Source organism: Cohnella cellulosilytica (genome assembly GCF_042431195.1).
GTDB lineage: Bacteria > Bacillota > Bacilli > Paenibacillales > Paenibacillaceae > Cohnella > Cohnella cellulosilytica.
In genome coordinates, this window is sequence record NZ_JBHMDN010000027.1 from 1 (window position 1) to 57,671 (window position 57,671).

47 protein-coding genes (1 of these 47 running past the window's edge) are annotated in these 57,671 nt (G+C 60.3%); 33 read left to right on the forward strand and 14 right to left on the reverse strand.

Annotated elements, in window-relative coordinates:
- Window positions 1-320 precede the first annotated feature (320 nt).
- Window positions 321-1,160 (reverse strand): alpha/beta hydrolase, encoded by an 840-nt coding sequence (locus ACFFT4_RS19340; protein WP_378050510.1) that lies wholly within the window; start codon window positions 1,158-1,160, stop codon window positions 321-323.
- A 419-nt stretch (window positions 1,161-1,579) separates the two neighbouring features.
- On the opposite strand from ACFFT4_RS19340, the gene msrA reads away from it, so the two are divergent.
- Window positions 1,580-2,557, forward strand: coding sequence for a peptide-methionine (S)-S-oxide reductase MsrA (gene msrA, locus ACFFT4_RS19345; protein ID WP_378050459.1), 978 nt, complete (start codon window positions 1,580-1,582; stop codon window positions 2,555-2,557).
- Between the two features lie 145 nt (window positions 2,558-2,702).
- On the opposite strand, the gene ACFFT4_RS19350 is transcribed toward msrA, so the two are convergent.
- Window positions 2,703-3,593, reverse strand: a complete 891-nt coding sequence (locus tag ACFFT4_RS19350) for a DNA-3-methyladenine glycosylase 2 (protein WP_378050460.1) — start codon at window positions 3,591-3,593, stop codon at window positions 2,703-2,705.
- 197 nt (window positions 3,594-3,790) lie between these two features.
- On the opposite strand from ACFFT4_RS19350, the gene ACFFT4_RS19355 reads away from it, so the two are divergent.
- Both ACFFT4_RS19355 and ACFFT4_RS19360 read left to right on the forward strand, forming a co-directional pair.
- Window positions 3,791-4,723: a manganese-dependent inorganic pyrophosphatase gene (locus ACFFT4_RS19355; RefSeq protein ID WP_378050461.1), complete on the forward strand. Its 933-nt coding sequence runs from the start codon at window positions 3,791-3,793 to the stop codon at window positions 4,721-4,723.
- A gap of 197 nt (window positions 4,724-4,920) precedes the next feature.
- Window positions 4,921-5,916: an LLM class flavin-dependent oxidoreductase gene (locus ACFFT4_RS19360; protein WP_378050511.1), complete on the forward strand. Its 996-nt coding sequence runs from the start codon at window positions 4,921-4,923 to the stop codon at window positions 5,914-5,916.
- Window positions 5,917-5,957: 41 nt separating this feature from the next.
- Here ACFFT4_RS19360 and ACFFT4_RS19365 read toward each other — a convergent pair whose 3' ends face one another.
- Window positions 5,958-6,749: a GGDEF domain-containing protein gene (locus ACFFT4_RS19365; protein WP_378050462.1), complete on the reverse strand. Its 792-nt coding sequence runs from the start codon at window positions 6,747-6,749 to the stop codon at window positions 5,958-5,960.
- The gene (locus ACFFT4_RS19370; protein ID WP_378050463.1) at window positions 6,746-7,099 is read right to left on the reverse strand and encodes a hypothetical protein; all 354 of its coding nucleotides are present in this window, start codon (window positions 7,097-7,099) and stop codon (window positions 6,746-6,748) included. The genes ACFFT4_RS19365 and ACFFT4_RS19370 overlap by 4 nt, the downstream gene beginning before the upstream one ends.
- A 489-nt stretch (window positions 7,100-7,588) precedes the next feature.
- Here ACFFT4_RS19370 and ACFFT4_RS19375 point away from each other — a divergent pair, with 489 nt between their 5' ends.
- The 11 genes from ACFFT4_RS19375 (at window position 7,589) to ACFFT4_RS19425 (ending at window position 24,248) form a co-directional block, all read left to right on the forward strand.
- A complete protein-coding gene (locus tag ACFFT4_RS19375) occupies window positions 7,589-8,974 on the forward strand; it encodes a helix-turn-helix domain-containing protein (RefSeq protein WP_378050464.1) in 1,386 nt (461 codons plus the stop codon).
- Window positions 8,975-9,042: 68 nt separating this feature from the next.
- Complete coding sequence (locus ACFFT4_RS19380; protein ID WP_378050512.1) at window positions 9,043-12,783, forward strand: ABC transporter ATP-binding protein; 3,741 nt, start codon at window positions 9,043-9,045, stop codon at window positions 12,781-12,783.
- The gene (locus ACFFT4_RS19385) at window positions 12,780-13,781 is read left to right on the forward strand and encodes an iron-siderophore ABC transporter substrate-binding protein (protein WP_378050465.1); all 1,002 of its coding nucleotides are present in this window, start codon (window positions 12,780-12,782) and stop codon (window positions 13,779-13,781) included. The genes ACFFT4_RS19380 and ACFFT4_RS19385 overlap by 4 nt, the downstream gene beginning before the upstream one ends.
- A 196-nt stretch (window positions 13,782-13,977) precedes the next feature.
- Window positions 13,978-14,772 (forward strand): hypothetical protein, encoded by a 795-nt coding sequence (locus ACFFT4_RS19390; RefSeq protein WP_378050466.1) that lies wholly within the window; start codon window positions 13,978-13,980, stop codon window positions 14,770-14,772.
- A 39-nt stretch (window positions 14,773-14,811) separates the two neighbouring features.
- Entirely contained in the window at window positions 14,812-16,449 is a 1,638-nt protein-coding gene (locus tag ACFFT4_RS19395; RefSeq protein ID WP_378050467.1) for a helix-turn-helix domain-containing protein, read from the forward strand.
- Between the two features lie 115 nt (window positions 16,450-16,564).
- Complete coding sequence (locus ACFFT4_RS19400) at window positions 16,565-17,512, forward strand: ABC transporter substrate-binding protein (protein ID WP_378050468.1); 948 nt, start codon at window positions 16,565-16,567, stop codon at window positions 17,510-17,512.
- Entirely contained in the window at window positions 17,509-18,351 is an 843-nt protein-coding gene (locus ACFFT4_RS19405) for a 3-deoxy-7-phosphoheptulonate synthase (RefSeq protein ID WP_378050469.1), read from the forward strand. The genes ACFFT4_RS19400 and ACFFT4_RS19405 overlap by 4 nt, the downstream gene beginning before the upstream one ends.
- Before the next feature lie 156 nt (window positions 18,352-18,507).
- Window positions 18,508-19,497, forward strand: a complete 990-nt coding sequence (locus ACFFT4_RS19410) for an ABC transporter permease (RefSeq protein ID WP_378050470.1) — start codon at window positions 18,508-18,510, stop codon at window positions 19,495-19,497.
- Between the two features lie 19 nt (window positions 19,498-19,516).
- Window positions 19,517-20,416 carry a carbohydrate ABC transporter permease gene (locus ACFFT4_RS19415; RefSeq protein WP_378050471.1) on the forward strand — a complete coding sequence of 300 codons (900 nt, stop codon included), beginning with the start codon at window positions 19,517-19,519 and terminating at the stop codon, window positions 20,414-20,416.
- 75 nt (window positions 20,417-20,491) lie between these two features.
- Entirely contained in the window at window positions 20,492-22,240 is a 1,749-nt protein-coding gene (locus tag ACFFT4_RS19420) for an extracellular solute-binding protein (protein WP_378050472.1), read from the forward strand.
- Between the two features lie 151 nt (window positions 22,241-22,391).
- On the forward strand, window positions 22,392-24,248 hold the full coding sequence (locus tag ACFFT4_RS19425; protein ID WP_378050473.1) for a sensor histidine kinase: 1,857 nt from the start codon (window positions 22,392-22,394) through the stop codon (window positions 24,246-24,248).
- Here ACFFT4_RS19425 and ACFFT4_RS19430 read toward each other — a convergent pair.
- From ACFFT4_RS19430 to ACFFT4_RS19450, 5 genes are all read right to left on the reverse strand, one after another.
- Window positions 24,210-25,772 carry a response regulator gene (locus ACFFT4_RS19430; RefSeq protein ID WP_378050474.1) on the reverse strand — a complete coding sequence of 521 codons (1,563 nt, stop codon included), beginning with the start codon at window positions 25,770-25,772 and terminating at the stop codon, window positions 24,210-24,212. The genes ACFFT4_RS19425 and ACFFT4_RS19430 overlap by 39 nt on opposite strands.
- 144 nt (window positions 25,773-25,916) lie before the next feature.
- Window positions 25,917-26,396, reverse strand: coding sequence for a carboxymuconolactone decarboxylase family protein (locus tag ACFFT4_RS19435; protein WP_378050475.1), 480 nt, complete (start codon window positions 26,394-26,396; stop codon window positions 25,917-25,919).
- Window positions 26,397-26,509: 113 nt separating this feature from the next.
- Complete coding sequence (locus ACFFT4_RS19440; RefSeq protein ID WP_378050476.1) at window positions 26,510-27,610, reverse strand: GerAB/ArcD/ProY family transporter; 1,101 nt, start codon at window positions 27,608-27,610, stop codon at window positions 26,510-26,512.
- 25 nt (window positions 27,611-27,635) lie between these two features.
- Entirely contained in the window at window positions 27,636-28,793 is a 1,158-nt protein-coding gene (locus ACFFT4_RS19445) for a Ger(x)C family spore germination protein (RefSeq protein WP_378050477.1), read from the reverse strand.
- Complete coding sequence (locus ACFFT4_RS19450) at window positions 28,790-30,238, reverse strand: spore germination protein (RefSeq protein WP_378050478.1); 1,449 nt, start codon at window positions 30,236-30,238, stop codon at window positions 28,790-28,792. Before ACFFT4_RS19450 ends, ACFFT4_RS19445 begins: the two co-directional genes overlap by 4 nt.
- A 234-nt stretch (window positions 30,239-30,472) precedes the next feature.
- On the opposite strand from ACFFT4_RS19450, the gene sigJ reads away from it, so the two are divergent.
- Both sigJ and ACFFT4_RS19460 read left to right on the forward strand, forming a co-directional pair.
- The gene (gene sigJ, locus ACFFT4_RS19455; protein ID WP_378050479.1) at window positions 30,473-31,351 is read left to right on the forward strand and encodes an RNA polymerase sigma factor SigJ; all 879 of its coding nucleotides are present in this window, start codon (window positions 30,473-30,475) and stop codon (window positions 31,349-31,351) included.
- Between the two features lie 243 nt (window positions 31,352-31,594).
- Window positions 31,595-31,951, forward strand: a complete 357-nt coding sequence (locus tag ACFFT4_RS19460) for a VOC family protein (RefSeq protein ID WP_378050480.1) — start codon at window positions 31,595-31,597, stop codon at window positions 31,949-31,951.
- A gap of 802 nt (window positions 31,952-32,753) precedes the next feature.
- Here the strand turns inward: ACFFT4_RS19460 and ACFFT4_RS19465 are convergent.
- The gene (locus ACFFT4_RS19465) at window positions 32,754-33,491 is read right to left on the reverse strand and encodes an IclR family transcriptional regulator (RefSeq protein ID WP_378050513.1); all 738 of its coding nucleotides are present in this window, start codon (window positions 33,489-33,491) and stop codon (window positions 32,754-32,756) included.
- Between the two features lie 404 nt (window positions 33,492-33,895).
- On the opposite strand from ACFFT4_RS19465, the gene pxpB reads away from it, so the two are divergent.
- From pxpB to ACFFT4_RS19520, 11 genes are all read left to right on the forward strand, one after another.
- The gene (gene pxpB / locus ACFFT4_RS19470) at window positions 33,896-34,657 is read left to right on the forward strand and encodes a 5-oxoprolinase subunit PxpB (RefSeq protein ID WP_378050481.1); all 762 of its coding nucleotides are present in this window, start codon (window positions 33,896-33,898) and stop codon (window positions 34,655-34,657) included.
- Window positions 34,654-35,679 carry a 5-oxoprolinase subunit C family protein gene (locus ACFFT4_RS19475; RefSeq protein ID WP_378050482.1) on the forward strand — a complete coding sequence of 342 codons (1,026 nt, stop codon included), beginning with the start codon at window positions 34,654-34,656 and terminating at the stop codon, window positions 35,677-35,679. The genes pxpB and ACFFT4_RS19475 overlap by 4 nt, the downstream gene beginning before the upstream one ends.
- A gap of 6 nt (window positions 35,680-35,685) precedes the next feature.
- Entirely contained in the window at window positions 35,686-36,477 is a 792-nt protein-coding gene (locus ACFFT4_RS19480; RefSeq protein WP_378050483.1) for an ABC transporter ATP-binding protein, read from the forward strand.
- Window positions 36,477-37,280 carry an ABC transporter permease gene (locus ACFFT4_RS19485; RefSeq protein ID WP_378050484.1) on the forward strand — a complete coding sequence of 268 codons (804 nt, stop codon included), beginning with the start codon at window positions 36,477-36,479 and terminating at the stop codon, window positions 37,278-37,280. Before ACFFT4_RS19480 ends, ACFFT4_RS19485 begins: the two co-directional genes overlap by 1 nt.
- Window positions 37,281-37,360: 80 nt before the next feature.
- A complete protein-coding gene (locus tag ACFFT4_RS19490) occupies window positions 37,361-38,359 on the forward strand; it encodes an ABC transporter substrate-binding protein (RefSeq protein WP_378050485.1) in 999 nt (332 codons plus the stop codon).
- A 203-nt stretch (window positions 38,360-38,562) separates the two neighbouring features.
- On the forward strand, window positions 38,563-39,987 hold the full coding sequence (locus tag ACFFT4_RS19495; protein ID WP_378050486.1) for a UbiD family decarboxylase: 1,425 nt from the start codon (window positions 38,563-38,565) through the stop codon (window positions 39,985-39,987).
- Between the two features lie 127 nt (window positions 39,988-40,114).
- A complete protein-coding gene (locus ACFFT4_RS19500) occupies window positions 40,115-40,894 on the forward strand; it encodes a LamB/YcsF family protein (protein WP_378050487.1) in 780 nt (259 codons plus the stop codon).
- A 22-nt stretch (window positions 40,895-40,916) separates the two neighbouring features.
- A complete protein-coding gene (locus ACFFT4_RS19505) occupies window positions 40,917-42,662 on the forward strand; it encodes an FAD-binding protein (RefSeq protein WP_378050488.1) in 1,746 nt (581 codons plus the stop codon).
- Entirely contained in the window at window positions 42,649-42,960 is a 312-nt protein-coding gene (locus ACFFT4_RS19510; RefSeq protein WP_378050489.1) for a 2Fe-2S iron-sulfur cluster-binding protein, read from the forward strand. Before ACFFT4_RS19505 ends, ACFFT4_RS19510 begins: the two co-directional genes overlap by 14 nt.
- A gap of 35 nt (window positions 42,961-42,995) precedes the next feature.
- Window positions 42,996-43,955 carry a substrate-binding domain-containing protein gene (locus ACFFT4_RS19515; RefSeq protein ID WP_378050490.1) on the forward strand — a complete coding sequence of 320 codons (960 nt, stop codon included), beginning with the start codon at window positions 42,996-42,998 and terminating at the stop codon, window positions 43,953-43,955.
- Window positions 43,956-44,033: 78 nt separating this feature from the next.
- A complete protein-coding gene (locus ACFFT4_RS19520; RefSeq protein WP_378050491.1) occupies window positions 44,034-45,227 on the forward strand; it encodes an LLM class flavin-dependent oxidoreductase in 1,194 nt (397 codons plus the stop codon).
- A gap of 149 nt (window positions 45,228-45,376) precedes the next feature.
- Here ACFFT4_RS19520 and ACFFT4_RS19525 read toward each other — a convergent pair whose 3' ends face one another.
- From ACFFT4_RS19525 to ACFFT4_RS19540, 4 genes are read right to left on the reverse strand one after another with little or no spacing between them, the layout of a single operon-like run.
- Window positions 45,377-46,759, reverse strand: a complete 1,383-nt coding sequence (locus ACFFT4_RS19525; protein ID WP_378050492.1) for a sulfatase family protein — start codon at window positions 46,757-46,759, stop codon at window positions 45,377-45,379.
- Window positions 46,760-46,796: 37 nt separating this feature from the next.
- Entirely contained in the window at window positions 46,797-47,636 is an 840-nt protein-coding gene (locus tag ACFFT4_RS19530) for a carbohydrate ABC transporter permease (protein ID WP_378050493.1), read from the reverse strand.
- Window positions 47,633-48,511 carry a carbohydrate ABC transporter permease gene (locus tag ACFFT4_RS19535; RefSeq protein WP_378050494.1) on the reverse strand — a complete coding sequence of 293 codons (879 nt, stop codon included), beginning with the start codon at window positions 48,509-48,511 and terminating at the stop codon, window positions 47,633-47,635. Before ACFFT4_RS19535 ends, ACFFT4_RS19530 begins: the two co-directional genes overlap by 4 nt.
- A gap of 4 nt (window positions 48,512-48,515) precedes the next feature.
- Window positions 48,516-49,868 carry an ABC transporter substrate-binding protein gene (locus ACFFT4_RS19540; RefSeq protein ID WP_378050495.1) on the reverse strand — a complete coding sequence of 451 codons (1,353 nt, stop codon included), beginning with the start codon at window positions 49,866-49,868 and terminating at the stop codon, window positions 48,516-48,518.
- A 310-nt stretch (window positions 49,869-50,178) separates the two neighbouring features.
- On the opposite strand from ACFFT4_RS19540, the gene ACFFT4_RS19545 reads away from it, so the two are divergent.
- From ACFFT4_RS19545 to ACFFT4_RS19570, 6 genes are all read left to right on the forward strand, one after another.
- Window positions 50,179-50,940: a response regulator transcription factor gene (locus tag ACFFT4_RS19545; protein WP_378050496.1), complete on the forward strand. Its 762-nt coding sequence runs from the start codon at window positions 50,179-50,181 to the stop codon at window positions 50,938-50,940.
- Entirely contained in the window at window positions 50,937-52,700 is a 1,764-nt protein-coding gene (locus ACFFT4_RS19550; RefSeq protein ID WP_378050497.1) for a sensor histidine kinase, read from the forward strand. The genes ACFFT4_RS19545 and ACFFT4_RS19550 overlap by 4 nt, the downstream gene beginning before the upstream one ends.
- Window positions 52,701-52,758: 58 nt before the next feature.
- Complete coding sequence (locus ACFFT4_RS19555) at window positions 52,759-54,408, forward strand: helix-turn-helix domain-containing protein (protein ID WP_378050498.1); 1,650 nt, start codon at window positions 52,759-52,761, stop codon at window positions 54,406-54,408.
- A 98-nt stretch (window positions 54,409-54,506) separates the two neighbouring features.
- A complete protein-coding gene (locus ACFFT4_RS19560) occupies window positions 54,507-55,532 on the forward strand; it encodes an ABC transporter substrate-binding protein (RefSeq protein ID WP_378050499.1) in 1,026 nt (341 codons plus the stop codon).
- Window positions 55,533-55,545: 13 nt separating this feature from the next.
- Window positions 55,546-56,598: an NAD(P)/FAD-dependent oxidoreductase gene (locus tag ACFFT4_RS19565; RefSeq protein WP_378050500.1), complete on the forward strand. Its 1,053-nt coding sequence runs from the start codon at window positions 55,546-55,548 to the stop codon at window positions 56,596-56,598.
- A 374-nt stretch (window positions 56,599-56,972) separates the two neighbouring features.
- Window positions 56,973-57,671, forward strand: the 5' end (the start) of a protein-coding gene (locus tag ACFFT4_RS19570) for a sensor histidine kinase (protein WP_378050501.1). The gene runs 1,116 nt beyond the window's last position; 699 of the gene's 1,815 nt are visible here — the first part of the coding sequence; its start codon is at window positions 56,973-56,975; its stop codon lies beyond the right edge, outside the window.

Consider the following 57,671-nt stretch of genomic DNA (forward strand, 5'->3'; position numbering starts at 1 on the left):
CGCCTCCTGATGGGTTTAGGACATTGATCCGTTCAACCCCCATCATACGAGGTGCTTTTTGCTTTGTCCAAGCGTAAATCTTAGACTCTACAGGAATGTTTAAGCAAGCCCATTCGGGCAGTTGGCCGCATTTAGCGGTCTGACAGGCCGTTACGCAAGCCCTTTCGGGCAACTGGCCGCAATTAGCGGTCTGACAGACCGTTGCGGTGGCCAATTCGTGCAGCTGTCCGCAATTAGAGGTCTGACCGACCGCTACTGGGCGGTTTCGACCGATTTTGGAGCCTGGGGGCTCGGCCTGCGTACGGAACAGCCCCTTACCATTATTCGTTCAACCGTTTCGCGAGCCAGTCGCGCACGACGGCGAATACTTCCTCCCGCCGCGTTTCGTTGTGCAGCTCGTGCTTGAAGTCCGGCCATTCCCGCCAATCGACGCGTTCCCCGGCTTTGCCAGCAAATTCCTTGCTCGCGTGAATCGAGGTGACCTTGTCGTCGCCTCCGTGCATGAGCAGCAGCGGCACCTGCAGCATGTACGCATGGTTGAGCGCCCACAGCCCGGCCTTCTGCACGCCGAAGAAAAACCGCGCCGTAATCTGCCCGTGTCCGAGCGGATCGTTCACGTACCGCTCGATCATCGCCGGATCGGTCGTCAGGTTCTCCGCGACCATCGGACGATTGTTCGTATAGGCCGGGTAGACCTGCTCAACGATTTTGCCGACGATCGCTTGCAGCGAAGGAGGCTTGAAGGCCAGCTTCAGCCATGGTCCCGTCACGATCGCTCCGCGAATGGCGGGCTGCCTCCGCAGCAAATAGTTCAGCGTTACGTTGCCGCCCATGCTGTGGCCGTACAGAAATACCGGCAAGCCGGGATATTTTCGCCGCGCTTCGTCCAGCAGCAGATCGACGCCCTCCAGCAGCGATTCGTAAACCGGCACATGCCCGCGCTTGCCTTCCGTCTTGCCGTGGCCTCTCTGATCGAAAGCCAGCACGGCGTAGCCTTCGGCGTTCAGCATCTCCGCCAGGTGGGCGTAACGCCCGGAATGCTCGCCCATGCCGTGGACGAGGCCGACGACCGCCCGCGGCTTCCCGCCGGCGGAATCCGGATTCCACGCGCAAGCGTGCATGCGGGTCTCATCCTTGCATCGCCATTCCATTGTGTTCATGCCCAACCGTCATTCCTCCTCGTTAGGGGAGCCTTTTTTTCCCTATAAACCCATCATATCCGAAATCGGTCCGGCGGGCGAGAGGGTACGAAATTCGCGGGAATGGAATCGAGCTACGGTTGGGGAACGGAATTGAGCTACGGTCGGGAATGGAGTCGAGCTACGGTCGGGAATGGGATCAAGCTACGATCGGGGAATGGGATCGGGCTACGATCACGGGAATGGAATCGAGCCACGATCGGGGAACGGAATCGAGCTACGATCGGGGAATGGGATCAAGCTACGATCGTGGGAACGGAATCGAGCTACAATCACGGAAATGGAACCGAGCCCTGATCGGGGGATTGGAATCGGGACCCGATATTGATTACAATAGAAACAGAACGCAAGCGACAATGGAATACGGAAGGAGCTTCGACATGGAAAATAGCGCGCAACCGTCGCTGCAAAAAGCGACATTCGCCGGCGGATGCTTCTGGTGCATGGTGACGCCGTTCGAGGAGCTGCCGGGCATTCACGGCATCGTATCCGGCTATACCGGAGGGCATACCGTCAATCCGACCTACGAGGAAGTGTGCTCGGAGACGACCGGGCATGCGGAAGCGGTGCAGATTACGTACGATCCGGGAGTATTCCCGTACAGCAAGCTGCTCGACATTTATTGGCGCTCGGTCGATCCGACCGATGCGGAAGGGCAGTTCCACGATCGGGGATCGTCTTATCGCCCCGTTATTTTTTATCACGACGAGCAGCAGCGCCACGAGGCCGAAGCGTCCAAGGAGGAGCTGCAGCGGAGCGGGCGGTTCGACAAGCCGATCGCGGTCGCGATCGAGCCGGCTGCCGAGTTCTATGCGGCGGAGGAGTACCATCAGGACTATCACCGCAAAAATCCGCTCAGATACAAGTATTATCGCCACGGCTCGGGCCGCGACTCGTTCATCGGGCAGCACTGGAATACGGCGAAGGACAAGGAGGAGCTGCAGAAGGAGCTGCGTCAGCGGCTTACGCCGATGCAGTTCGAGGTGACGCAGAACAGCGCGACCGAGCCTCCGTTCCGCAACGAATTCTACAACAATACGGAGCAGGGCATCTACGTCGATATCGTCTCCGGCGAGCCGCTGTTCAGCTCCCGCGATCAGTTCGACGCGGGCTGCGGCTGGCCGAGCTTCTCGAAGCCGCTGCACGGCGGCAACATTCAGGAGCGTCAGGATCTCACCCACGGCATGTACCGGGTCGAAGTGAGAAGCCGGGAGGCCGACTCCCATCTCGGCCACGTGTTCGACGACGGACCGATGCCGGGCGGGCTGCGCTACTGCATCAATTCCGCTTCCCTGCGGTTTATTCCGAAGGAGCGGATGGAGGAGGAAGGCTACGGCCGTTATTTGCCGGAGCTGTAAGTCCGACCGGGCCGGGCGACGGCATCCCGCCGAAGAACGCTCTGCCATGCCGGAGAGTGGCCGATCCGGGGAACCTCTTGCCGCAGAACGCCCGCCAGAGCGGGGATCGCCTGCCCTGCCGCAGAACGTCCCGCACGGCAAGGCGTTAATAAAGCACGCGCCATAAATAAAACGTCGCATAGGCTTCCCAGCCTCGCCAGCCGACCGCCAGCTCCTTGATCCGGGCCGCGGTCGGCTTTTGCTCCATCCGCAGTACCGCTTTGATTGCGTTGTGCAGGCCGACGTCGTCGATCGGAAAGGCGGACGGATAGCGCAGACACCTCATCAGCACGTAGTTGGCCGTCCAGGGACCGATGCCGCGGATCGAGACGAGCCTTTTTTCCGCGGAGCGGATATCGCCTTCCAGCAGTACGGCTCTGCCGAGCTCCCCGTCCGCGATCAGGCGGGCGACGCCGATCAAATACTCGGCCTTCTTCGTCGTCATCTTCAGCGCGGCGATATCGCCGACGTCCAGCCCGGCAATGTCGCGCGGCTCCGGAAACAGCCAGCAGTCGACGTCTCCGCGCCGGACCTGCCGCCCGAACGCCTCGACGAACCGGCGCTTGAGCGTATAAGCGAACGCCAGGTTGATCTGCTGGCCGATAATGCCCCAGCACAGCGCCTCGAACAGGTCGGGAATGCCCATGTTGCGCAGACCGTACAGCCGGGAAACGACGTCGCGCAGAAGCGGATCGCGGCCGGCCAGCTCGTAAAAAGGAGACAAATCGTTGTCGAGATCGAACCAGTCCCGCGTGTAGGCGACGACCTCCCGCTCGGTCTCGGGGCTCCACGGCTCGTCGTCCAGCGGAAGCACGAGCAGGCTGCCCGGCTCCGCCGCGACCTCGAAGAAGGGCGAGCGCGACCCGCAGGGGATCGTCTTGAACAGCCGGCCGTCGCGAATGCGGTACAGGCTCTCGTCGGGCGAGCGCGACAAGTAATCGAGATTAACGGAAAAGTCGAATTCGGCGGGAACGGGAATGCGAATCGTTCGGTTCATGGCGAGTCTCCTTCGGTTTGAATTCAGCTTCTATAGTTGTACCACAAATCGGAAGACGGCGAGTTGCGTAATCTTGCGGTTTTATTTCGGAGCAATGGCGAGGTAAATCTATCGGAATAGAGCGTGCTTTGTCTTGCTTCCGACGGCGCTTTTGCGGTATACTTTTCTCGCCAATATCATAGATGAGGAGCAAGAAAATGAGCAAAGTATTGATTTTCGGTCACAAAAATCCGGATACGGATACGATTTGTTCTGCCATTGCTTACGCGGATTTGAAAACTCAGCTCGGGGAAGAAGTCGAAGCGGTCCGCCTCGGCGCCGTCGGCGGCGAAACCCAATTCGCGCTGGACAAGTTCGGCTTCGCGGCTCCGCGCCTGGTCGAGACGGTCGCGGGCGAAGCCAAAGGCGTCATTCTCGTTGATCATAACGAACGCCAGCAAAGCGTCTCCGACATCGATCAAGTGACGGTGCTCGAGGTCGTCGACCATCACCGGATCGCCAACTTCGAGACGAGCGCGCCGCTGTACTATCGCGCTGAGCCGGTCGGCTGCACCGCGACGATTCTGCTCAAGCTGTACAAGGAGAACGGCAAGTCCGTTCCCGCCAACGTTGCCGGCCTGATGCTGTCGGCCATCATCTCGGATTCCTTGCTGTTCAAATCTCCGACCTGCACCGCGCAGGACGTTGCCGCCGCCAAGGAATTGGCTGCGATCGCCGGCGTGGACGCTGACAGCTACGGCCTCGATATGCTGAAAGCCGGAGCCGATCTGAGCGACAAGACCATCGCGCAGCTGATCTCGCTGGACGCCAAGGAGTTCAGCATGGGCCAGGCGAAAGTCGAGATCGCCCAAGTGAACGCGGTCGACGTCAACGACGTGCTGTCCAAGCAAGCCGAGCTGGAAGACGCGCTGACCGGCATCATTAACGAGAAGGGCCTCGACCTGTTCCTGTTCGTCGTGACCGACATTCTGAACAACGATTCCGTCGGTCTTGCCCTCGGCAAAGCGGCGGACGCGGTCGAAGAAGCCTACAGCGTGAAGATCGAGAACAACCGCGCGCTCTTGAAGGGAGTCGTCTCCCGCAAGTCGCAGATCGTTCCCGTTCTGACCGATATTTTCAACAAGCGCTAACGGTTGAGAGAGAGGGGGCTGTTCCGTAAGTAGGGGAGTACAGGATTATCGATGAGGAGAAGCGGGCATCCGGCCGCTGGAGACAGAGACGGATGTTCCGTCGCCCGTCGATTATCGTGAAGTGCGACTCCGCATACTTATGGGGCGGCTCCTTTTGTGCATGGATGCACGAACAAGAAGCATGGAGGCTTCGAGACATCATGAAACTAAGCGTACTGGAACACTCTCACATCAACGAAGGCAGGTCCGCAAGAGACGCGCTGGACGAGACGACGGCGCTGGCCCGGGAGACGGAGAAGCTCGGGTATTATCGGTTCTGGGTGTCGGAGCATCACGGAAGCGCCGCGCTGGCCTCCTCCAGCCCGGAAATTCTGATCGCCCACATCGCCGCGCACACCAAGTCGATTCGCGTCGGCTCGGGCGGCATTATGCTGCCGCATTACAGCGCTTACAAAGTCGCCGAGAACTTCAAGCTGCTGGAAGCTCTCCATCCCGGCCGCATCGACATGGGCCTGGGCCGCGCGCCGGGAGGAAGTCCGCTCTCGACCCGCGCGCTGCAGGAGCATAAGCGCTACGACGTCGATCCGTATCCTCAGCAGGTCGTCGATCTGTATCACTACCTGCGGGACGACAACGCGGCCAACCACCGGTTTTCCGGGCTGCGGGCCTTCCCCGAGACGGAGGGCATGCCCGAGCTGTGGCTGCTCGGCTCCAGCGACGGCACGGCCAAGATTGCGGCGCAGCTTGGCGCCCCGTATGCGTTCGCGCAGTTTTTCGGCGCGGCCGGCGACGAGCCGCTGCAGCATTACAACTCTTATTTTCAGCCTTCGTCCTACTGCGAGCGGCCCAAAGCGCTCGCCGCCGTCATGGCGGTGTGCGCCGACACGGAGGAGGAGGCGAGGCAGCTGGCGCGCAGCAACGAGCTGTTCTTCCTCAAGCTGCTTACCGGACAGGAGCTTCGCTTCATGCCTTCGGTGAAAACCGCGTCGGAGTATCCTTACTCGGCCGCGGAGCAGCAGGTGCTCGAACAGATGCGGACGCGCCGGTTTATCGGCACGCCGGGACAAGTGAAGGAGGCGCTGAAGCGCTACGCGGACCGGATGCATCTGGACGAGCTGATGATCGTCTCGCACATTCACGATTTCGAGAAGCGGGTTCGCTCCTACCGCTATATCGCGGAGGCTTTTCAATGAGCCGCCCCGGCAAAGCGCACGGAGGCCGTTCCCTTGGGCCGTCAGCGGGGCACGGGCTTGGAGGACGTGGACAGCAGGCTGGCTTCGCTTAAAATGTCGCGGAACATCTGCGAGAACGCGGATTCGCTCTGAACGGCGATGGAGCCTACGGACGCGGATACCGCAACGTTGTCGAGCACGACCGGCCGCGCCAAAAAATCGGTGAACGAAGCCACGCCGGCCTCGTCTCCCAAAGTGATCAGCACGAATTCGTCTCCGGCGTAGCGGCATAGATAATCGCGTTCTTTAACCGCGAGCGAGGAAATCCGGTTCGCGTATTCGCGGATGACGTCGTCGCCGAACGGATGGCCGTAGCGCTTGTTGATTTCTCCGAAGCGGTTCAGATCGACGAACAGCAGATGGAACGGCTGGCGCTTCTTCAGCATCGACTCCCCGACGGCGTGAATGTAAGGCGAACGGTACAGGCCGCACAGCGGGTCCCGCAGCTCCGACAGCTTCAGCAGCACGATCTCCCGGGTGAGAAGCCCGACAAGCGTTCCTTCGTCCATGACGAGCAGATGGTCGGAGCCTTGTTTGTCCATGATCTTCAGCGCATCCCAGACGAGCGTGTCGGGAAACACCTCGGAGGGAGGCGCCGTCATGGCGTCCGCCACGATCCGGTTCGGATGGGAGGAGCGGATATGGGGGGTCGTAACGAGCCCGACAATCGTTCCGTAATCGACGACGACTACCGAGTTCACGTTCCATTCGTTCATGCGTTCCGAAGCATAGGATACGCTCTTGTCGGAAGAGAGGGTACGCACGGAACGGATCATGGATTCCCCGACCTTCACCCCAATTCCACCTCTCTCTGAACGGATAACGCGACCTTCAGCTCGGAGCGCAGAACCATCGTATCGATGATCATGCGCTCTACCTCTTCCATCACGATTTTCATCAAAATGGTCTGGTCCAGCATTTGCAGAATCGAGCTGCGCACGAGCACCGCCTCGATCTTGGGATGCTCAATCTTCAGCAGGGTGAACTGCTCCGGAGACAGCGCTTCGGCCATTCTTCTCACGGCTTCCGGCCCGATCGGCGCCTTCTTGCCGATAATGAGCAGATCCTGCATGGGCGGAACCTCGAATTCCGTAATTTTAAGCGACAGCGTCGCTTTGCGCGAATGTACAGTTGTGTATTCCATCTTGCCTTGTTTCCCCCAAAATTCTAATTTTTCTACTCAAAAGCCCGGACGGCATCCCCAGGTGCAGTCTTGTTCGAACGGCGCTCGAGCCGAATGGCGCAAGCGGAATCCGCAATCCGCTCGATGTCTTCCGGATGAGGGAACTGCCCGTGCCGGCACGGAAATCCGTGCCGAGGAAATGGAAGGGGCGGAACGTCGGCGCCTTGATATCGATAATGCGTCTATGTACCTATATCGTAATTGATTCGTCAGAATCTGCTAAAATCCTTCATGGAACAACGTTTTTTTCTATTCGCTCTTCTTGGCGTCGGGGAGCCCCGTCGAAAAGTGGGCCTTATTGCTTAGGCGAAGGGGTCGGCGGAGCCAGACTCGCCGGTTCGCGGTTGACGTTGAGAATGATTATCATTAAAATAATTCCCATGGACGTCAAGCCGGAGGCGCGGAATCGGGAAGCCGAAATCCGGCGGTCCAGGGAGAGAGGGACGGAAATTGGGAGCAGATGTGAACGGAATCGCGGAAGAATTCATGCGGGTTCCGATGACGATATACGGAGTGCACCTGCTGGTGCTGCAGGCGGGCGCGGTGACGAAGGAGCACAAGGAGCGGCCGACGCGGCATTGCGGGCTGCTCTTCGCGCTGCGCGGCCGGGCGGGCATACGGATCGACGGCGCCTTTTACGGGATGAAGCCCGGAAAAATGGTGCATTGCGCCTACGGAAAAAAGCTGGAAATCGAGGTGGGGGAGGAGGAATTCGAAGGGCTGCTGATTCAATATTTGCCCGGCCAGGGGGAGGAGGCTCTTGCGGGCCTGCGCCACATGCCGCGCTCCTTCGAATTGGAGCCGGGAGCGGACGAGGAGCTGTTCGAGCAGCTTCGCAAGCTGTGCCTGCTCTCCCGGCAATCGGTGCCGGCCTCCGCCTCGAAGCTCGGCGAGCTGCAGCGGCGCATTCTCGGCCTGACGTTCCGGCTGTCGCGGCTCGAGCCGAAGGCGGCCGCCGGCGCGGACGACGGCGGCGGGACGGCGGACGTCGCGGTCGACGCGTTGGCCGACTTGTTCAACAAGACGGCTTTCGTGGTGGAGGACGTCATGCGCCTGTCCATCCTGCCGGGCCAGCGGCTGGAACGTTATCGGCTGCCGAAGAGCGGATTTCTGTTCGTCGTCCGGGGAGAGGCCCGAATGTCGTTCCGGGACGGAGACTACCGTCTGGAGCCGGGGGCGCTGTGCCACGGCTCCGAAGGGCAGCGAATGACCCTTGTTCCGGTCGGCGCGGAGAGCTTCGAATATTACGTCGTTCATTACCGGTTTTGCGAGGAGGGCAACGCGGCGGCGGACGGAACGCCCGGCCATTTCACGCTGCGCCCCGGTCCGCAGCCGCGCCTGCTCGAGCTGCTGGAGAGATTGCACCATACGGCGGTAATGCCGGGCAAGCTGACGAGCTTCCGCAAGAAGGAGCTGTTCCTGTCCGTGCTCGGCGAGACGTTCGCGGCCTGCCAGTCCGTGCGCTTCGGTCCGGGCCAGCTGGAAGCGGTCGAGCGCGCCGTCGGCTACATTCACGTCCACTACGCGGAGCCGCTGACGCTCGAGGAGCTCGCGCGCCTGCAAGGAATGAGCGTCAGGCAGTTTTCCTACCTGTTTCACAAAAATATCGGCATCCGTCCGATCGACTACGTCATCCAGTATCGCATCGGCCGCGCCAGGGAAATTCTGGCGATGAGCCGCACGCCGATCGGAGAGATTGCCGCCATGGTCGGATACGACGATCCGCAATATTTCAGCCGCGTCTTCAGACGGCATACGGGCCTGTCCCCGCGGGAAGCCCGCATGCTGACCCAGCCGAATGCCGGCGTAGACAATCATCCATCTTTTCTTGAATAATCGTGTACTCCTTTCGTTAACGTTCTCTGCTACACTTCTACTGAGAATGAAACTCATTTTCTTTGGAGGTGGCGCATATTCGCGACAAACGATCCGGCCCGCCGACTGGTCCTTACAGCGGCGGGCTTTATGCTGTAAAGCGGCTCTCGCTGTTTCTGCGGGACAGACGGCTGCTGATCGCCGGCTCGGCCGCGCTCGCCATCCTGTCGGCGGCGTTCGGGCTGGCGCCGTTTCTGCTCGTGTACGCGTCCATTCGCCTGATGCTGGAGCAGCCCGACGCGGGCGGAGCGTCCACGATCGCCTTGCTGGGCGGAGCGGCCGTCGCCGCCATTCTGCTCAAGACGTGGACGATGATCGGCTCGCACAACCTGGCGCATCGGACCGCCTACGAGCTGCTGTACGATCTTCGGCTGGAGCTGGCCCGCAAGCTCGCCCGGCTGCCGCTCGGTTATTTCCAGAAGCGGGATACCGGACAGCTCAAGCATACGATGCACGAGCAGGTCGAACGCATCGAGGAGGGGGTCGCGCATCTGATTCCCGATATCGCCGCATCGGTCGCCGTGCCGCTGGTCGCCTATGCCGCAATGTTCGCGATCGATTGGCGGCTCGCTCTGGCCGCTGCGGCCGCGGCTCCGCTGCTGTTCTTCCTGTACCGGACGGTGCAGCGCAAGGTGAACGGCTATCGCCGCCGGTACGGAGAAGCGCAGACGCGTCTCTCGTCGGCGCTGCTCCGCTACGTGCACGGCATGAAGGTGATCAAGGCGTTTGCTCGCTCCGAAGAGGCGTACGGGCAATTCGCCGAAGCGGTGCGGGAGAGCGAGCGTATGACGACGGGGCTGCATCTGCGAAGCCTGCCGCTCAAGTCGGTCACGGTCGCGCTGTCGCGTGCCCCGATGCTTCTCGTGCTGCCGCTCGGCACGGTGCTGTACGCCCGCGGCGAGCTGCCGCTGGAGACGCTTGTCTTTTTCCTGCTCGCGACGATGGGAATCGGCAAGCCGCTGCTTAAGCTGATGGGCACCGGAGGGATGGTGAGCTTCCGGATCGCCGCCGCCGTCCGCGAGGTCGGAGAGCTGCTGGACGAGGATGAGCTGCCCGAGCCGCGGGAGCCGAAGCGGCCCGCAGGGTCCGAAATCCGACTGGACGGCGTTTCGTTCGGCTACGGGGACAGGCGGACGCTCCGCGACGTGTCCCTGCGCGTGCCGGAAGGCAAGCTGACCGCCCTGGTCGGACCGTCCGGCGCGGGCAAAACGACGGTGGCCAAGCTGATCGCCCGTTTCTGGGACGCGGACGAGGGCACGGTGTCCATCGGCGGTGCGGACGTGCGGGAGATGGCCTCCGAGGAGCGGATGGGCCGGCTGTCCTTCGTGCTGCAGGACGAATTTCTGTTCGAGGAATCGATTCTGGAAAACATCCGCAAGGGCCGCGCGGACGCGACCGACGCGGAGGCGATCGAGGCGGCGAAGCTGGCCGGCTGCCACGACTTTATCACGCGGCTGCCCGACGGATACGATACTGTCGTCGGCGGGCAGGGAGGGACGCTGAGCGGCGGGCAGCGGCAGATGATCGCGATTGCCCGCGCGATCGTCAAGGACGCGCCCATCGTCATCCTGGACGAGGCGACCGCCTTCGTCGATCCGGAGAACGAAGGCCGGCTGCGCGACGCCTTGTCCGCGCTCATGCGCGGCAAAAACGGCAAGGGCGGCAAGAGCGGCAAGAGCGTCGGGGGCAAGACGATGCTCATGATCGCGCACCGTCTGACGAGCATCGTGCATGCCGACCAGATTATCGTCATGTCGGAGGGCGCGGTGCGCGCGACCGGCACGCACGCCGAGCTGCTGGAAGGCTGCGAGCTGTACCGGGGCATGTGGCAGGCGTATAACACGAGCCCGGCGATCGGCTCCGGGCGCGGGGAGCGGACCGCGCAGCCCGCGGCGGCTCAAGCGCCTACCCGGCGGCCGAACGCAGAGGAGCCGTCCGACGACGACGCGTTCGATCCCGGCGAGCTCGCGCCCGGAAGAAATCCGCGCGCGCTGTGGCAGGCGATCAGGCGGCTGGCCGGCGGCGCCTTCCCGCAATTTCTCGGCAGCCTGCGCTGTGCCGCGCTGGAAAGCCCGTTTATCGCCGCTGCTCCCTTGTCCGCGGCGCTGGCCTTCTACGGCCTGTGGGCGGAGCGATTCGCGCTCGCCTGGACGGGGATCGGGCTGCTGCTTGCCGCGTTCGCCGGGCAGGGCCTGCTGTTTTATCTCGGCCATCGTCACTCGCTGAGACTCGAGGGCGATATTCGCGTCCGGCTGCGCACGCGCCTCGGCGTTCATCTGCGCCGGCTGCCGCTCGGCTTTTACGACAAGTATCCGGCTTCGACCGTGGAGAGCCGGATGCGCATGGACGCGCACAACGGCGCGCTGTTTCATACGATCGCGACTTCGTCCGTCCGCGGCCTGCTGGCCGCGCTGCTCACAGCGGGGCTGCTGCTTGCGCTGGACTGGCGGCTGGCCTGCGTCGGCCTCGCCGGAGTGCCGCTGTCGCTGGCCGTGACCGCGGCGGCCGACCGCAAGTTCGCGGCGCTGCTGGCCAGCCAGGACGAGCCGCGCAAGGAGGCGAACCGCCGAATCACCGAATATATCCGCGGCGTGCCGCTGATCCGGGCGTTCGGCCTGAAGAGCGCCCAGCTTCGTCCGTTCATGGAGGCGATGGCGGCGTACCGCGACCGCAGCATCGCCTACAACCGGAAGCTGGCCGGTTATATCGCCCTGGACGGCGCCGTGTTCGAGCTGGGCTTCGCCGCGGTGCTGGCGGCCGGCGCGGGCTTGTACGCGCAAGGAGCGATCGAGCCGCTTACGCTGTCGCTCGCGCTGCTGCTGACGCTGGGGCTGTACGAGCCGCTGCCGCTGCTGGAGCTGGCCGGATTCAGACGTTTGCTGCAGCGCGCGCTGCGGAACCTGCGGGAGATTTTCGGCGCGGAGCCGCTTCGCGAGCCCGCGCCGGAGGAGGAGCTGCTGCCCCTGGACGGGGGAATCGCGCTGGAGCGGGTGAGCTTCTCCTACGGGGACCGGCCCATTCTGCAGGACGTTACGCTGCGCATTCCCGAGGGCCGGGTGACGGCGCTGGTCGGGCCGTCGGGAAGCGGCAAAACAACGCTGCTTAATCTGATCGCCCGCTTCTGGGACGTCGGTCAAGGCAGCGTCGCGGTCGGCGGCGCGGACGTGCGGCGGATGCGCTCGGATACGCTGATGTCGCGGCTGTCCATGGTATTCCAGGACGTCTACCTGTTCAACGACACGCTGATGAACAATATCCGCTTCGGACGTCCCGAAGCGACCGACGAGCAGGTGTACGCTGCGGCCCGGGCGGCCTGCTGCGACGACTTTATCCGCGAGCTCCCGGACGGATACGACACCGTGGCCGGAGAGGGGGGCGGGAAGCTGTCCGGCGGAGAGCGGCAGCGGATCTCCATCGCCCGCGCGCTGCTGAAGGACGCCCCGATTCTGCTGCTGGACGAGGCGACGGCCAGCATGGACCCGGATAACGAGCTGCTGGTGACCCGGGCTCTGCAGGAGCTTGCGCAGGGCAAGACGGTCGTAATGATCGCCCACCGGCTGCATACGATCCGCAACGCCGACTGCATTTTTGTGATGGACCAAGGACGTGTGGCCGATCAGGGCACACACGAAGAGCTGATCGACCGCTGCGAGCTTTACCGCCGTTTCTGGAACGAACGGCTGCGGGCCGAGACCCGCGCCTGGAACGAGCACGAACCAACTAAACCATTCGAACCAACTAAACCATTCAAGGAGCCCGTACAATCATGAGAACCGCTAACCGTTTATCCGTCATCCTTGTCCTTTTGCTGCTGACCGCGCTTGCCGCCGCCTGCGGGGAGAAGGCGAACGACGCCGCTCCCGCGTCCGAATCCGCGCCTGCCGCCGAATCGGCCCCGGCCTCCCAGCCTGCGGAGAGCGGCCCGTACCCGCGCACCATTACCGATTACAAAAACAAAAGCGTCGAGCTGAAGACCGAGCCGCAGCGGATCGCCGTCACCGACTACGTCATTTTCAGCCATCTTGTCTCGCTCGATTATTACCCGATGGCGGCCAACATGTACGACTCCTACATTTCCATCATGGAATCGATGAAGTCCCGTCTGCAGGGCAAGTCCATTGAGAACCTGGGCGAGTGGGACGCGATCAACCTGGAGAAAACGGCGTCGCTGGAGCCCGATCTGATTCTGTCCAGCACCTCCGACGCCGACAAGGCGTACGAGCAGCTCGAAGCCATCGCTCCGGTGCTCTTCTACGATCCGGTCAAAATGGGCAACACCGAGACGGACTGGAAATGGGGAGTCCGGGAGCTGGCCAAGGTCATCGCGCAGGAGGAGAAAGCCGAGCAGGTCATCGCGGACACCGAGCGGACGATGGCCGAGAAGAAAGCCGAGTTTGCCGCCCACGAAGGGAAGACGGTCGCCTTCTTCCTGTACTCCAAAGCCCGCGGCGGCTTCACGATGCAGTCCTATACGGCGCTGAAGGCGTATTACGAAGGACTCGGCCTGACGCCGGCCCTCCGCAACGAGGCGGTCGAGACGATCTCCATGGAGGGCCTGGTGGACCTGGACCCGGATTATATTTTTATTTTCGAGACGAACGGCTCGGTCGCCCAGGAGCTTGAAGAGATGAAGGGCGACAAAGTCTGGAACGGCCTGAAAGCGGTGAAGAACGATCAAGTGTTTTTCGCCAACTTCTCCATGGCCGTCATGTCGCCGGTTAATTTGCTCTACGGAATCGACGTGATCGACAAGGCGTTGAACCGATAGCGCGAGCGGGAACGAGAGAGAAGAAACCCCGGATGGGAACGACGCTTCGCGGCGGAAGTTTCCCCCGGGGTTTCTGTTTGTTGACGTTGATAATGATTATCATTTACAATAACGAATGTGGAGCTTTTTGTTATCGTATACGAGCGCTTATCGATTTTGGCCTGGAAATCCCGTTAACACGCGAGGAGGGCGCGCATTGGCCAAGCTGGACTTTAACTGGATGGAGAAAAGCTTTCATTTGATGATGGTGGAGCCGAAAGACAGCGTTTATTCGGCTTCGGTCGCGGAGCTGCTGAACGCGAACGACATGCAGACGTTTCTGGCCGTGTACGCGCTGCAGATCGGCGCGCTGGACTGCGCCGCCGCTGCCGCCTATTTTATTCGCCGCCTCGCCGGCGTGCTGCTGGCCCAGCAATATTTTATTTCCGTGCACAATACGATTGTCGATTTCTCTCTTGCCAATCTGAAAGTCTACTTGACCGATCAGGCGCGTGTCGTCTTTCAGCCCCAGGTATGGCGGGAGGAGACGGGGCCGCTCGACGAAGAGAAGCGCAATCGTTGGCTGCTGCAGACGCAGAGCTTTCTGTACGGCGAGGTGGCTTGGCCGATTATCCGCAGCTTGTCCGCTCTCAGCCATATGCGCGTCGAGGAGCTGTGGGGCCAGCTGCCGACCTTGTTTCTGTACCGGCTGCGCACGTTAAGCAAAACGATGAACAAATCGGAATATCGCAAGCGCCTGGAGCAGGACTTCTATTTTCTGAGGCAGGAGGTGCCGCCCTCGGTCTTCCACCTGTCGTCCAACCCGTTCGATCACCGCGCGCGGATGGTTCCGCATATCGAGAACCCCGGGCTGCAGGTGCAGCTCAAACCGGCGTGCTGCAGGTATTACCGAACGGAGAGCGGCGTGTATTGCTACACGTGTCCGCTGCTTGACGACGAGGACCGGGAAATCCGGCGGATGCTGCACAGAGCCCAACGCAGCTCGGGTTGATCCCGAATTCAGGACGCGAAGAGACAGGGGGAGAGGAAAATGAATCCGGAGGACAAGCGTCATCCGTTTTTCCATCGGACTTTGGCGACGATCAGACAGTGCGCGCAGGTGACGATCGATCCGGATCGGGAGCAGGAGGCGGTCGAGCAGAAGGGTCACGGCATTTTGCTGGCGCTTAAAGGCCGGGGACAGATTTACATCAACAATCGTCCGTCGCAGCTCGGCCGGAACAAGGTGTTCGTCATTCCTGCGGGGACCATTACCCGCATTACCGGCGAACGCGACCATCCACTGACGGTTTACCGGCTTTCCTTCGACCTTTACCGCATGAGCCGAGGCGGCGAGAGGGAGCTTCTGCTGGAACGGGAAGCTTCCTTCCCGCTGGAAGGGAAGCTTCATATCGCCGACCCGGCCGCAATGGCCGATCTGCTGCGCCGGCTGGAGGCGATGGGCCCGCATGCGGAGGAAGACGGCGATCCTTCGCTGTACCAGTCCGATCTGCGGGAGCTGTTCGATATGCTGCTGCAGGCGGGACCCGTTCCGCACGACGCGCACGATCCGATTCGGAGGACGATCCGGCATATGCAGCGCCATTACGCGGGCAGCCTTACGCTGCAAACGCTGGCGGACGTCGCCGGCTCGCATCCCACCTATTACTCGGCGCAGTTCAAGCGCCGGCTGGGCATAAGCCCGATCGATTATTTGAATCGTCTGCGCCTCAATCGCGCGAAGGAGCTGATGCTCTCCGCTCACGACAAGATGAAGGACATCGCCCGGCTCAGCGGCTTCAGCGACGAGTTTTATTTCAGCCGCAGATTTAAGAGCGGCTTCGGCATTCCTCCGACGTCTTATTTGAGAGACCATCGGCCGAGCCGCATCGTATCGTTGTCCTCTCCCTATACCGATCATCTGCTTGCGCTGGGCGTGCAGCCGTACCGGGAGGAGGCGCCGGAGGAGCTGGTCTCCGAGCGCAAATGGATCGCCGCCCGGAAGGACGGTCTGGCCAGCTGGGAGCTGCGAAGGCGGGAGCTGTTGGCCCTCAAGCCGGACGTTCTCCTCTGCAAGGAGCATATCCTCGCCGAGACCAGAATGTATATGGGCGACATCGCGCCGGTCGTAACCGTCCCGTGGCTGCGGCTCGACTGCTTTGACCACATGAGGGAAATCGCGAATCTGACCGGCAAGGAGCAAGACGCGCGGGAATGGATCGAGCGCTACGAGAGCCGGGCGGAGAAGGGCCGGCGCCAGGTCGCCCGGACAATCGGAGGCAGCTCCGCAGCCATCTGCGTCATTACCGACAAGCAGATCAGGCTGTACGGGGAACGCAATATCGGACACGTCTTTTACCGCTCGCTGCAGCTTGCGCCGCCGGACATCGTCCGCGCGGAGATGAACAAGCATCGCGCGGGCACGGTGTTTAACTGGATGGCGATTCCGCCCGAACAATTCGACCGTTACGAAGCCGACTATTTATTTGTGCTCGTAGAGCCCAAGGAAGGCGCGGCCGCCAACTTCGATCGGCTGCGGGCCGGCGAGAGCTGGCAGCGGCATCCGGCCGTCAGAAGCCGGCGGGTCTATTCGCTGGATTGGCAGGCGTGGATTCCCTATTCGCCTTACTCCATCAGCCGCCAATTGAACGGCGCGGTCGCCCTGCTCTCGAATACGGCATTGGCATAAAAAAATCCAAAGGTCAAATCGTAAGATTTGCCATGGAGCCGAGACCGGACGAGCCGTATAATCAATAACGATAATGATTCTCATTATTGACTATACGGTATGGAGGCACATCGGAATGAAGAAGGGTTATTCTCTCCTTGTTTTACTGCTGCTTGCGTTTACGGCCGCATGCGGCGGCAGCGGGCAGCAGCCCGCCGCGGAAGGCTCGCAGGGGGCCGCCGAGTCTGCCGGCGCGCAAACCGGCGCCCAAGAGAAACGCATCGTCTCGCTGTCGATGCCGCACACGAGCAACCTGCTGGCTCTGGGAATCAAGCCTTACGGAGCCGTTACGCAAGGCGGCAAAAATTTTCTGCCCCATGTGGCGGATATGCTGACGGGAACGGTAAACCTGGGGAACTCGCAGGAGCCGAATCTGGAGGCGATCGTCGCTGCGGCTCCGGATCTGATTATCGGTCAGGACGAGCTGTTAAAGGACAACCGGGAGGCCATCGAGAAAATCGCTCCGCTCTACTCGCTGCCCGCTTTCGGCGAGCTGACCTGGCGCGATCAACTGGTCAAGCTCGGGGAGGAGACCGGGCGTTCCGAACAAGCGGAAGCGTTTCTGGCCGAATACGACGAGAAATTGGCGGCGATCAAGGATAAAGTTCGGCAGACGGTCGGCGAGGGTACGGTAATGGTGCTGCGGGTAATGCCGAAGGAGCTGCGCTTGTACGGAATGGACCGCAGCTACGGCTCTCTGCTGTATCAGGATTTGGGGCTTAACCCGGTCCCGGGGCTGGAGAAGCTGCCGGAAGGGCCGCAGTCCATCTCGCGGGAATTGCTGCCCGAGTACGACGCGGATCATATTTTGCTGGAGGTATCGTCGTCCGACGACGCGCAGCAGCTGTACAAGGAGCTTCAAGGCAGCGAGATTTGGAAAAGCATGACCGCCGTCAAGAACGGCAACGTCCATATGATCGAACAGCAGCCGTGGCTCGATTATTCGGCGATGGGGATGATGAAGTCGCTGGAGCTGGCGGAAACGTTGTTTGAAAAAGAGGCCTCGGCGGGTACGGGATCATGAGCGGGCTGAAGGACACCGGCGATTACGGCGGACCGAGCAGCCGAAGCTGCCAGGCCGCGGACACCGTCATTCGGATCCGGGACACGGTCATCGGCGGGAAGTCGATCTCCGTAATCGGCGGACCCAGCGACAGCGTGCCCCGGGAGGAATTCGCACAAACGGCCCGTTTGCTGAAGCGGTCGGGAGCCGACATCCTGCGCGGCGAGTTCGTTCTGGGCGTCGAGGAGGGCATGGACGTCGAAGGGCTGAAGATGCTGCAGGACGTTGCCCATAGCTGCGGCATGCTGGCTCTGACGCCCGTTCCGTCCTCGCAGCATGCGGAAGTATGCGCGGAATACGCCGATATTTTGGCCGTCGGCGTGCGGAACATGCAGAATCGCGACCTGCTGAGTCATCTGGCCAAGACGGGAAAATGCATTTTGCTGAGACGGGGCTTAAGCGCGACCTATCGGGATTTGCTCGGCGCGGCCGATTTTATCTTAAGCCGGGGCAATCCCAACGTGATCCTGCTGGAACGGGGCATTCGCACCTTCGAGTCCTATACGCGCAACACGCTCGACATTGCCGCCGTTCCGGCGCTTCAGCGGCTCAGCCATCTTCCCGTATTCGCGGACCCTTCGCATGCGCCGGGAAGGCGAGAGATGGTCGACCCGCTCGGCAAGGCGGCGATCGCGGCAGGGGCCAGCGGCATTTTTATCGAGCTGGATCTCGACGAGGCAGGCGACAACCCCAGACGCGTGTCCCTGTCCCCGCGCCAATGGAGCGAGCTGGGGCGCGATCTGGCCAAGCTGGCCCCGATCGTCGGCAGATTATACGGCTCGGCTGGGGAATCCCGATAAATTTAAGAAATAAATAAGACGACAACTGTTCCGTTTTTCTCGGCGCAGGTGTCGTTTTTTTTGTGCCCGGAAGATAAGCAATAATTAGTGCAAAAAGCCGAAGTTTTTATTATTTTCAGCCTTCCTCGCGCCCATTACAATAAAGCGTAGCCAAGGATGGAAGCGTTAGCAATCGAAGCCGGCGCAACGTTTCCGAACGGCTTTGCAGAAGAGGAGTGGGAAGAATTGAGGGAAGGATCGGGATTAAAAGCGGCGGGGGTGCGCCTGTTTGGACTCTCGTTGCCGCTGCTGCTGGTTGTGTTTTTATTTTCGTATCTTCCGTTATACGGATGGATCTACGCCTTCTACGATTATCATGCCGGGATGAAGCTGACCGATACCGAATTTGTAGGTTTGCGGCATTTTGCGGAGCTGATAGAGAATCCTGCGATGGCGGACGAGATTGTGAGGGTGCTTCGAAATACGTTTGCGATGAGCTTTCTTGGCATCGCGACTTCGCCTCTGCCGGCGCTGTTCGCCATCTTCTTGCTGGAGATCCGCTCGGGAGCCTTTCGCAAGCTCGTGCAGACGTTGACGACCTTGCCGAATTTTATTAGCTGGATTCTCGTCTACGCGGTAGCCTGGTCCATCTTCTCGGTAGGCGACGGATTTTTGAACCGCTTGCTCGTCAAGCTCGACTGGATCGAGACGGAAATCAATTTCCTCGCTTCCTCCGATCACGTCTGGCTGACGATGCTCGGCTACTCATTATGGAAGGGACTGGGGTGGGGGGCGATTATTTTTCTGGCCGCGATCGCCTCGATCGATCACGAGCAGTACGAAGCGGCTACGGTGGACGGAGCGGGGCGATTTCAGAAAATGCGGCACGTTACGATTCCCGGCATTATGCCGACCTTCTTTGTTCTGCTGCTGCTATCGATCGCCAATTTCATCAACAGCGGAATGGAGCAGTATTTTATTTTCCAGAATCCGCTCAACAAAGACAGGATCGAAGTTCTCGATCTGTACGTGTACAACCAGGGGATGGTCGGACAGAGCGTTTCGTACGCCACGGTCGTCAGCATGCTCAAGTCCCTGGTCAGCGTGGCGCTGCTGTTTTTTGCGAATGCGCTGTCCAAGGTTGTGCGCAAGGAATCCATCATATAGCGGTTGGAGGTAAACGTCAGTGATTGAGAACCGGCAAACGATCGGCTCCGTCGCATTCCATCTGATCAACTACGGAGTGTTTGCAATATTTACGCTAGCGTGCATTTTTCCTTTTTACTATATATTCATCAACACGATCAGCGACAATTCTCTATCGTCGTCGGGGCAGATTTTACTGCTGCCGAGAGGCATTCATTTTACGAACTACGCCGAGGTTTTCAGAGTGCGCGGGCTAGGGAACGCCGCCCTGGTCTCCGTGGCCAGAACCGTAATCGGAACGGCGCTTACGCTCGTCGGAACCTCGTTTCTCGGCTATGCGTTCAGCAGGCCCGAATATTGGCGGCGCAAGCTGTGGTACCGGTTCGTCATCGTGACGATGTATTTCAACGCCGGAATCATCCCCTGGTTCGTCACGATGAAAAGCCTGGGCATGGTCAACAATTTCTGGGCGTACGTATTGCCTTCGATCGTCGCTCCGTTTTTCGTGGTGCTGTTCAAAACCTACGTGGAGCAAATCCCGGCCTCGCTGGAAGAATCCGCGCAGATCGACGGCGCCGGATACGGCATGCGCTTTTTCCGGATCGTCTTTCCGCTGTCTGCGCCGATCCTGGCCACGATTATCGTGTTCACCAGCGTGGGCCAATGGAACAGCTTTATGGACACCTTGTTTCTGATTCGGGATTCCAAGCTGTATACGCTCCAGTTTTTGCTCTATCAATATTTGAACGAAGTGAACGCGGTGGCGGCTTCGCTTAGAAGCTCCCCGCAAGGCCAGCTCATGGATCCGTCCCGGCTGCTGACCGCCACTTCCGTTCGCATGACGATCTCGATCGTCGTCGTACTGCCGATTCTGTTCGTGTACCCGTTCCTTCAACGTTATTTCGTGAAGGGGTTATTGCTGGGCGCAGTAAAAGGATAACCGGATGCAGCGCGCGCAGCCGGAAGTTCTTTTATGCCATAAATTCATTCGAGCAAGTAAAAAGGAGACAGGTCGATGCACAAAAAGATGAGAAAGTCCCCTGCTGCGATATTGCTTCTGGCGGTCGCTCTGACCGCGATTCTGGGCGGCTGCAGCGACAAATCAGGCAGCGATTCCGGCAGCGGTAACGGTTCCGCGGAAGCGTCGAAGGGCGCGGAAGCTTCGAAACCGGCGGAGGCCGTAACCTTGCAGGTGTTCTCCATGCCGTCGAACACTTCCGGTCTGCAGCAAGGATGGTATGCCGATATTTTGCGGGACAAGGCCGGCGTGAACCTGGAGCTGCTGCCGGCCGGAGACCACGGCGAGCAGAAGCTGCAAGCGCTTATGGCGGGCGGAGAATTGCCGGATATCGTCGTGTTCAAGACGAAGAGACAGGTTGAAGATGCGGTCCGTGCCGGCATGCTGATCAATCTGGACGATCATATCGACAAGCTGCCGAACGTCGCGAAGAACGCGCCGACGGCCCTGCAGTACTATCGGGACGCGGCGAGCAACGGGTCGGGCAAAGCCTTTGCGATTCCGAATCAAGTCGGCCCGAGCGAGGTGGGCGCCACCATCAACTATGGACCGTTTATCCGTTGGGACCTCTATAAGAAGCTGGGCTTGCCGCAGATCAAGGACCTGGAGGATTATTTGCCGGTGCTGAAGCAGATGCAGGATCTGGAGCCGAAGAACAAGGATGGGCAAAAGGTGTACGCGTTCACGCTGTGGCAGGATTGGGATTACATTCAGATGATGCTTGCCGCGCAGCCTTCGAACTTCATGGGCATAGATACGGGAGATCAGCTGGACGCTTCTCTTCCTTTCATGCAGGTGGATGTCGCTTCGGGGGAAACGAAGAGCGTTCTGGATCGGGACAGCCAATACATCCGGTCTTTGCGATTTTATTATGAAGCGAATCAGATGGGCTTGATCGACCCGGATTCGTTGACCCAGCGCTGGGACACGGCAGTCGAGAAAATGAACCAGGGCCGGGTGTTGTTCTCGGTATGGCCATGGTACAATAACAACAAAAAAGAGCTTGTCGACGCAGACCCGCCAACCGGCTTCGAATTCGTGCCGTTCGATTCGTACAAGGGAACCTGGTTCGGAGACAATCCGATCGGCAACACCTGGGCGTTCGCGATCAGCGCTTCGACCAAGCATTTGGACGCGGCGCTCAAGTATATCGATTTCATGTACTCTACGGATGGCTTGCAGCTGCTCATGAACGGGCCCAAGGGCGTCGTCTGGGACATGAACGAGCAGGGCGAGCCCTACATTACGGACCAGGGCTGGGATAGGATCGAGAACGGCAAGGAGCTGCCGGGAGGCGGCACGCTGAGCAGCGCCGTGAACGCGGTGAACGCGCAGGGCCTGTCGGGAGCCGTCGTTAACCCGGAGACGAACGCTCCGCTGAACTATACGTTATGGCCGACGACGATCAGCCGCAATCCTTCGAAATTAACTCAGGATTGGCAGAGCACGACCGGCTTCAAGACGCAGACGGAGATGCTGAAAGCCAAAAACATGTACACGCTGTCCACCTTGGCCATGAAGCTCGTCCCGACGATGCCCGAGGAGATCAACGCGAAGGTGTCTCGCATCGCCGACATCGTGAAGACGAATTCCTGGCTTGCCGTATTCGCGAAGAACGACGAGGATTTCGAGAAATTCGTGGGCGAGATGGCCAGCAAAGCCGAAGGGCTCGGCCTGCAGGAGGTTCTGGAGTGGGATGCCGCGGCCTGGAAGCAGGCGCAGGGCGACGCGGACAGGTACAAGTAGGCGGAAGGCCCGATATCGGGGCGACCCCCTGGAATAGATTTGACATAGAGGTTAAGACTGCAACCCCGGACAACTCCGGGTGCGGTCTTTTCCTTGTTTGCTTGAGGATGCTGCAGCACAAGCGGCGATAGCGAAGAGGAGGGGGTGCGCGATGGGAACGGGAAGCGGTCGATGGCGGCAATCCCGGCGCTTGTTTCGAATGCGTCTGCATAACCGGTTGATGCTCTACAACACGTTGATCTTTTTGCTCGTCGCTTATTCGCTCGCTTACGTCTCGACGCAATACGCGCTAAAGCTCAACAGAGTCACTCAACTGCAGCAAAGCCGCGACGTGCTTCATTCCTTGTACAATTATTACGATATCAAGCAGGACGAATTTCTGAATTTGCTGTTCCCGCTGTACGAAGTCCAGGAAAATTACGCCTCCATGAGCCGGCTGCTGGAATCGTCGTCCGATTTCGATTACGAGAACGATCCGTTCAACAAACAGGAAATCGTCGGCCTGGCTCAGAGCATCGCGACACGCGATCCCGACATCGCCGCGGTGCTGCTGCGCAAAAACCTGACCGGCGCCCAATACGTATACAATTCCCGGAGCCGAACGCTGTCGCTCGTCCCGGACAGCTATCCCTTCTTCAACAAGCTAAGATTTAAGGGAGCGGGGCGGACGCTATTCGGCACAACCACGATAGACGGCGGCTCATCGAGCATATCGGACCTACAGCTGTACGGGATCGCGGGGACGCTGGGGACGGCCGACATTCGGCTGAACGCGGGACAAATTCTCATCGCCTACAGCACACAGGCGCTGCAGCGCATCTACCAGGGCTCCAGCGACAAGACGCTTGGCCGGTTCGTGATCGTAACGGAGGACGGAGAGCTCGTATACGATTCCGAAGGGCGGTACGGGCAAGGCGGTTTCTCCGAGCTGGAAACGCTGAAATCGGGAGCGGACAAGGTTACCCTCGCGGGCAAGCGATATTATGTCCAGACGGTCAAGTCGGGCAACCGGAATTATATCGCGGCGAATTTCGTGCCGCGGGAGCTTCTTGACCGGAACGGTTCGCATTTGCCTTATTTGATTTTCGGAGCCGTGACGGCTATGGCTCTCGTATGCGCGCTGCTGTATTCCTTGGCCGGCTCGCTGGCGTTCCGCCGCGTGCGCGAGCTGATCCGGGCGATGAAAGTCGTGGGGTCGAACAATCTATCCTATCGGATTCCGCTGCGCGCAAGAACGGACGAGTTCGAAGAACTGGCCAAGCGCTTCAATGGAATGTGCGATGATCTGCAGGAGAGGATCAATCGGGAATACGCCAGCGAAATCCGCAAAAAAAACGCCGAGTTAAAGGCGCTCCAGGCGGGGCTGAATCCCCATTTTCTGTATAACACGCTGGAGGCTATCCGGATCAAGGCATTCGACGACGGCAACGCCAACATCGCCGAGATGATCGTTCTGCTGGCGAACCTGTACCGCAGCATCGTCCGGGATAACACGTTTATCCCGATCCGCAAGGAGATCGGCATGTGCAGCATGTATGTGGAAATTTTCGCGCTGCGCCACGCAAGCCGATTCGATTTCGAGGTGGACGTCGATCCGCGGGCCATGGAGTACGGAATTCCCAAAAATCTGCTGCAGCCGGTAATCGAAAACTATTTTGTTCACGGCATTCGGGAGCAAAGCGATAACAATCGGTTCGTAATCCGGGGATTCATGGAGGAGGGCGATATTTATTTTCACATCGAGGACAACGGAAAGGGGCTCCATCCGGACCGCTTGCAGGAGGTTCGCAGCGGTCTGGAATCGAGCGGCCCCGTCCATAAATCGAGCTATGGACTGTACAGCGCGCACGAGAGAATTCAACTCGTCTACGGCAGCGATTACGGCATACGCATGGAAAGCGAAGCGAACCGTCTGACGCGCGTGATCGTGCGCATTCCGGCAATGACGTGCGGCCAACTGAATCAAGCCTTAACGCATTTGAGCGTGCCGCCGGAATTCCACAGGTGAAATCCCGTGAACTTTTTTGAAGATCCGGTTAAAGTAGCTTTGATTGGGAATGCCGATCCGATTGGAGATTTCTCCGATCTTGAGATCGGTATCGAGCAGGAGCGCTTTGGAGGCCTGCAGACGAATCTGAAGCAGATAATCGTTGAAATATTTCCCGGTTTCTTCCTTGAACAATTGGCCAAGATAAGCCGGACTTACGTTGTAATCCGAGGCCAGCGTCTTCAGCGACAAGCCCGTATGATAATTTTGCCGCAGCTGCTCCAGCGTAAGATGGACCAGCATATGGTATGAAACTTTGCGGCCGTGAATGACGAGGAGGGCTTCGTTAAGGGTCGCTGCCAACCAGCTTGTCAGCTCGTCCTTCGATTCCGCCAGAGTGAACTCCGCCAGCCGAAGGGTGATGGACTCGGGCAGCTCGTCGGATACCCGGCCCGACTCGTCCATCGCGCGGACAAGGGACAGAACCAGCGGCAGCATCGCCGCCCGCATCTCCGCTAAACCGGCGGCCGCCGAAGACTCCATATAATTTTTGGCCCATTTCAGGGCCGTCTGCTGTTCGCCGTCTCTAAGGGCATTCTCGAAATGCAGGACCAGCAGCTGCCGTTCGTTCGGAACGCCCTGCCGCGGATCGCTCAGGAGTCCGCTAAAGGTATAAAGAGCCGCCGGATCGACCAGGCGGCAACCCAGATGGAAAAGGGCTGCGGAATAGCTCGCGTTGACGCCCGTGAAGGAGGGGGATACAGGTCCGATCGAAGCGAAGAACCGGGTATCGCTTGCCGCGGCCCGGGCTGCGATTCGCTGGATTACGCCAACCAGCCGTTCGTCTCCTTGGGCCAAATCGGAGCCGTGCAGGATGCAGACGACGCGTAACGCCGAGTCCATAAAAAACTCGCCGCGATATTCGGAGGACATCGCGGACGCGCACAGATCAAGCCATTGGGAAGCCAGACGAATCCGATCCGCCGACTCCGGCAAACGGTACAAGTCCATCACGACGACGCGGTACTCCGATTCCGACAATTCGATCTGCAGCAATTCCGCGCGCTCGTAGAGCTCGAATTCCTGGATAGAGCCGTTCGCCCAGCGTTCGAGGATGTTGGCGCGAAACACGTGGACCGCGGGAGGATACGGACTCGCCGCCGATCTGTCGCTATCCAGGTTGGACTGCGTCTTAATCAACGTGTCGCTAAGCTCGTCTCCGTTGATGGGCTTGAGCAAATAGTTTTCGACTCCCAATTGGAGCGCCGACTTCACGAATTCGAATTCGTTGAATGCGCTTATAATAATGCATCGCAGAGAAGGGGATTTGCGCTTGACTTCCAGGATCAGCTCCAGGCCGTCCATCTGAGGCATGCATACGTCGGCGATCAGCAGATCGATAGGGCCGTCTTCCATAGCCGCAAGCGCATCGACCCCGTTCGTAGCCGTGGCGGCGACGATCATATTGAAATCTTCCCAATGGGTCTGCTTGCTCAACCCGTGAACGATCTGCGGTTCGTCGTCTACGATCAGGACTTTATACATCTTTTTATAAACCTCTTATTTTCAATTGGACTGGGTCAAAATAAAGAATAAACCGTGGAGTATCCTGCGAATAGACGCTCCACGGTTCAAATTTTTCCTATCTTTATATTATAGGCGATCTCCGATGCTCGTTCAACGATTGGGTTAATTCAGACCGGCTTTCGTCAAGCCGAACGCCGCGTCGGCGGAGCCGGGTACGGTCTTGAAGGCGACATTAACGCGATTCCAGGCATTGATGGCCATGACCGAGAAGGTCAGGTCCGAGAGCTCCTTCTCGGAGAACTGCTCGCGAACGCGTTGATAGACGTCGTCGGGAACGCCGTGCTCAGGCAGCTTGGTCAAAATTTCGGTCCAGGCCAGCGCGGCCCGTTCGCGCGGTTCGAACAAGGTCGATTCCCGCCAAATCGGCAGATGATAGAGGCGAAGCTCTCGCTCTCCATGGATTTTGGCTTGCTTGATATGCATGTCCAGGCAGAAGCCGCACCCATTGATTTGCGATGCTCGAATATGAACCAGATGAAGAATGCTCTCTTCGATCGCTCCGGCTTGTTCCGTGTTGCTGAAGTCCAGCATTTTCTTGAAAAACTCGGGGGACTGCTGCATATAGTTGATCCGCTGCGCCATCGTTAATTACCTCTCTTTGCTTTGGTGTATGAAGCTCGAAAGCCGTTGCCGGTTATTCTCCCTTCGTACATATAACGATGACCGGATTTATTCTGTGACACGGACGATCCGGCTCAGGCGGCGTTCGCCGTCTTGCGCCGTCGCCGCAGGCTTCCCAGCATCCATAAGATCAAGGGGAGGGCAATGTAGAGAGAAGGATATGCCAGTCCGATCAGATATGCGTTCTTAAGGGTATTGGAAAGCTCAATGCGGTGCGCGCTGAACAGCACGAACGCCAGGCAGGCGACGGCGGCCAGCCAAGCGATCAGCCTCCAGTTTTGGAAGCCGGTCCATTCGGACAGCCCATAGCTGAGAATGAACAAGCATACCGATAATTTAATAAAAGCGCCGAGCAGCCAGAACGGGATGTAAAAGGCGTCGATATTTTGCACGAAATTGAGAATGGATACGAACTTGGTGAGCGAATAGACGGGAACGACCAATTCGGCCGCGATATGAGGGCCGGTTACAAACACGAGGACCAGGGTAGCCAATACGCCCCACAGCATCGAGATCGCGGTTCCCCACATAATCGCGCGGGAGGCGGCTCGTTTGTTCTCGGCGAAGAAGAACAGCATGAGGACGATCGAAGGGTCCACCATGTAGTTGAACGAATGCAGCGTACCCGTCAGAATGGCCGGCCAGCCCGAGTCGGCATAGATCGGCAGCACCCTTTTGACGTCCATATCCTGCGGATTCAGGAATAGCTGCACGTACAGCAGGAGAACGAACAGAGGACCGATCATTTCCGCGCAGCGGCTGACGGCGGTAATCCCGCCTTTGTGCACCGCATAAGCAACGAGAAACAGCATGCACACCAGGATCAAGACCATCGGCGTATTGTGGAGCATGACCAGATTTTGAAATTCCGCCATTCCTCTTACGATCGTGGCCATTTGCGTAAACCAGAGCAGAAAATAGAACGAAACGATGATTTTGCCCAGTACCGTGCCCAGCAGGTCTCTGACGAAGCCGACCAGCGTTTTGTCCTTGTTCTGCATGCAGACGCGCAGCGTGATCCAGGTAGCCGCCAGCATGATCATGCCGCCAAGCAGAATGGAGATCCAGCCGTCCTGGCGCGCCTGCTCTACGGCCAGATGCATGGGAAGGAAGGAGAACACGATCAAGGAAGAGATGCTGATCAGCCAGAACATCTGATAACCGCTCACTTTCATGCTTTGCCGCCATCCCTTCCTTGGATCAATTAAACGACGTTCCGCTCGCTCCGACGGACCTTAGTTGAATGTTCGACCGGACGGTAACGTCGAGATCCTCGAATTTATGATCCCAATCGTCCTTTTGCGACTTCCACCAGTAGGGGGAGCTGCGGTGCAAGTATTCGCCGATTCCGAAGACATCGGATCCCCATTCCTGGACTTTATCCATCGTAAGCTGCAGGTCCTCGCTAATCTTGTCGTTCATGTATTTCTGGACTTCCAGCATGTAATGCGTCTCGGACAAATCGAGCGAGGTCGTGTTTTCAAGAAGATAAGCTTGCGCCATAACGGTGAGTACGACGCGCCGCGAATCAGGACCGTCCGTCGAGTCGATCCGGCGTCGAAGATGAGTGAGCCGGAACGACAGGGTGTCTTTGCCATTTTTCCAAGGAAGCGTAATGGCATGGAACGTGCCTTTTCCCGACATCCAGACAGCTCCGGCTCCTTCTGCATCGTTCAGGAAGCCCGCGATTTTAAGCTTCTTGTTCAAGGCGGCGAAGCCGGATAACGCGGCAATCGGCCCCGTCTCCTTGCTGCGCACTTTGACCTGTTCGATTTGCAGCACCGGCACGAGAGGGCGGGTCCCTTCGGACAGGCTGTCGATGATGAATTGCCTGGTCGAGAAGCGGTTCATCCCGTTGATCTCCATTTCTTTTCCGGTGGCGATGCTGGACAGATGCTCCATCGGATGGTCGAGCAGGAGGAAGTTTTTGGCGAGATCGCCTTTGACCAGGACGGTAATATCTCTTAAATTGTTGGCAGGGTCCCGGTTGAGTTTATCGAATAACGTACTTACGTCATTTTTTTGAAAATACTGTTCGCTGATGGCGATCAGTTGGCGGTGACTCGGCATCAATCGGCGGGTCATCTTCTTCTGGACTTTGTGAATGGCTTCGAATACGTTTTTCCCTTTGGCCGACATCACGACGAAGCTGTCCGAATCTCCCGATCCTCCGAACGGGCCGCTCTTCTGCGTCGGGATGACGATCTGATGGCTGACTTCGACTTCTCCGTCGTCGGCGTGATCGACGGCCGTGCCCATGACGAAGGCCAATTGATTCGGCTCGATAAAATCCGTGCATCCGGAGGCGGCGCAAGCAAGCAGCATCAAGACGCTCATGCGGAGAAGGAAGCGAATCATCTGCCCATTCCTTTCTTGTTCCGCCCGCTCTTCGGGGCGAAAGGGTAGCGGATCAAAATGTCTTTGATCCGTTTGCCGTCGAACGGAGCCACCGGGCTCAAGTAAGGCGTGCCGAAGGATTCCAGCATGACCAGATGGATCAGCAGGAAGATGATGCCGAACGCGAAGCCGACGAATCCGAGCATGCCCGTAACGAACAGCAGGAGGTAGCGAATCAGGCGGAACGGTAGTGTCGCGCTGTATCTCGGAATCGTGTAAGTCGCAACGCCCGTCAAGGAAATGACGATAATGATCGGCGTCGAGATGATGCCCGCTTCGACGGCGGCTTGCCCGATCACGAGCGCTCCGATAATGCTGACGACGGGACCGAGCTGGTTGGGAAGATGGACGCCGGCTTCCTGCAAGCCGTCGAAGATGAACATCATGAGGAACACTTCGACGACGGTGGGGAACGGCGAGCTTTCTCTGGCCGTCGCGATGCTGATCATAAGATAGCTGGGGATCATCTCCGGATGGAAAGTCGAAAGCGCGACATAGATGGCGGGCAGGGCGAAGGAGATGAAGGTCATGATGTAGCGGATCGTTCGGATCAGCAGGACGAAGACGAATCTTTCGAAATAGTCGTCCGCCGACTGAAGACCCGACCATAGAGTGATCGGCAGGATGAGGACGGAAGGCGTTCCGTTCGCGATCAGAGCGACTTTGCCTTCCAACAAGCTCGCGACCACGACGTCGGGACGTTCGGTATTTTGCACTTGCGGGAAGATGGAGAACGAGTTGTTTTCGAGCCATTCTTCGATATAAGCGGAATCGATGATACCGTCGGTGTCGATCTTGTCCAGCTTGTCGCGGACGACCGACAGCACTTGCTCATCCGCCATTCCTTGCATGTAGGACAGGACGACTTCCGTTTGCGTATATTTGCCGACCGTGTACGACTCCATTTTCAACTGCGGATGAACGATTCTCCGTCTGATCAACGACGTATTGGTGCGAAGATGCTCGACGAAGCCTTCCTTGGAGCCGCGCAAGGTCGATTCTTTCTGCGGCTCTTCGATGCCTCGCTTCTCGTAGCCCTGCACTTGAGCGACGAGCGCGGAAGCTTCTCCGTCGACCAATATTCCCAGACCGCCCTGCAGAACGCAGGCGACCAAGCCGTCCAACGAATCCTCCGTCTTTATGCTCGTTAACGGAAGCCATTCGCGCCGGAACATTTCGACGAGCGACAATATTCGGTCTATGCCTTGCGGTAATCCGTCGAACAGGAGGGGCTTGAGGAAGTTGTCTTCTACGCTTTCGGATCGAATCATTCCATCGAGATATACGAGTATAAGCCGGGTTTGGTCTTTTAACGTGAAAGAACGCAGCACGAAGTCCGAGCAGCGTTGGAACTGAGCCCGCAGATAAGCTTCATTGATTTCAGCGCTTTGGCTTACGGCACCCATGAACGATCACTCCGGCATTGTCGTATGGCTTGCTGGTAGTATGTACAATGCCCAAAACGGGTATGCGGATGCGGATATTGTCCGTATCCCGAAGACATATTCGCTTGGAAATTGGAGAGGTTAGGATACGCGAAGAGGAGCCAAGTCAGCGGGCAATGTCACAAAAACGGCCCCTGTTTCGTTTCATTTATAGGGCTATCTATAGGCGAAAAAAGCAAAGGGAGTCGGTAGGAGATGCAGCAGGGATACGCGCAGGAGTTATATATGCAGTATAAGGGGCTTCTGTTTAAGCTCGCTTATCAATTGACCGGATCGGTATCCGATGCGGAAGATGTGGTGCAGGACGTTTTTCTGAAAATATACGACGTGCCTCCGGAACGACTGGGCGAACCGAAAGCCTATCTGTGCAAGATGGTCGCGAACCGCTGCAGGGATTTAAATAAATCGGCGCGCAAGAAACGGGAGGAGTATTTCGGAGAGTGGCTTCCCGAGCCGCTCTTGAGTTCGGACGAGGATTTGTCGGAGGCGGTCGCCCGCGACGATCTTTTGTCCTATGCCATGCTCGTCTTGCTGGAGCGGCTGTCTCCGACGGAACGAGTCGTATTCGTCCTTCGCGAGGCGCTCGGCTTTGAATATCGGGAGATTGCCGAATTGATCGACAAGAGCGAGGTGAACTGCCGCAAGCTGTTCAGCCGCGCGAGCGCCAAGCTTGGACGGGACGACGACAAGAACGTTCCTGCCGAAGCGGCTGATCCCGAATGGGCGCACAGCTTTATGGACGCGCTCAAGCAGGGGAGCATGGACCGAATGCTGATCTTGCTCGATCCGGACGCGGTGCTGGTCGCCGACGGAGGCGGCAAAGCTACGGCGGCCGTCAAGCCGATCAAGACGGGGGAGCTCGTCGCGCGTTTCCTTCTGGCGACGCTGGCCCGATTCGTGTCGGACGAAGGCCATTCCAGCCTGGAAGTACGCCGTCTGAACGGACAGTACGGCATTCTGTTCCGGTCAGGCGAAGGCGTTCATACCGTCGGGATGCTTCACGTCGAGGGCGGGGCCATTCGCAACCTGTACATTGTCCGGAATCCCGACAAGCTGGCGCATGTGGGAGACTAGGGCGTGTATGCAACCTCCGAGGACAGCAGATGTTGCCGAATTTTCGTTCCATGCAAGGAACTTTTGTGAAGGCGTACCGGAGGTACGTCAAAGGGTCGAAGCAGGGGGCGAAAAGGCGGTGATAGATGCCCCTGAGCGGGATTGCATACACGCCCTAAGAAACAGGATTTGCAACGCGAAAGGATTCTGCCTCGTCCTATCCAATTACAATAGTTATAACGATCGAAGGAGGGGGAATGAACGATGCGAGTTAAACGAATCGTAGCGAATATTGAGACGCAGAGAATAGAGGAAGCGCGCAGCTTTTATCGGGACGTGCTGGGGCTGGAGCCGCTCATGGACCATGGCTGGATCGCCACGTACGGATCGGGCGAGCGAATGGGCGTGCAAATCAGCTTTGCCTCGCAGGGCGGGTCGCAGACGCCGACGCCCGACTTGTCGATCGAGGTGGACGACGTGGACGAGGCACATGAGAGAATGAAGGAGGCGGGGTTTGCGATCGAGTACGGCCCGGTCGACGAGCCGTGGGGCGTCCGCCGCTTCTACGTTCGCGATCCGTTCGGCAAGCTGGTCAACATCGTCGCGCACCTTTCGGAGTAGGGGCACAATAAGGGGACTGTCCCGTAAACGACGCTTCTTGGGAATCTTTTAAGCCCGTCCCACATACCTATTGGCACGTCACCGGCTGCGGCGGCACGTTTAAGCTCGTCCCACGTACCTATCGACCCGCCATCTGCTCCGGCGGGTCGTTTAAGCCCGTCCCACATACCTATTGGCCCGTCACCGTCTCCAGCGACACGTTTAAGCTCGTCCCACGTACCTATTGACCCATCACCGGCTTCGGAGGTTCGTTTAAGCTCGTCCCACATACCTATTGACCCGTCACTGACTCCGGAGGCACGTTTAAGCTCGTCCCACATACTTATTGGCCCGTCACCGGCTGCGGCGGCTCGTTTAAGCTCGTCCCACGTGCCTATTCACTCGTTACCGGCTGCGGCGGCACGTTTAAGCCCGTCCCACGTGCCTATTCACTCGTTACCGGCTGCGGCGGCACGTTTAAGCCCGTCCCACATACCTATTGACCCGTCACTGACTCCGGAGGCACGTTTAAGCTCGTCCCACATACTTATTGGCCCGTCACCGGCTGCGGCGGCTCGTTTAAGCCCGTCTCACGTGCCTATTCGCTCGTCACCGTCTCCGGAGTCACGTTTAAGCCCGTCCCACATACCTATTGAGCCGTCCCCAGCTCCGGCGGTTCGTTTAAGCTCGTCCCACGTGCCTATTGGCCCGTCACCGGCTTACACCTTCAGCGTCACCGACTATTTTTCAGAGAAACTTGAAGCGCTTATGGGACAGCTTCTTTGTCGTTCCGCAAGATAGCGTTAGCAAGAAACGCGGCGCCTCATTGTCCGCAAGGAGGGCCGCCGTAGCCGAGCTTGAGCGAAATTTCGTGGGCCGCTTGCTTGACTTTGCGAATCAGCTCGGGCCGCCAATCTTCGCCGAAACGGCCTTCGGGTCCGGCGATGCTGAGTCCGGCCGCCATCCGTCCGGTATGGTCGAAGATGGGGGCGCACAATTCCGCCGTGTAGTTTTCCAGCTCGGATATGCTGAAGCTGCAGCCGCTTTCCCTGGACGCGGCCAGCGTCTCGCGCAGCTTCGCGAGGCTGACGATCGTTCCGGGGCCGATCGGCTTCAGCTCGACTTCGCTTAAGTATTCTTCCCGTTCCTCTTCCGGCATGAAGGCCAGCAAAATCCGCGACGAGGCGCCGGCGTAGAGCGGGGCTCTTCTGCCGATCTTCGTGAACAGGCGCACGGGATGGTCGGTGTCGAGCTTCTCGATGTACATGGACGAATCTCCGTCACGCACCGCAAGGTGGACGGCTTCCCCGATCTCGTCCCGAAGCCGCTGCATCTCCGCTGCGGCGACATGTCGGATATCGAGCCTCTCCGCGACCAGGTTTCCGAATTGCAGGAACAGCAGGCCCAGCTCGTATTGTCCGTCCTGGTCCTTGTGCAGCAAGCCCATGTCCGCCAGCGAGGCGATCATCCGGTGAACGGACGACTTGGGAATGCCGGACAGACGAATCATGTCGTTCACGCTGAGCTTCGTATGGACGAGAAACAGGTTTAGCAGATCCATCGATCTGATCACGGTTTTATTTTTGTTTTTATTCTGCACGTTTTCCTCCCGATTGCGGTTCTCCGCTTAAAGGGATTGTCCCGCAAGCAAAAGAACCGTACCGAACATGACCGACGGACGGATGCCCGCCGCCTTTTTCATCGATCATGCCGTACGTCCCTGCTTGGGGGATATCCCCTGTCCTCGAATAAGTATACTCCGAATGCGGAAAAGATTGAATAGCCGTTATTTTGGGCGTATTACTCGGTCTTCTCGGATCTTTCTTTGTGGAGGTTGCGAAAATTTTTCTTGATTTTTATGAATTGCCTACTATAATGATCGTATATATTGGATTTGAAATTCGGGATTATTGTCCCGAAATTCGGGACTACTATAAAGAGATGAGTTTGAGAGAAGTGAGCCGTTTGACAGCAACAAGCTACGAGAAATACGGAGAGGTAGAGGCCAAGCTGCTGCCTCTGGGCGACGCGGCGATTGTCGTTCAATTCGGCGAGACGATTTGTCCGGAGACGCACGAGCGGGTGAGACAGCTGTCGGAATACTTGGAGCGGCAGCCTTTTGCGGGCATGATCGAGCACGTTCCGTCCTTTTTGTCGGTAGCCGTCTATTACGATCCGTTCGAATTGGCGACGGGCGGGGAGCATGCCGGCGCGCCGGAGAACGCCGACCCGTTCGGCATCGCCGCCGAACATTTGAAAGCGGTGCTTGCCAAGCTGGAGCATACCGGGCGCAAGCAAGCCCGGGTCGTCGAAATTCCCGTCTGCTACGGCGGCGATCTGGGGCCGGATTTGCCGGAGGTGGCCGCTCACCACGGCCTGTCGGAGCAGGAAGTGATCGAGATTCACGCTTCCGCCGACTACCTCGTCTACATGCTGGGCTTTGCGCCCGGGTTCGCCTATTTGGGCGGTTTGCCGGAGCGTATTGCAACGCCCCGCCGAGCGACGCCACGGCTGACAATTCCGGCCGGAACGGTCGGCATTGCGGGCGATCAGACGGGCGTCTATCCGATCTCCACGCCCGGTGGCTGGCAGCTGATCGGCCGGACGCCGGAGCCGCTGTTCCTGCCGACGGCCACGCCGCCGACGCTGCTGCGGGCCGGCGACATCGTGCGCTTTCGCCCGATCGCCCGGGAAGAATTCGACCGGCGGGAGGCGAAGCGCCGATGAATGCGGTTATGCTTAAACCGGGCTTGCTCACGACGGTGCAGGATTTGGGCCGATACGGCGTTCAGCAGTACGGCGTCATTGTCGGCGGAGCGATGGACGCCTTCGCGCTCCGCGTCGCCAATCTGCTCGTCGGCAACGCGGAGAACGCGGCCGGCTTGGAGATCACGATGCTCGGTCCGGAAATTTTTTTCCCCGAGCCGACGCTGCTCTCGATCTGCGGCGGCGATCTGTCCCCCGTCCTGAACGGAAGGGATATCCCGCTGTGGCGAACGGTGTACGCGCCGGAAGGCAGTCGGCTCCGCTTCGGCCCGCTTAAGCTGGGCTGCCGCGCTTACCTGGCCATCGCCGGAGGCGTGGACGTGCCGGAGCGGATGAACAGCCGCTCCACGTATTTGCGAGCCGGGCTCGGCGGCTTCGAAGGACGCGCGCTGCAGGCGGGAGACCGGCTGCCGATCGGGCTTCCGTCCGAGGGCGGCCGCCGTCTGGCCGAGCCGCTCGCGGACGAAGCGCGGGCGGAGGGAGCGGGCGTCAGCCGCTGGTCCGTCGCGCCCGATCTGCTGCCGGCCTACTCGGCGAGTCCGGAAGTGCGGGCCATCGCCGGGCAGGAGCTGGAGCTGTTCGACGAAGCGGACGCGGATCTTTTTTTTCGCGAAGAATATACGGTGCGGACCGAGTCCGACCGGATGGGCTACCGGTTGTCCGGCGCCGAGCTGCGGCTGCGGGAGAAGCGCGAGCTGATTTCCTCGGCGGTCACGTTCGGAACGGTGCAGGTGCCGCCCGACGGACAGCCGATCGTGCTGATGGCCGACCGCCAGACGACCGGAGGTTATCCGAAAATCGCGCAGGTCGCTTCCGTCGATTTGCCGCTGCTGGCCCAGGCGAACCTGGGAAGCCGCATCCGGTTCCGCCTCGTCTCCCTGGAGGAGGCGCAGAGGCGGAACCTGGTCCGCGAGAGCGGCATTCGCACCTTGCGCCGCGGGTTGGAACGCATCATACAGACTAGCACACATACGGGAAGGTGAACGCCGATGGCAAATGACAGTCAGCCGAAGCTCTCGATTCGGGATCTGGCGGTGGAGTATAAGTCGAAAGGGCGGCAGACCGTCGCTCTGGAAGGAGTTCGGCTGGACGTCCGGGACGGGGAGTTCGTCTCCGTCGTCGGTCCGAGCGGCTGCGGCAAGTCGACGCTGCTGAAAGTGGTGGCCGGCCTGCTGCAGCCCGCGGCGGGAACGGCGTCCATCGACGGCAAACCGATCGAAGGGGTTCCCGATCAGATCGGCATGGTGTTTCAGAACGACGCGCTGCTTCCTTGGAAAACGGTGACCGACAACGTTCGCTTGCCGCTGGCGATCAAGGGGCTGCCGGAGAAGGAGCAGCTGCGGGAGACGGAACGTCTGCTGAAGATGGTCGGACTGGAAGGCTTCGGAAGCTTCTTCCCCAAGCAGCTGTCCGGGGGCATGAAGAAGCGGGTGGCGCTGGCCCGCACGTTCGCTTACGATCCCGAAATCTACTTGATGGACGAGCCGTTCGGGCCGCTGGACGCGCAGACGCGGGTTAAAATCGGCGAGCAGTTTTTGCGGATGTGGGACGCGGTCGGCAAGAGCGTGCTGTTCATTACGCACGATATCGAAGAGGCCATCGCGATGTCCGATAGGGTCATCGTCATGTCGGCCCGTCCGGGACGGATCAAGGCCGAGTTCGACGTCCGCCTGGCGCGTCCGCGTCCTTTTTACGACATTCGGTTCGATCCGGTGTTCAAAGAGCTGCAGAAAGAAATATGGGCGCAAATGGCCGACGAGACTACGGGAGGGGATAGCTGATGGCGGCGAAAAAGAACAAAGGCGCGGCCCGCTCGGCCTCTTTCCGGGAGCGCGAATATTCCAAAACGTCCGTCTGGCTGGGACGGCTCGTCGTGCTCGCGCTTGTGCTCGGGCTGTGGGAGGTGCTGTCCGGCAGGGCATTCAACTCCTTCTGGCTCAGCAAGCCTTCGCTGATCGGCGGACGGATCGTCGAGATGATCGGCGACGGAGACTTGTGGTTCCACATGAGCGTGACGCTGCAGGAGGCGATCGGCGGTCTGGCCATCGGGATGATCGGCGGTACGCTGCTGGGCGTCGGCCTGGCGTTCAGCGGCATTTTCGAGAAATGGATTTATCCGTACATGATGGCGCTGTACAGCCTTCCCCGCGTCTCTCTGGCTCCGCTGTTCATCGTCTGGTTCGGCATCGGCCTGACGTCGAAAATCATCATGGTCGTGGCGATGGTCATTTTCGTCGCCTTCTACAACGCTTTCGAGGGCATACGCAACATCGACAAGGACCTGATGGACATGATGAGCACATACAAGGCCAAGTGGACGCACAAGCTGCGCTGGGTCGTGCTGCCGTCGATCACCGTCTGGCTGCTGACCAGCGTGCGGCTGAACATCGGCATGGCGCTGATCGGCTCCGTAATCGCCGAGCTCGTCGGTTCCAACCGGGGGCTGGGGTACTACATTACGTATTCTTCGAACATGCTGGATACGACGGGGATTTTTACCGGCCTCGTGCTGATCATGGCGATCGCGGTCGTTCTGGAGCAGCTCGTGCTGCTGATCGAACGGCGGCTGCTTCGCTACCGGTAACGCAGAATCACGCTCCAACCCGACAACGGGAGCGGCTTGATATACAACTAAACGCAAAACATCAAGGAGGATATGTTCAAATGAAATCGGTCAAAACAGTTGTGTACGCGCTTCTTGTGCTTATGGTTGCCGCGCTCGCCGCCTGCGGCAAGTCGTCGTCGGAGCCCCCGGCGGGCGAAGGGTCGTCCGCCGGAGGAACGGCGGCCGGGACGATCCGGCTCGGTCTCGTCGGCGGCGGGATGACGCCGATGGTCGCGCAGATCGGACTGAGCGACGGCTCCTACGAGCAGGCCGGCATTCAAGTCGAAGAGAACGACTTTACGGCAGGCGCGGATATGGTTCAGGCGCTTGTCGGCGGCAGTCTCGACGTCGTGCTCGGCTCCTACGAGCACGTGCTCAGACAGCAGCAGAACGGGCTTGGCGTCAAGGCGTACGGAGAAATCTTCAACGGCGTCGGCTATGCGCTGATCGTCAAGCAGGATGCGCCGTATCAGTCGCTCGCGGATTTGAAGGGCACGACGCTGGCGGTGACCAAGGTCGGAAGCCTGTCCGATACGGGCCTGCGCGAAGGGCTTAAGGAAGCGGGAATCGACCCCGAGAAGGAAGTCCAGCTGATCAACGGCGGCAGCGGCGCGACGATGCTGGCGGCGATCGAGAGCGGCCAGGCGGCCGGCGGCATGGTGTCGGAGCCGACGATCTCGCAAATGCTGGCGACCGGCAACTACCGCATTCTGTACGATCCGCCGTTCGACTACGCGGGCATCGTCATTATGGCCAAGTCGGATTGGGTCGCCAAAAACGAAGAGCTGATGAAGCTGTTCCTGAAGGTGACCGCGGAAATCAACGATCGCGCGCAGCAGGATGCGGCCGGCGCGGTCGAGGCGATGGCGAAAACATTTAACCAAATTCCGCGCGACGTGCTGGAATCGGCCGTTCACAACCAGCTGGTCAAAGTGCCGGCAGGACTGGAAGTCACCAAGGACGGCGCCGCTTACGTGCAGAAGACGCAGCTGGACCAAGGCATTTTGAAGAAGGAAATTGCTTACGACGAGACGGTCGATCTGTCCTTATTACCTTAATAGTGAATGTTCAAAAAGTCCGGTTTTCAGCACCGAGAATGTTGGATGAAGACCGGTGATGAGGAACGGAGTGTAGGAAAACCTACATGAGTACCGGAAGATCCGGCTGAATTCAAGATTCGACGTCGAAACCGCTCCTTGCATCGCTTCGTGATCAAAATTGGACTTTTTGAACTACCTTATATAGAACAGGAGTTGGCAACATGGCCCAGGATTTAAGAACCTACCTCCGTCAGCTGACGGAGCTCGACGAACGCAGCGTCCGGCTTGTGGACAAGGAGGTCGATCCGAAATTCGGCATTACCGCCTACGCCGCCGCGCTGGCGGAGAAGGGAGATTACCCGGCCCTGCTCTTCGAACGCGTCAAAGGCTCGGAGTTCGCCTGCGTCTCCAACCTGCTGACCTCTTACGAGCGCATCGCCCTCTATCTGGGCTGCGAGGTGTCGGACATCCCGCGGGTGTACGGGGAGAAGCTGAAAAAGCCGGTCGCCCCGGTTGTCGTCGAACGCGCGCAAGCGACCGTCAAGCAGAATGTCATCGCCGAAGAGGACGTCGACCTGGGTAAGCTGCCGATTCCCGTTCACAACGAGATGGACGGCGGGCCGTACCTGTCCGCCGGCGTCATGATCATCCGCGATCCGGACTCCGGTCTGATCAACGCGGGCATTTACCGCCATCAGATTTTCAACGAGCGCGACATGGGCGTCTGGTTTCTCGGCGCCCACCACGGCGGACTGATCTACAAGAAATATAAGAAAATGGGCAAGCCGGCGCCGATTGCGATCGCGCTCGGCCACCATCCCGGCTTCGTGATGGGAACCGTGTCCCGGGTGCAGGGCATCGGCGGCGAGTACGAGGCCGCGGGAGCGCTGATGGGCGAGGCGCTGGAAGTCGTGCAGGCGGAAACGTCGGACCTGCTCGTGCCGGCTCACGCCGAGCTGATTCTCGAGGGCGAAATTTTGCCGGACGAGGATCACGTGGAAGGGCCGTTCGGGGAATGGCCGGGCCACTATCTGGGCGGCGGCTCCGTGCCGAAGATCCGCATCAAGCGCATTACGCACCGCAATCATGCGATTTTCCAGGACATCGTGGCGTCGGGCCGCGAGCACCTTGTCGTCGGCGGCGTACCGCGCTCCGGCAGCATCTACCAGACGGTCAAGCAGGTCGTGCCAAGCCTGAAAACCGTTCACGTGCCGTTCTACGCCCGGATGCACTGCTACATCTCGCTGCACAAGGAGCGGGAGGCCGACGTGAAGAAGGCGGCGTTCGCCGCGCTGAACACCGAGCAGGAAAATCTGCGGCACATTGTCGTCGTGGACGACGATATCGACGTGTTCAACGGCGAGGAGGTCGCCTGGGCGATCGGCACGCGCTTCGACGCGGAGCGGGACCTGCTGGTCATTCCGCGCTGGAACGGACCGGGCGGCCTGCTGCCGACGAACTGGGAGTATAACGCCGAAGGCAAGAACACGCCGCGGATGTCCAGCGCCGCGATCGTCGACGCCACCAAGCCGGCGCCGCCGGTCGTCTTCCCGAAGCGCGCCCGCGTGCCGCGGGAGTTCATCGAGCTGGCCGACCTGCAGGCGCTGCGCGAGCCGGACAAGGCAGCGCACGACAAGTGGTTCTAAGCGGTTCAAGCCGCGCGGCAGCGTCCGGGCGGCCCTTCGGGGCCGCGGCGCCGCCGCGCGGCTTGGCGTCCGCCTGACAAGAATGCGGGATCACGGGTTCACAACTAGCAACGGGAGGTAAACGAACATGAAAGCTGTAGATTTGAACTGCGATTTGGGAGAAAGCTTCGGCGCGTACAAGCTGGGGCGGGACGAGGAAATTTTGAAGCACGTGACGTCGGCGAACGTCGCCTGCGGCTTCCACGCCGGCGACCCCGCCACGATGCGCCGGACGGTGCGGCTGGCGCTCGATAACGGCGTGGCGATCGGCGCGCATCCGGGGCTTCAGGATTTGATCGGCTTCGGCCGCAGGGACATGGACATCAGCCCCGAAGAGGCCTACGACCTGGTCGTGTATCAGCTCGGGGCGCTGTGGGGCTTCGTGCGCGCGGAAGGCGCTTCTCTCCAGCACGTGAAGGCGCACGGCTCGCTGTACAATATGGCGTCCCGCAGCGCCGGCCTGGCGCAGGCGATCGCCGAGGCGGTGTACCGGGTCGATCCGTCGCTCGTGCTGTTCGGACTGGCCGGGGGCGAACTGATCAAAGCCGGTGAGCGGATCGGCCTGCGCACGGCCAGCGAAGTGTTCTCCGACCGGACGTATCAGAACGACGGCTCGCTCACTTCGCGCAGGCTGCCGGATTCGGTCATTACCGACGACGATCGCGCGCTGAAGCAGGTCATCCGCATGGTATCGGAAGGCAAAGTCCGCACGCAGCAGGACGCGGATATCGATATCCGGGCGGATACGATCTGCGTTCACGGGGACGGCGTGCGGGCCGTCGAATTCGCGGGACAGATCAGAAGCTCTCTGGGCGAAGCCGGCATTGCCGTACAAGCGGTCGGCGCGACTCTGGCAGGGAAGCCATAAACGAAAGAAAGGAGTGGCGCGCGTGAATACGTTGCAGTTGCAGACCGACGTGCTGATCGTCGGAGCGGGAGCGGCCGGGATGATGGCCGCCAGAGCCGCGGCGGACGAAGGCGCCGACGTCATTCTGACGGACAAAAGCCTGATCGGCCGCGGAGGGGCGACGATTCTCGCCCAGATGACGGTGGCGGTGGCGCTTGGCGAAGCCGAGGAGGACAGCCCGGACGTTCATTTCGAGGATACGATGAAGGGCAGCCGCGGTCTGGCCGATCCCCGCATCGTGCGGGCGATTGTCGACCGCGGGCCCGAGGTTATTCTGGAGGCGGAAAGCTACGGCGTAAGATGGGCCAAAACGGCGGACGGCCGCCGCTCGCAGGCGTTCGCGCCGGGACATTCCCGCGCCCGCTGCGTATACGTGGACATTCTCAATACCGGCGGAGCGACCGCCAACGGCCTCAAGAAGGCGATCTGGAAGGACACGCGGATTCGCCGTCTGAAAAACATCATGATTACGAAAATCGTCGTCGAGGACGGCCGCGCCGTCGGCGCCGTCGGCTTCGAGATGGAGGAGCTGCGTCCGGTCGCGATTGCCGCCGGCACCGTCATTGTGGCGACCGGCGGACTGACGGAGGTATACGAGCGCAACAGCGCTTCGACCAACATGACCGGCGACGGCTACATGCTGGCCGCCGAGGCGGGGGCGGAGCTGCGGGACATGGAGATGGTGCAGTTTTTCCCGATCGCGCATCTGTTCCCGCCGCTCGTCGGCATCGATCCGATCATGTGGGACCCGTTCCGCTACAAGCTCGGGGGACGGCTGCTCAACGGCGAGGGCGAGGAGTTCATGCATCGCTACAACGGCGAGGTGGCGGGCAAATATACGGCGGCGCGCGACCAGACGACGCTGGCGATTTTCCGCGAGGTGGAGGCGGGACGGGGCACGCCGCACGGCGGCGCGTATCTCGACTTCCGCATGGTTCCGGAGGAGAAGCTGAAGGAGGCGTTCGGTCCGGTCATCGGCATTCTGGCGAACCAGGGCCTCGACTTGACGCGCGACATGGTCGAGGTGGCGCCGATGGCGCACTTCATGCTCGGCGGCGTGCGGGTGGACGAGCGGATGCGCACCCGCGTGCCGGGGCTGCTGGCCGCGGGCGAGCTGATCTACGGCATGCACGGCGCGAACCGGCTGTCCGGCAACGCGATTACCGAGGCGCTCGTGACCGGCCGGATCGCCGGGGAGACCGCGGCGCGCGCGAAGGCCGACGGCTCCGCATCGGCGGAAGCCGAAGCCGCCGTGCTGCGGTCGCTGGAGGCGGAGTGGAAGCGGCTGGAGGCGTTCTGGCACCCGGCTCCGACAGAGCGCGACACCGCTTCTCTGCTGACGTTCAAGCGCAAGCTGCAGCGGATCATGTGGAAGGGAGCCGGCCCGCTGCGGACCGAAGAGAGCTTGAAGGCGGCGCTGGCCGACGTGCGGGCGCTGTACGGCGAGCTGGACGCGATCGCGCTGGCGAAGCCGGGCAGGTACGCGCTGCCGCTCGTCGAGAAGCTGGAGGCCGCGAACATGCTCCGGGTCGGGGAAGCGATCGTTCTGAGCGCGATCGAGCGCCGGGAGACGCGCGGCGCGCACGTGCGGCTCGACTACGAGGAGACGCTGGAGACGCCGCAAGGCTCAAGCTTGTCGCTGGACGGCGACAACGGCGGCTGGAAGCGGACGACGACGGCGCTGCCGGGCGCCGAAGAGGAAGGAGGCAAGCCCCATGTCCACCGTTAAATTGCAGCTGACCCGCGGAGAGATCGGCGAGGAGCCGTCCGTGGAGACGTACGAGGTGCCTTACCGGGACGGCATGAGCCTGCTGGACGCCTTGTTCTGGATTCGCGAGCACGAGGACCCTTCGCTTGCCGTGCGGTATTCATGCCGCTCGGCCAACGCGTGCAAGGAATGCTCGGCGGTCGTCGACGGCAAGGCCGGTTTTCTGTGCAGCATCCGCGCCCGATCCGGGAGCGAGGTTCGCGTCGAACCGCTGTCCGGAAGATCGTGGATTAAAGATTTGGCGACTTCGCTCGACTGACAGCGAAGCCGACTGCAACGAAGGAGCGATGACGAATGACGGAACCCAAGCTGACGACGGCGATGTCGGAGAGCGACCGGACGCTGAAGCTGCTGTCCGGCGCGCGCCGCCTGCCGGGCTTCGAGCTGGAAGTCCGCCGGGAAACGGTGGAGCAAATGTTTATCAATCAAATCTCGCAGGCGTCGTACGACATTTCGGAGCTGTCGCTTGCTTCTTATCTGATTGCCAAAAGCGGAGGCGATACCCGTCTGACGGCGATTCCCGTATTCCTGTCCCGTTCCTTCCGCCACAACGCCATCTACGTGCGCGCGGACAGCCCGTGGCGTCATCCTTCTGAGCTGAAGGGACGGCGCTTCGGCTTTCCGGAGTTTCAGATGACGGCCGCCGTCTGGGTGCGCGGCATGTTCCGGGAGGAATGGGGCCTCGGCCAGGGCGACCTGGAATGGTTCACCTTCCGGCCCGAGCGGGTTCCGGTGGACATTCCGGCGACGCTGACCGAAGGCGATCTGTTCGAGGCGCTGGTCGAGGGCCGGGTGGACGCCGTCATGTCGGCGCGCCGGCCGCCGGAGGCGCTGTTCCCGGCTTCGGGCGAAGGCGGCGCGGTGCGCCGGCTGTTCCCGGACGTATGGGACGCGGAGCGGGAGTATTACGGGCGCACGGGCATTTTCCCGATCATGCATCTCGTATCGCTCAAGGCCGATGCCGCGCAGCGTTATCCCGAGCTGCCCCGGCAGCTGTACGAGCTCATGCTCGGCGTCAAGAACGAAGGCATCGCCGGGCAGCTCGAGACGATCAAGAACAACACTTCGGACCCGTGGGCGTGGGAATCGGTCGAGCGTTCGTCGAAGCTGATGAACGGCGACATCTGGCCTTACGGAACGGCCGCCAACTGGGCGCAGATCGTCAAGTTCATGGCGTATTTGCGCGAGGACGGGCTGCTGAAGCGCGAGCTGGCACCGGAGGAAGTGTTCCACGCTTCGCTGCTGGATACCTGAGACATTCGCGGACGGACGTCGCCGCTTAGAGCGGATCGACGTTCGCCGACCCATTTTTACGGATAGGAGCCAAAAGACATGAGCGCATCCCAACAATCGCAAACGCCGCTCTGGACGACGGAAGAACCGCAAAACCATCCCGACAGCCCGCTGTCCAGAGCGTTCGCCCAACCGCTGATGCTCGGCCTGTTTTTGCCGCTGCAGACGGGAGGGTGGTCGCAATCCACGCTGCCGCGGGGCACGGACTGGACGTTCGAATACAACGCGAGACTGACGCAGCAGGCGGAGAATCTCGGCTTCGACGTCGCTTTCGGACTTTCCCAATGGCTGCCGAAGGGCGGCTTCGGCGGAGAGACCGGCTACCGGGAAAACTTCCTCGATCCCTTCGTCTCGGCGGTCGCGCTCGCCTCGGTGACGCGCCGCATTTTGCTGATGGGCACGATTCACATTTTGTACGGCCCGTGGCATCCGATGCATCTGGCCCGCTTTCTGGCGACGGCCGATCATATTTCCGGAGGGCGGTTCGGGGCGAATATCGTGACCGGCTACGCCGAAAACGAACCGCGCATGTTCGGCATGACCCGCGCCGAGCACGATTTGCGCTACGCCCAGTCGTCCGAATTTACGCAAATCTGCAACGCGCTGTGGTCGGGCGTCGACAATCTGACGTACCAGGGGCAATTTTACGCTCTTGAAAATGCCTACGTATCGCCAAGACCGCGTTACGGCCGGCCGGTGCTGGCTACCGCGTCGGGCTCTCCCGCCGGCTTCGATTACGCTTCCCGCTATTCCGACATCGTGTTCGTGTCCAGTCCGGCCGGGGAGAAGCTGGCCGACGCGCTGCCCAAGCTGCCGGCGCACGTCGCGACGGTCAAGGAAGCGGCGGCCGCGCGGGGCCGCCAGGTGCGCGTGATCATCAACCCGACGATTATCGTGCGGCCGACGCGCGAGGAAGCATACGCCTACTACCAGTCGATCATGGACCACGCCGACCTCGGCGCGATCCGCAATTTCAGCTCGCGCCACGCCGCCGGAGACAGCCAGTCGTGGCTGGAGCATTCGGCCAGAGGCCGGGCCGTCGGCGGACATCTGCACATCGTCGGCTCGCCGGAGGAGGTCGCGGAGCAGCTTCGCCAGCTTCACGCCTCCGGCATCGACGGCATCCAGATCACCTTCTACGACTACGAGCCGGAGCTTGCCTACTTTGGCGAGAGCGTCATCCCGCTGCTCGAGCAGATCGGGCTGCGTCATCCCGTCGTTCCGCTCGACTGAATCCGAGCTCGCTTCGGGCGGGCTTGCGGCCGCAGACAGCAGGGGCTGTTCCCCAAGCAGGGACGTACAGGATTATCGATCGCCGATAATCGTTCGGTACGTCTCTTCTTGCCTGGGGAACAGCCCCTGTGCGTTTTAGCCCGGGAATATCAGTAAATGTCCGCCGGATCGACTCTAAGCTGTCCGGAGGAGACCGGAGGGGCCGGCTCGATAGTCGGCTCGGTTTCCCCGGCCTCCCGCATCCTCCGGATCAGCGTGCCGCGCAAAACGTCCGATACCTTGCGGTGGGAGGCGAAGCCGGCCAGGTTGGTCAGCTCGTACGGGTCGGCGTACAGATCGTATAAATACTGTTCGACGTAGCGGTCCGCGGAGGCTGCCGGCGGAGCGGAGCCGTCCGCGGCCGTGACGCCGTATTTCCAGCGGCGCGTTCGGATCGCCCGGCCGGTCTGCGACTCGCTGATCTGCACGAACACCTCGTCGGGCCACGACCGGTCGCGACCTCCCCGCAGCAGCGGCAGAACGGAACGGCCCTGCATATGAGAGGGTACGGGAAGCGAGGCTCCGTCAAGCAGCGTCGGAGTCAGATCGACCAGGCTGACCAGCTCCCGGATACGGCCGCCTCCGGTGAACGGGCCGCCGTACAGGGCGGCCGGAATGCGGATGGAGCTTTCGTGGCAGGAGCGCTTGTATTCCGCATTGCGCGTCTTGAAATGCGAGCCGTGATCGGACGCGAACAGCACGATCGTGTCGTCGGTCAGCCGCAGGCTGCGCAGCGCGTCCCGAATGCGGCCGAGCGCTTCGTCGAGCCGCTTCACCATGCCGTAATAGCCGCCGAGATGCTGATGGGCGGTTCCGCCGAGCGCGGCGAGATCGGGCGGTATCCATCTGCCGGTGTACGCGTCGCGGTAAATGTCCGGCGCCGGATAATCGTCGCGGCGGTTCTGGTGATGGGGCTCGAGGAAGGACAGAAACAGGAAAAACGGCTTGTCCTTGCGCTCGTCGATAAACCGCACCGCCGCGTCCGTCAGCGCGTCCACCCGGTAGCCCGGCAGCTGGACGGGCCGTTCGTCGTTGTCGTACAGCCGCGTCTCGTACGCGTCCGACGTATGCTCGAGGGCGTCCGCCGCCAGCCAGTAGCGATAGCCGCCGCGCAGCGGCTCGGGAACCGGCCGGTCGCGGGTGACGGCCAGATGCCATTTGCCGATATACCCGGTGTCGTAGCCGGCTTCGTTGAAGCTGTGCGCCAGCGTGGGCAGGTCCTGACGCAGCGGGATGCCGTTGCGGTAGCAGCCGGTTTCGGTGGCGTACAGGCCGGTCTGCAGGCTGGCGCGCGCGGGCGTGCAGACCGGCTGGCAGGTGAAGGCGAACTCCAGATGCGTGCCGTCGCCGGCCATCCGGTCGAAGTTGGGCGTCAGCCCCAGCGGATTGCCGTGCGCCCCGGTCGTATCCCAGCGCTGCTGGTCGGTGAAGAAGACGATTACGTTGGGCTTCCCGTCGGGCCGTCCGGCGGTTTTCGCAGTTTGGTTCGTCATTTGCGTTCCTCCTCCATGTGAAAAATGAACAACCGGGTCAGCCTTTCAACCCGGTCGTGGAAATGCCTTCGACAAAATAGCGCTGCGCCAGCAGAAACACGAGCACGCAGGGCAGAATGGCGACGACGGACATCGCCATCACCTGATTCCAGTGCACCGCGCCTTCGTTGTCCAGCGTCAGGCGCAGCCCGAGCGACACCGGAAATTTGGATACGCTGTTGATGTAGATCAAGGCGTTGAAAAACTCGTTCCAGGTCCAGATGAATTGGAACAGCCCGGCCGTAATGAGCGCCGGCAGGCTCAACGGCGCGAGCACCCGGATCAGAATGCCGAGCGAGCCGCAGCCGTCCATGACCGCCGCCTCGTCCAGCTCGCGGGGGATGCCGCGCAGAAACTGGACGAGCAAAAAAATAAAAAAGGCGTTCACCGCCAGCAAAGCCGGAATGTAAAACGGCAAATAGGTGTTCAGCCAGCCGAAGTCGCGGAACAAAATGTATCGCGGGATAAGCACGACCGCGTCCGGCAGCATCAGCGTCGAGATCATCAGCGCGAACAGCAGGCGCTTGAGCGGAAACCGGAAACGGGCGAAGCCGTAGGCGACCAGCGTGCTGGACAGCACCGTCAACGCGGCGACCGGGACGACGAGCCGCAGCGTGTTGCGGAAGAACGTTCCGAAGCTGTTCGGGCCGATGCCGCGCCAGCCGTTGACGTACGAATCCCAGACGAACGAGGACGGCACGAGGCTCAGCGACGAGAACACTTCCGCGTTCGGCTTGAACGAGGCTGAAACCAGCCAGACCAGCGGATAGACGAACAACAGGCCGAAGGCCGAGAGCAGCGCGACGATCGTCAGATTGCGCCGGAAGGTCATCGTCATAGTCGTCCGCCTCCGTCCTCGTAATACGTCCAGCGTCCCGACAGCTTCATCAGAACGTACGTTACCGTCATCAGAATGAGAAACAAAATCCACGACAAAGCCGACGCGTAGCCCATTTTGAAGTAGTGAAAGGCGTTGTCGTAGAGCATCAGCCCGTACACGTACGTGGATTTCACCGGCCCGCCGCCGGTAATGACGAACGCCGCGGTGAACTGCTGGAAGGCGCCGATCGTCTGCATGACGAGATTAAACAAAATGACGGGCGTAATCATCGGCAGCGTAATATGGAAGAACATGCCGATCCTGGACGAGCCGTCCGCCCGGGCCGCTTCGTACAGCTCCTTCGGAACTTGCTTCAAGCCGGCCAGAAAAATAATCATCGACGAGCCGAACTCCCAGATCGGCAGCAGCGCGATCGTGAACAGCGCCAGCTTCGGATCGCCGAGCCAGTCGACAGGCGGGACAGAGGCGGATGCCAGCGCGCGGTTGACCAGCCCGTCGCGCATGAACAGAAACCGCCACAGCACGGACACCGCGATGCTGCCCCCCAGAATGGAGGGCAGATAGTAGACGGTCCGGAACAGGGAGATGCCGCGCACCGGCAGGCTCAGCACGAGCGCGACCAGCAGCGCGAACGCGAGCTTGCCGGGGACGGCGATCGCCACGTAGACGGCCGTCGCCTTCAGCGACTTGTAGAAATCGGGATCCTTGGCGAAGATCCCGACATAGTTTTGCAAACCGGTCCATTGCGGCCCCCGAACCATGCTGTAGTCCGTGAAAGAGTAGAAGAGCGAAGCCGCGAACGGATACAGCGTCAGCACGAGAAAGCCGATCAGCCATGGACTGATGTATGCCAAACCGATATATTTCTTCATCGTTCTACTTGATGTCCTTCAGCTTGTCGGCCAGCCGGCCGATCAGCTGCTGCGCGGCTTGCTCCGGCGCAAGCTGCCCGAACCCGACCTGCTGCAAATAATCGGTGGCCAGATCGGCCAGCTCCTGGTTGCCGCTGATGCCGTTCACCGGATCCCCGGGATTATCCAGCGCCAGCTTGACCGCCTTGGCGACCGTCGGATCGATCTTGTCGTTTTGCACGAGCAGCTCGGCATTGCTTTCCACCGGAGGCACGCTGTAGACGTCGCCGAGCAGGAGCGCGGCTTCGGGATCGGTCAGCAGCCAGTTGGCGAAGCGGGCCGCCTCCTCGGGGTGCTTGGACGCTTTGCTGATCGCCAGCGGATTGCTCGGGTTGACGAGCACGGCCGACGTCTTGGCGTTCGCGGGAATCGGATACGCAGCGACGTCGATGCTCGGATGGACCGATTTCAGAGCGACGAGCGTGGAGGCGAGGCCGAAGCTCATGCCGATGTCGCCCTTCTGCCAGCTTACGTTTTGCGTAATATCCGGATACAGGCTGCTCTCCGCCAGCGGCTGGAGCACGCCGTCGTCCAGCAGCTTCTTGTAGTAGGCCAGCGCGTCGGTCAGCGCGTCCTGATCGAAGCCGAGCGTTTTGTCGTCCTCAATCCACTGCTTGTCGGTTTGCTGGCGCACGTAAGGCTGGAGAAATCCGCGCACCTCCAGCGAAGCCAGCAGGTAGGCGTTCGGGTCCTGCTCGTGAACGCGCTTGCCGATCGCGTGAATCGTCTCCCAATCCCATTTCGTGTCCTCGGGAATGCCGAACCTGTCGAAGAAATCCCGGTTATAGGCGATAACCATGCCGTTGACGCCCATCGGCAGGCCGACCAGCTTGCCGCCGAACACCGTATACTTGTTCAGGAAGTCGGCGTCGAAGGCATCCAGGTTCAATTGTTCCCGCAGCGTGTACAGATCGAGCACCAGATCGCCTTTGACGGCGATATCGTCGATCCAGTCGACCGACAGCGGAGTCAGATCGGGCGCCGTGCCTCCCGAGAACTGGGTGACGAGCTTCTGATAATAGCCGTCGAAGCCGCTGTATTCCGGCTCTATGGTGATATTCGGATATTTCTGCTCATACGCATCGATAGCCGCCAGCAGCGCTTTATGCCGGTTCTCCGAGCCCCACCAGGAGAAGCGCAGCGCTACTTTCTCTCCCGCGTTGCCGGCGTCCGCCGTCTGCGTGCGATCGGGAGACGACGCCGAGCCGCTCGGAGCGGCGTTGGAATTGCTGCCGTTGTTCGCGCCGCAGCCCGCCAGCGAAATCGCCAGCGGCAGAATGAAACACATAAAAGCGATCTGTTTAATTGGTTTTTTCATGGCCGATATCCTCCTCAAGTCGAATCATGCTCATGTAAAAATATAATCGGAATAGTCGGAAATAAAAAGGGGCACAAGTTGACATTCGGGGGCGGCGCGCGAGGTTTTTCGAGGGAAAAGGTATCTTCAAGCGGGGAATGGGCGGATTCGGAGTCGTTTTCCCGCTTGGGCAGTCGGTAGACCGGAACGAGCGGAGAAGCCGGAGGCGCAAAGCATTTTTCTGTACAAGGCCGAAAAAATTCGCTATCTTTAATATATCCGATAGGATTACTTTTAATTGATGCGGCTGACAGGCGGGAGTGGAACGACGATGTACAAGCTGGTAGTGGTGGACGACGAGAGCGAGATTCGCGAAGGCTTGCTGCGCTTTTTCCCCTGGAAGCAGCTCGGCTTTACGGTGGCGGGCGCGTTCGGGAACGGCGCCGAGGCGCTGGACTATATTTCGGCCCATCCGGTGGACGTCGTGCTGAGCGATATCGCGATGCCGGTCATGGACGGACTGGAGCTGGCCCGCCGCTTGCACGAGAGCGGCCGCGGTATCCGCCTTGTGCTGCTGAGCGCGCACAAGGAATTCGAATATGCGCGGCAGGCGCTGGCCTATGAGGTCAAGAGCTATATCGTCAAGCCGACCGGGTACGAAGAGCTGCACGAGGAGTTCTCCAAAATCCGCGCCGAGCTGGACGAAGCGGCTGCCGGGCGGGAAGGGGACTCGGCTTCGCCTGACGGAGCTTCCTTTCACGAAAAAGTGATCGATACGATCAAGCGCTACGTGGAGGAGCATTACGCCGAGGCGTCGCTCGACGAGGCGGCGCGTCTCGTGCGGATGAATCCGGACTATGTCAGCAAGCTGTTCAAGACGAGAACGGAGCGGAACTTTTCGGATTACGTCGTCGAGATCCGGATGAAGAAAGCGGCTGAGCTGCTTCGGGACATTCGCTACAAGACGTTCGAGGTCAGCGAGAGGGTCGGCTACAGCTATCCGAAGAACTTTACCCGTACGTTCAGAAAAATATACGGAATGAGCCCCAGAGAATACCGCAACGGCGGAGCGGACGAGAGCGACGAAGAATGAAAACCCCTTTTTTCTTGAAAAATTTGCTGTTGTTCCTCGCGCCGCTGCTCATTCCGGTCATTATTCTGGGTACGCTGTCGATCGTCGTGACCAAGCAATACATTCGGGGCGAGATGAACAAGAGCAATCTGGCGCTGTTCAACCAGATCGACCGTCAGATGACGGCGCTGACCGACGAGCTGGATTCGCTTTACGTCGGCATGGGCAACCCGGAAATCGTCTTCCGATTGGGAGAAATGATGAGAACGCAGAGTCTGAAGCTGGAAAACCTGCGCTTGATGAAGACGATGCTTAACTATTTGAACGGTCCCGCCAATGCCAAGCCTTATATGGAGTCGATCTACGTATACGTCAATAACGACCACGGCCAGTTTCTGGCCAGCGGGGAAGGGCTGGTGCGGCTGGAGGGATTCAGCGACGCCGCCTGGCTGGACGGCTATGCCGCCCACGCGGAACAAACGGACGTCTGGACGGAAGCCCGGCGGATCAGGCGCTATGCGTTCGAAGCGCCGACGGACGTCATCACGCTGTACCAGAACCTCGTATCCAACGTGAACAATCGTCCCGGCGGCGTTATCGCGATCAATATCGACACCGGCTATATCGAGAGGCTGCTGGCCGATCTGACCGTCTATGCCGGCCAGGAAATCCGCGTGCTGGACGGGGGCGGAGAGACCGTGTTCCGCACGCCTTCGCGGCTGGAGACTCCGCTTCCGCCGCCCGGCGGCGGGGCGTATTCAGAGCGACCGGAAGCGTGGCGCGCGGAAGGGACGTCTTACCTCATTTCCCGGTTTCAGGCGAAAAGCGGATGGACGTACGTCTCGATTACGCCCAAAAGTTCGCTTAACCGCATCCCGTTCCAGCTGAGCGCGCTGACCGTCTTTTTCGTGCTGCTGTCCTTCTCGCTCGGTCTCGCCCTGACCTGGCTGCTGACCAAGCGCAATGTCAGGCATATCCGGCGCATCGTCTCGCTGATCCAGCACGCCGAAGCGGGCGCGCCGCTGCCCGAGGCCGCCTCCGGCCGCCGGACGGACGAATACGGCTATATCGCCCAGGGGATCATCAAAAACTTCATCGAGCGAAATCATCTGAGCGTGCGGCTGACGGAGGAGAAATACAAGCTGCGAACGGCCGAGCTGCTGGCGCTGCAGGCACAGATCAACCCGCATTTTCTGTTCAACACGCTGCAGACGATCTACTGGAAGGTGCTGCGTCTGACCGGCAGGCCCAACGAAGCGAACGCCATGCTGGAAAGCTTGTCTTCGCTGCTGAAGTATTCGTTGGACACGCCCAACGAGATTGTCCCGCTCGAGCAGGAGATCGAGTCCGCCAAAACGTACATCAGAATTCAGAAAACGAGGTACAAGGAACGGTTCGAGACGATTTGGCAGTACGACGCCGAGGACCTGCGCGGCGCCGGAATCATCCGGCTGCTGCTGCAGCCGTTGATCGAGAACTGCATGAGTCACGGGCTGCGCGAGGAAGGCAGGCTGCGGGTCAAGATCAAGCTGATCCGCCTGTCCGGTCAGCTCCGCATCGTCGTCATCGACGACGGTCCCGGCATGGAGGCGAATCAGCTGGGGGAGCTGCGCGCGCGGATGGAAACGGAGGACGAAGTATTCCGCCATATCGGTCTGTTCAACACCTCCAGGCGGATCAAGCTGACTTATCCGGCCTCCGCAGGCTTGACCATCCTCAGCAAGCGTGGCCGGGGGACCGTCGTGGCGATTACGTTGCCTTTGCGGCCGGTTCCGGGCTAAAATCAAATCATCATTAAAGGCTTGTCGGACCTAACCGCAGACGGAAGGTGTTACGAACATGGCTGATCCCAGTCAGTCGCTTTACGCATTTCAATCGATTGCCCGCGTCTTTTGCGGTCCTCGCCAGCCGGAGCGCAAGCTCCGGTCGGCGTCGGCCTGGATGCTGGTCGCCGCGGCCGGAAGCGGCGCCGTTTTCGCCGAGGGGCGGCGCTATACGCTCGCCTCCGGAGGCGCTTTGACGGGCGGCCCGGGCAGCATCGTCCTGCAGGCGGAGGACCGCGCGGAGGGAGAATGGAAGCTGTATTTTGTCGAGTTCGTTCCGATTCGGCTGACTTTCCCGTCGCCCGAACGCCTGTCGGCGAAAGTCGAGGAAGGTGGCAGTCCCTGGACCGGCTGCAGATTCGCTTCGGACGCGAACGAATTGGGAACGCTGGCGGAGCGTCTGCACACGGCCGTCCATATGAATCTGGATTCTCCGCAGCACGGCTTGAACGCGCATGTGCTCGTGCAGCAGATGGTGCTGTGGTGGCTTGGCGAAGCGGAGGAGAGCGGCGGGCGGCAGCGCACGACCGATACGGCGGTGCTCGCGGCGCTGCGCGACATGGAAAGCCGTCTGGGCGAGCCGTGGACCCGCGAGCAGCTCGCCGCGAAGGCGGGAATCGCGCCCGCGTATTTCTCCGTTTACTGCCGCAAGCTGACCGGCCTGTCGCCTTCGGTGTACCTGGAGCGGCTGCGCGTGCATCGCGCGGCCGAGCTGCTGCTGCAGAACCGGGACCGCAAGGGAGATATGGCCGACATCGCCCGTCGTTCGGGTTTTCGGGACGCCTGGTATATGAGCAGAAGGTTTCGCAACATGCAGGGCGCAGGTCCGACTTCCTATCGGCGCGATTTCGTTCCGGAGCGGGTTGCGACGCTCGAATATCCGTATACGAACCATCTGCTTGCCCTCGGCGTCAAGCCTGCGGCGGCCCGCTTCGGAGGCGCGGGCGAGGCGATCCGTCCCGGGGACCGGGAAGGAATCGCGGAAATTCCCGCGCTGCTCTCCGAGGAAGGCCGCAAGCAGCTGCTGCTGCGCCATGAGCCGCAGCTCGTCGTAACCTACGGCTCCGAGCCGCTCCGGGACGGCATGCGTTCGGTGGCGCCGGTCGTTCATCTGCCCTGGCTACCTATGAACTGGCGGGAGCATATGCAGGCGTTCGGACGACTGCTGCGCAGAGAGGCCGAGGCGGCCGAACGGATCGCCGCGTTGGACAGACAGGCCGAGACGATTCGGGATCAAGCGCATCGCCTCTTTCCACCGGAAACGACGATAAGCCTGTTCAAGATCGAAAACAAGCGCTGCTATTTGTACGGCATCCGGGACATGGGCTGCATTTTCTACGAGTTCCTCGGTTATTCCCCGCATCCATACATGCGGCGATGTCTGGAGCAGGATACCCGTCTGCACAGCGTGGAAATTTCCCTGCGGCAGATGGCCGACTACGCCGGAGATTTGAACTTTGTCGTGCTGTATCCCGACGAGGGCGGGCAGGGCGACTTCCTGCGCGCGAACGAGCATTGGCGGGATTTCGAGGTCAAGGCGGGACGGGCGATAGCGTATATGGATTACCGGGAATGGCTGCACTACGACCCGCTCAACTTCGCGCTGCAGTTGGAGAAGGTCGTCCCCCTCCTGGAACAGCAGTCGCAATGGATTTTAACAATATGACCAGCAACTTTTAATAATCGGTTATAGCGGACGGACTTTCTTCCTTCTACAATGATGATTATGATTCTCATTATCAACATTGGCGGAGGGAACAGAAGATGCGCAAGAAAATGATCGCGATCGCGGCGCTGCTGCTTACGGTCGCGTTAATCGCGGCTTGCGGCCGCGCAAATGAAACAAGCCCGCAGCACTCGGCAACGTCGGCGGAGGAAAGCGCGCCCTCGTCAAGCGCTCCGGCGAAGAGCTCGCCCGCGGCCGCCGAGGAGCAGCCGGCGGAGAGAACCGTCGCGACGGTGAACGGCGACGTGACCATTCCGGCCGAGCCGCAGCGGATCGCGGCCACGTATTACGCCGGAGAGCTGGCGGCGCTCGGCATTCGGCCGGCCGGCACAGTTACGCGGCTGCTGGGGGAGGCCAGTCCGAATCTCGCCGCTTATATGGAGGGATCGGCGGATATCGGCAATTTCCCGCCGAGTCTGGAGGCGATCGCCGCGCTGGAACCCGATCTGATTCTGGCGACCGATTTTGACGGCATCGAATACGCCGATTATGCCAAGATCGCCCCGACGATCGTCCTTCCGTGGAGCAACGACGACGTCTGGACGAAGCTGCGCACGATCGCCGGGCTGCTCGGCAAAGAAGCCGAAGCGGAATTGTTTATCTCCGGATATGAATCGCAGGCGGCCGCGGCTAGGGAGAAAATTCAAGGCGCGATAGGCGCGGACGAGACCGTATCGATTATCCGCTTCTTCGGCAGCTCGATCCGCGTGTACGGCGGACGGGATATCGGCCACGCCTTCTACAACGGGTTGCGGCTTGCTCCGCCGCCGACGATCGCCGCGGCGATGGCGCAAGACCCGAACTTCACCAGCACGGAGAACGTAACGTTGGAAGAGCTTCCCGACTATGCGGGGGACCGCATCTTCGTAGTCGTGACCGACGAGGACGGAGACAAAGCCTACAAGGAAGCGCAGAAGCTGGCGCTCTGGTCCGCGCTGCCCGCGGTTGCCAACGGCTTCGTCTATGAGCTGCCTGCGAACAAGTGGTTCGCCTACGATCCGATATCCGTGCAGGCCACCCTGCAGGAGGCGGTCGACTTTCTGACCGCCGGCAAGCGGGAATAGGGAGGCGGGCGAGATGACAGCGGAACTGGAACTGTATGACGTAACCATAGTCGGCGGCGGGCCGGCCGGTCTGTACGCCGCGTTTTACAGCGGCATGCGGGACATGAAGACGAAGCTGATCGAAGCGCAGGACGAGCTGGGCGGCAAGCTGTTGATCTACCCGGAGAAAATGATCTGGGACGTCGGCGGCGTGACCCCGATCCGCTGCGACCGATTGATCGCGCAGCTGATCGAGCAGGCGCGGACGTTCGAGCCGACGATCGTGCTGGGACGCCAGGTGACCGGCTTGCAGCGGCTGGACGACGGAACGATGACCCTCGAGACGGACAACGGGGAGAAGCATCATACGAGAACGCTCATTCTGGCCTTGGGCTACGGCGTGCCGCGTCCGGCCAAGCTCGAGCTGGAAGGGGCGGATCGTTACGAGGTGACGAACCTGCACTACACCGTCACGAGTCTGGAGAGCTTCCGCGGCAAACGGGTGCTGCTGTCGGGCGGCAGCGACGCGGCTGTAGACTGGGCGATGGAGCTGGAGCCGTACGCCGCCGGCGTGACGATGGTGCATCGGCGGGAACGGCTGGGCGGCCACGAGAAGAACGTCAGGTCTGTCATGGAATCGACGATTCGCGTCATGTCGCCGTACGTCATCGAACAGCTGCACGGCGAAGGGGACAGAATCGCGGCCGTGACCGTCCGGAGAGTGAACGCGGTGGGCGAGCCGACAGAGGAGACCGAACGTCTGGAGGTGGACGCCGTTCTGATCAACCACGGCCACCCGGGCGACTTCGGCCCGATCGCCGACTGGGGGCTGGAGCGGGAGTACGCCAACATCCGGGCCTACGAACGGATGGCGACGAGCCTGCCGGGCATCTTCGTCGCCGGCGACACCGCCAGCTATCCGAACAAGCTGAAGCTGATCGCCGGCGCGTTTAACGACGCGGCGGTGGCGGTCAACGGAGCCAAGCTGCTGCTGGAGCCCGGAGCGCCCTCGATGGCTTACGTGTCCTCCCACAACGGCTTGTTCAACGAGCGGAACAAGGCGCTCGCGGCGAAGCAGCGGTCATAAACGACGAATAAGAACGGGACTGTCCCGCATCGGGGCAACAGGTATTATCGAGATAGAACAGGGGGATGTATCTCCGCTTTGGGGTCCCCGGAAAGCAATCGGAACAAGCTGCGAAGCTTCCCGTTGCTCTCCGGGTACGCTGCGGCGGCAGGAGATACATCCCCCGTTCGCGTTCCTCGATCATTCTATCTGTTGCCTTTTGACGTTGCGTGGGAAGCCCCGGATTTATTTTAGGCAAGAAAAACACAACATAGTAGAGATAACGACAAGCGGGGGCGGGAGGAGCGTCGTCCCGGGCCGCATGCGCCGTGTTATACTGTAAGCGTTATTTCGGAAGGCGACGCATCTTGGCGAGGCTCGGGAGGAGATGGGCGGTGGCTTATTTTCGGGACATGTCCCTTAAGCTGAAAGTTTATTTGCTCATGCTGGCGATTTCCATCATCGTGGTGGTTATGGGCATGTTATGGTATACGATTTCGGCCAAAGCGATCGAGAAGAACGCGATCGATTACACGAATCAGGTCGTCGAGCAGGTGAATTCGCATCTGGACACCTATTTCGAGAATATCCAGGAGCTGACGTTCCCGCTGCTGGCCGCGCCGCTTACGCAGAAGTTTCTCAGCTCGACCTTTGACGATCCGTACGTGCGGTACGAGCTGTCCGTGGCCATCGACAAAGAGCTGCTGACGCCGATTCTGATCAACCGGGAGAACATTCACAGCATATCTCTCGTATCCGGGCAGGCGGTCGCCAGCTCCAGCACGAGCTACCTGTCCGCGGAGGAGCGGTACGCGGATTACATGTCGCGTATCCCGGAGACGGGCAAATATCAGATTATGGGCCAGGAGACGATGATCAACACGAACGTCATCGCCATGGCGATCCGGTTTCTGGACATTCAGAAGGAGAAGGCCAGCGGTCTGCTCATCGTCGACCTGAAGCTCAACGAGATCATCCGCATCTGCCGCAGCGTCACCTTGGGACGAACCGGCTTTATGTGGATCGCCGACGAACAGGGCAACATCCTCTATCACCCCGACGACGTTCTGATGAAGGGCCGCAAGCTGCCGGAG

Excerpts from the sequence above, each read along its gene's own strand:
- ACFFT4_RS19565 (WP_378050500.1), top strand. The coding sequence starts at position 55,546 with ATGACAGCGGAACTGGAACTGTATGACGTAACCATAGTCGGCGGCGGG.
- ACFFT4_RS19430 (WP_378050474.1), bottom strand. The coding sequence starts at position 25,772 with ATGTATAAAGTCCTGATCGTAGACGACGAACCGCAGATCGTTCACGGG.
- ACFFT4_RS19525 (WP_378050492.1), bottom strand. The coding sequence starts at position 46,759 with ATGACGAACCAAACTGCGAAAACCGCCGGACGGCCCGACGGGAAGCCC.
- sigJ (WP_378050479.1), top strand. The coding sequence starts at position 30,473 with ATGCAGCAGGGATACGCGCAGGAGTTATATATGCAGTATAAGGGGCTT.
- ACFFT4_RS19420 (WP_378050472.1), top strand. The coding sequence starts at position 20,492 with ATGCACAAAAAGATGAGAAAGTCCCCTGCTGCGATATTGCTTCTGGCG.
- ACFFT4_RS19350 (WP_378050460.1), bottom strand. The coding sequence starts at position 3,593 with ATGAACCGAACGATTCGCATTCCCGTTCCCGCCGAATTCGACTTTTCC.
- ACFFT4_RS19475 (WP_378050482.1), top strand. The coding sequence starts at position 34,654 with ATGAATGCGGTTATGCTTAAACCGGGCTTGCTCACGACGGTGCAGGAT.
- msrA (WP_378050459.1), top strand. The coding sequence starts at position 1,580 with ATGGAAAATAGCGCGCAACCGTCGCTGCAAAAAGCGACATTCGCCGGC.
- ACFFT4_RS19480 (WP_378050483.1), top strand. The coding sequence starts at position 35,686 with ATGGCAAATGACAGTCAGCCGAAGCTCTCGATTCGGGATCTGGCGGTG.
- ACFFT4_RS19550 (WP_378050497.1), top strand. The coding sequence starts at position 50,937 with ATGAAAACCCCTTTTTTCTTGAAAAATTTGCTGTTGTTCCTCGCGCCG.
- ACFFT4_RS19535 (WP_378050494.1), bottom strand. The coding sequence starts at position 48,511 with ATGAAGAAATATATCGGTTTGGCATACATCAGTCCATGGCTGATCGGC.
- ACFFT4_RS19530 (WP_378050493.1), bottom strand. The coding sequence starts at position 47,636 with ATGACGATGACCTTCCGGCGCAATCTGACGATCGTCGCGCTGCTCTCG.
- ACFFT4_RS19490 (WP_378050485.1), top strand. The coding sequence starts at position 37,361 with ATGAAATCGGTCAAAACAGTTGTGTACGCGCTTCTTGTGCTTATGGTT.
- ACFFT4_RS19385 (WP_378050465.1), top strand. The coding sequence starts at position 12,780 with ATGAGAACCGCTAACCGTTTATCCGTCATCCTTGTCCTTTTGCTGCTG.
- ACFFT4_RS19425 (WP_378050473.1), top strand. The coding sequence starts at position 22,392 with ATGGGAACGGGAAGCGGTCGATGGCGGCAATCCCGGCGCTTGTTTCGA.
- ACFFT4_RS19540 (WP_378050495.1), bottom strand. The coding sequence starts at position 49,868 with ATGAAAAAACCAATTAAACAGATCGCTTTTATGTGTTTCATTCTGCCG.
- ACFFT4_RS19370 (WP_378050463.1), bottom strand. The coding sequence starts at position 7,099 with ATGGAATACACAACTGTACATTCGCGCAAAGCGACGCTGTCGCTTAAA.
- ACFFT4_RS19545 (WP_378050496.1), top strand. The coding sequence starts at position 50,179 with ATGTACAAGCTGGTAGTGGTGGACGACGAGAGCGAGATTCGCGAAGGC.
- ACFFT4_RS19485 (WP_378050484.1), top strand. The coding sequence starts at position 36,477 with ATGGCGGCGAAAAAGAACAAAGGCGCGGCCCGCTCGGCCTCTTTCCGG.
- ACFFT4_RS19435 (WP_378050475.1), bottom strand. The coding sequence starts at position 26,396 with ATGGCGCAGCGGATCAACTATATGCAGCAGTCCCCCGAGTTTTTCAAG.
- ACFFT4_RS19405 (WP_378050469.1), top strand. The coding sequence starts at position 17,509 with ATGAGCGGGCTGAAGGACACCGGCGATTACGGCGGACCGAGCAGCCGA.
- ACFFT4_RS19410 (WP_378050470.1), top strand. The coding sequence starts at position 18,508 with ATGGAAGCGTTAGCAATCGAAGCCGGCGCAACGTTTCCGAACGGCTTT.
- ACFFT4_RS19515 (WP_378050490.1), top strand. The coding sequence starts at position 42,996 with ATGACGGAACCCAAGCTGACGACGGCGATGTCGGAGAGCGACCGGACG.
- ACFFT4_RS19340 (WP_378050510.1), bottom strand. The coding sequence starts at position 1,160 with ATGAACACAATGGAATGGCGATGCAAGGATGAGACCCGCATGCACGCT.
- ACFFT4_RS19445 (WP_378050477.1), bottom strand. The coding sequence starts at position 28,793 with ATGATTCGCTTCCTTCTCCGCATGAGCGTCTTGATGCTGCTTGCTTGC.
- ACFFT4_RS19520 (WP_378050491.1), top strand. The coding sequence starts at position 44,034 with ATGAGCGCATCCCAACAATCGCAAACGCCGCTCTGGACGACGGAAGAA.
- ACFFT4_RS19450 (WP_378050478.1), bottom strand. The coding sequence starts at position 30,238 with ATGGGTGCCGTAAGCCAAAGCGCTGAAATCAATGAAGCTTATCTGCGG.
- ACFFT4_RS19460 (WP_378050480.1), top strand. The coding sequence starts at position 31,595 with ATGCGAGTTAAACGAATCGTAGCGAATATTGAGACGCAGAGAATAGAG.
- ACFFT4_RS19510 (WP_378050489.1), top strand. The coding sequence starts at position 42,649 with ATGTCCACCGTTAAATTGCAGCTGACCCGCGGAGAGATCGGCGAGGAG.
- ACFFT4_RS19555 (WP_378050498.1), top strand. The coding sequence starts at position 52,759 with ATGGCTGATCCCAGTCAGTCGCTTTACGCATTTCAATCGATTGCCCGC.
- ACFFT4_RS19395 (WP_378050467.1), top strand. The coding sequence starts at position 14,812 with ATGAATCCGGAGGACAAGCGTCATCCGTTTTTCCATCGGACTTTGGCG.
- ACFFT4_RS19560 (WP_378050499.1), top strand. The coding sequence starts at position 54,507 with ATGCGCAAGAAAATGATCGCGATCGCGGCGCTGCTGCTTACGGTCGCG.
- ACFFT4_RS19500 (WP_378050487.1), top strand. The coding sequence starts at position 40,115 with ATGAAAGCTGTAGATTTGAACTGCGATTTGGGAGAAAGCTTCGGCGCG.
- ACFFT4_RS19355 (WP_378050461.1), top strand. The coding sequence starts at position 3,791 with ATGAGCAAAGTATTGATTTTCGGTCACAAAAATCCGGATACGGATACG.
- ACFFT4_RS19495 (WP_378050486.1), top strand. The coding sequence starts at position 38,563 with ATGGCCCAGGATTTAAGAACCTACCTCCGTCAGCTGACGGAGCTCGAC.
- ACFFT4_RS19440 (WP_378050476.1), bottom strand. The coding sequence starts at position 27,610 with ATGAAAGTGAGCGGTTATCAGATGTTCTGGCTGATCAGCATCTCTTCC.
- ACFFT4_RS19400 (WP_378050468.1), top strand. The coding sequence starts at position 16,565 with ATGAAGAAGGGTTATTCTCTCCTTGTTTTACTGCTGCTTGCGTTTACG.
- ACFFT4_RS19465 (WP_378050513.1), bottom strand. The coding sequence starts at position 33,491 with ATGGATCTGCTAAACCTGTTTCTCGTCCATACGAAGCTCAGCGTGAAC.